This window comes from Paenibacillus thailandensis (assembly GCF_042685365.1).
GTDB classification, from domain to species: Bacteria; Bacillota; Bacilli; order Paenibacillales; family Paenibacillaceae; genus Paenibacillus_AP; species Paenibacillus_AP thailandensis.
Window position 1 is genome coordinate 688,145 of record NZ_JBHUMY010000001.1, and the last position, 50,870, is coordinate 739,014.

Here is a 50,870-nt window from a genome sequence, read left to right on the forward strand (position 1 = left end):
CATGTTCCGGCGCTGCCTAAAGCCATTGCGGAATGCAATGACGTAGAGCTGCATCATCCTTCCGCATCCGTCGTATCCGGCCTCGATTATATCAACGAGCTGGAGCGGCAGTTCGCGGGCATCCGGGAGCAAGCCTACCCGCTTATCGCGCTGTTGACCGAAATTCGCGCGCTCCAGGCGCAGCTGGAGCAATGGTACGAGGAAGAATACGACGAATAACGTTGGACCTGCACATTCGCCCGCTTCCGCCCATATCCTAATGTTACAACAGGTTAGGCTCGGAAGGAGGGATGCGTATGCCTCAATGGCTGTGCAACCAATTAATGCGCGCTTTTCAGAAAAAAGACCGCCGCCAAATTAAATTGTTGAACGACTGCTGGTATTTTTACCAAAGCAAACAAAGCCCGAGCCAGCAAGAGCACCGATCGGGGCTTTGAGCACGTATAAAAAAACAAAACTCCCGCAATTCGGCCTTATGCCGCCGATTGCGGGAGTTTCTGCTTCCGGGAACGTTGAGCAGCTAAGCCAAAGCACCCGGATGGAAACGCCGATTTATTCGAACCGGTTCCACGTGAGAATATCCTCGAGCGGAAGGCGGGTCGTATTGCGTCCAGGTTGTGCCGCTTTTCCGATCGGAAGCAGAATGAGCGGATGAAGATTCTCCGGAATGTTCAGCAGCTCCTTCAGTTTCTCTTTGTCGTATCCGGCCATCGGCACCGTGTCGTAGCCTTTGGACTTCGCGATCAGCATAAGCTGCATCGCCACAAGGCCGCCGTCGAAACTTACGACCTCCATTAACCGTTCCGGCGAAAGCGACGCATACAATTTCACCGCGTTAGGCACGTAGTTTTCTTTAATTTCTTGCGACATAAATCCGGCTTCAACGGCCGAAGTGAAGATATCGTCCAGCTTGTCGTAAAACTTCAGGTCGCTTAATACGACAACAACGGCCGATGCATCCTCCACTTGCTGTTGATTGTTCGACACGGGCTTGAGCTGTTTTTTCAGCTCTTTGTCGGTTACGACGATAAAACGCCAGCTTTGCGAATTGGAGGAAGAAGGCGCCTTGACGGCAAGCTCGAGCATTTCTTTGATTTCTTCTTCCGAAATAACGAAGTCGGGGTCATAATGACGGACGGAATGACGTTCTTTCAATAGCGTAAACAAATCGTTCGAAGCCAATACGGAATGACTCATTTGGATTCCCTCCTGATTTATCTGTGTTATAACTTGCTCAGTTCACGGCAAAAATATTTACCGTATAAGAATTCATAAGCTGCCGGGATACTCCGGGAACTCAAACTCTTATTGGCAAAAAAAGCATCCGATAAAGCCAAGGCCCTTTTCATCGAATAAGCTTCATCAGAAGCTTTTCTTACTGTGACATTATTAACACAGTAAGCTTCTGCCGAATGAACTGTTATTCAATTAATTACAGTATAGATGGAGAAAGCCGTTCTGTCAATTCCTGTTTTTCATATTTCTTTCATCCGCTTTGCTCGATATCGGCCTCTTCCTGCTGAAGCTTGCCGATCGCAAGCGTGACGTCCAGGCTGCCCTTTTCGACGCAAATTCGCTCGGCAAGCTGCGCGATCGTGTAACGCCCAAGCACGGTCACCGTCATTCTCTCCAGCTCGTCCGTTATATCGATAAACGCCGATTTCATCTCCTGGCCAAACGCATTGAATCCCGTCGTATCCAGCATGCCGCTGCAGAGCGGATCCCCGACGCGAAGCGCCGTATAAACGTCGGCAAGCGTAATCGAATCGGCCGGCCTGCCAAGACGATAGCCGCCGTCCCGCCCTTCCCTTGTCGACACGATCCCTTCCTTCGCGAGCTTGGACAATACGCGCCTGAGCAGCGTAGGCTCGGAACAAAGCTGCGGCGCCATCTCGGAGCTCGAGATCGAGCACGGCTTGCGCGATAACACGACCAAAGCCTGAAGCGACAATCCAAACCATTTATGGTTCGGGGAGCTGATGCATTTCTCCTCGCGCAATAGTCTCTCTCCTTTCGCCCGCAATTGTCGAATATGCGAATAAAGTCCTATTACAATTATAAAGGGGTTGCGCGATTACCGGCAACCCCTTTCATTTCGGATAATAAACGTTATGGCTTTCTCATTGTCAGGCCGACGCGCCCTTTTTTGACATCGACGTTGAGCACCCACACCGTTACGTTATCTCCGACGGAAACGACGTCCATCGGATGCTTGACGAATTTATCGCTCATTTGCGAAATATGCACAAGGCCGTCGTTTTTAATGCCGATATCGACGAATGCGCCGAAATCGATTACGTTGCGGACCGTACCTTGAAGCTCCATACCCGGCGTCAAATCTTCGATCTTCAGCACGTCGGTATGGAAAATCGGCGGCGGCAGCTCCTCGCGGGGGTCACGCCCCGGCCGCAGCAGGCTGTCGATAATATCGCGGAGAGTAGGCACGCCGACGTCAAGCCGCGGAGCCAGCTCGGCCGCGTCAATCTCCGACAGCTTTCGCTTCAACTCCTCGGAGCCAAGCTGTTTCAGGCTGACGCCAAGTTCCGCGAAAAGCTTGTCCACCACGCCGTACGACTCCGGATGGATCGGCGTATTGTCAAGCGGATTGCCGCCTCCCGCAATACGCAGGAAGCCTGCGGCCTGCTCGTACGATTTCGCTCCGAGACGCGGCACCTTCTGCAGCTGCTGCCGCTTCGCGAACTTGCCGTTCTCCTCCCGGTATTTCACGATGTTCTTGGCAATCGTCGCGTTAATGCCGGCAACGTAGGAGAGCAGCGAAGCCGAAGCCGTGTTTACGTCTACGCCGACATGGTTGACCGCCGATTCCACGACGCCGGCAAGGCTTTCGTCAAGCCGCTTCTGGCTCACGTCATGCTGATATTGCCCGACCCCGATCGCTTTGGGCTCGATTTTCACCAGCTCGGCGAGAGGGTCCTGCAGCCTGCGGGCGATCGATACCGCGCTCCGCTCCGCGACGTCAAGCGACGGGAATTCCTCTTGCGCGAGCTTGGAAGCCGAATATACGCTAGCTCCCGCTTCGTTCACGATAATGTATTTCAGCTTCGGCTCCTTGCTCCTTCCGGCAATCAAGCCGGCGACGAACTGCTCCGTCTCGCGCGATGCCGTACCGTTGCCGATCACGATCAGCTGAACCCCGTACTTGTCGATCAAGCAGTTAATGAGCTTCTCCGCTTCCGCTACTTTGTTATTGGGGGGCGTCGGGTAACATACGGCCACTTCTAGCAGCTTGCCCGTATCGTCGACGACCGCCAGCTTGCAGCCCGTCCGGTATGCCGGGTCGACGCCCAACACCACGTGGCCGCGAACAGGCGGCTGCAGCAGCAAGTTCCGAAGATTGGCCGAAAAGATCGAGATCGCGTGCTCCTCCGCTTTCTCCGTCAGCTCCGCCCGCACCTCGCGTTCGATGGAAGGCGCAATCAGCCGCTTATATGCGTCCTCGATCACCGCCGTCAGCAGCTCGCGAACGGCAGGCGCCGTTCCGTTCCGCAGCAGCTTGCGCTGCATATGCTCGTAAATCCGGTCCGGGTCAAGCTCGAACGAAACGCGCAGCACGTCCTCCCGTTCGCCGCGGTTAATCGCAAGCGTGCGGTGCGGCGGCAGCTTGCGCAGCGGCTCGCGGTAATCGTAATACATTTCGTATACCGATTCCGCTTCTTTATCCTTTGCGACCGTGCGAATCTGCGCTTGCTCGAACGTATGCCTGCGCACCCATGCGCGAAGCGACGCTTCGTCGGCGATATTTTCCGCCAGGATGTCCATGGCGCCCTGCAGCGCATCCTCCGATGTCTCCACGCCTTTCTCGGCGTTGACGTAACGCGCCGCTTCCGCTACGGGATCCGCCTGGCGCGGCTGCGACCACAGCCACAGCGCAAGCGGCTCGAGTCCCCGCTCTTTTGCGACGCTGGCCCTCGTTTTTCGTTTTTGCCGGTAAGGCCGATATAAATCTTCGACCTCCTGCAGCTTGCCGGCCGCTATAATCGCTTGCTGCAGGTCGTCCGTCAGCTTGCCCTGCTCGCCGATTAAACGAACGACCTCGCGTTTGCGCTCTTCCAGATTGCGTTTGTACTGCAGTTTCTCCTCAATGAGGCGCAGCTCGTTTTCGTCCAGCTCCCCCGTCATTTCCTTCCGGTAACGGGCGATGAACGGAATCGTGTTGCCTTCGTCCAGCAGCGCCACCGCCGCCTTCACCTTCGTTAACGGAAGGCTGAGCTCCGCGGCGACCGCCTTGACGATCCGCTCCTTCTCTTCGGCCAGCTGCTCCGGCGTCGGGCCGGCATTCTCCGGCTTGTCTTCCGCCAAGCTCTCCGCATCCTGTTTATTTTTTATTTCCGCCAATCTACATGCACCGTCCTTTATTCATCGGTATCCCCTAAAGCGAACACAATCTTCTCTATTGTCTCAAATTATGGCGGTTATTTCCACAGCCGTTGCGCTGCCCTCGGCTTCGCTCTCGGTTTCGGCGGCGCCGCCGAATCAAAAAAACAGCCGGCAGGCTTGAGAGCCTCCGGCTGTTTCTAAAGTTAACGCTTGCGAACATAAGGGTTGTTCGCCATTTCGTAGCCGATCGTCGTCCTCGGCCCGTGGCCCGGATAAACGTTGACGCTCTCCGGAAGCTCCTGGTAAAGCCTGTTGATCGAGTCGTATAAATCCCGCTCGCGGCCGCCCGGCAAATCCGTCCTTCCGACGGACAGCCTGAACAATACGTCCCCGGAGAACAGCTCGTTCCCGCACAATAAGCTGACGCTGCCAGGCGAGTGGCCCGGCGTATGCATGACGCGGAAAACTTCCCCGATCAGCTCCAGCTTCTGGCCTTCGTCCAGCGCGTACTCGGCCGGGTTTGCCGTAATCGGCTGCGTGACGTCGGGCCAGCGGGCCGAGCCGTTCAGCTTCGGATCGACAAGCCAGCCGGCTTCCAAATCATGCAGGTAAACGGGACATCCTGCCGCTTGCCGAACGGCTTCGACGCCCGCCATATGATCGAAATGGGCATGGGTCAGCACGATCGCCTCGAGCTTGACGGAAGCGATCCGTTCAAGAAGCTTGGCCGGGCCCATCCCCGGGTCGATAACGATTCCCCGCTCTTTCCCTTCAGAATCCGTATTGGTCAGCAAATAGGCGTTCGTCTGGAGCGGTCCGAGCGTAAACGTCTCAATGCGCATAGGTGATTCTCGCTCCTCTCAAATCGACTGCAGCAGCTTGCGCAGCTCGGCTATAACCAGCGGATGATAAGCCGTTCCTTCGCCGTATCGGCGCATAATTTCCTGTCGCGTCTCGGCCAGCTTTGCTTCGTAATCGGCCGCTTCGCGGTCCGGATTGCTTTGCTTGAACAACACCATCGGCTCCTGCACGTATTCCGGACGCGGTCCCCACTTGCCCAGCACTTCGCCGCCGGCGTCGACAAAAATGACAATCGGAATCGACCGCCCGCCAAAAGTCAAAAACTGGTCCATCGTATCGAGATGCTGCTCCATCACGAGCACCTCCGCCGGTATATCGCCGGCCTCCAGAGCCCGCAGTACGACCGGAATGTTGCGCACGGCGTCGCCGCACCAATCCGCCATCAGAATAAAGCAACGCAGCTCGCGGCCGCGGAGCGACTCGAAGAACGTTTTGTCGTCTTCGCTCGGCCATTCAAACCGGTTATACCAATCGATAAAATCGTCTTTATTTTTCGTCATGCCGTCGATAAATTGCCGCGGAGTAATCCCCTTGCCGAATTTATCCGATAAATTTATGCTCATCTATGTATCCCTCCGTAGCTCGAATACTTCTCGCTCCATTATACCGTTTTGCCGCGCGACTTCAAAAACTTGTACAGGACGTATACGATAAGCAGCGCAATCGCGATCAGAATGGCAGGCTGCACATATTGGCCAGCTTCCGCCTCAATATTGCTCCAGTTGCTGCCCAGCGTCTTGCCCAAATAAACGAAAAGGAGCGACCAAGGGATCGAAGCGAGAGCCGTAAGCAGCGTAAACAACCCGAAGTTCATTCTGGCCATGCCGGCCGGAATCGAGATGACCTGGCGCATAACCGGCACGAAACGGGCCGTAAAGACGATGCCCGCGCCGTATTTTTGAAACCAGCTTTCGGCGATGTCCACATGTTTCTCTTTGATTTTAATATACTTCCCGTATTTATTGACGAGCGGACGTCCTCCGTAACGGCCCAAAGCGTACAAAATCCAGTTCTGGCCGACGGCGCCGATAACGCCGAATACGACCGCGCCGGTATAGGAAATATTCCCTTCCGAAACCAGATATCCGCCGTACGCAAGCACGACCTCGCTCGGGATCACTTCGATCAGCAAGCCGATCAGTATTCCGAAATAGCCGAGACTTTCAATCCATAACAGCAGCCCGTGAATAATATTTGAAATTGATTCCATTACGTTTTCCCTCCGCTCTTCTCTTCTCCCTCTCTTATCTCAAGTATTCTATCATAGCCGTTTGCCCTCCTTCTACAGGCCGTTGGCACTTTTTCCGTTCCCGAACGAAACGGGCGCATACGGATTGCAATCCTTCTCCTCAGTGCCTGTGTCCCGATTCGAAACGGCGGCATATTGTAACTAAAGCTCCTATTCGGAGCCTTCTCACCGAAGTATGACCCTGCGCACGAACCGGAAGGAGGAATCCGTAGCCATGCATACCCCAAGCCCCAAGCATGAAGCGAATTACCCGACGGCCCGCAAAATCCGAAGGGCGTGCAGCAACGAGCTGTACCGGACCGCGAAACGGCTCAAAACCTATATTTCCCCCGAGCGGATGGGCAAAGCCGAAGAACTGTATTTCAAAAAGGTTGCGGCGAACTATCCTTACATTTACGAGAATAGAAGCAAAAGGAAGCTGCTTGCCGATTGGTGGGAGCAGAACGTCAGCGGCGAAATCGCCGCGCTGTGGGAAGTGGAGCAGGACCGTCTGAACCAGGCGTTCCGTGACGCCTTCGGCGGCTGACGGACGGCCGTTTGCCGCCGCTATGACGGCAAAGCTGCGAAGCATTGCGACAGCGCGAAGAAGCGAACAAGGGGCCAGCCGTCAAGCTGCGCCCCTTGCCGTTATCTTTATTTTTCCTCCACCAGTTGATTCACGGATACCGTCTTCGTATTCAGCGGATTGGAGCCAAGCTGGACGGTGGCCATTCCGTTGTCCATATCGACCTTTTCGATCCAGACGGGATCCCCGTCCAGCTTCACGCTGATGATTTGCTTGGAGTTGTAAATCTCGTTTGCGCGTTGAATATCCAAGTAGCCTGCACCTCTTCCTGTAATCTTGTCGCTATTCGTTCTCCGATTCCATCGTGTCCGTCGTCGTTTCCTCGATCAATCCGTTATGGACCGACACGGTACCGCCGCCGAGCCCTTCGTTGACCATCCGGTCGATATCCATATAGTACTGATCGCGTCCTTCATGATCCGATTCGGGCAAACGTTCGGAGTTGGACTTCTTGTCATCCGTCATGATCGATTCGTCGCCTCCTCTGCGGCTAATTTCAGGACTTGAAAAAAAGCTTCTACCGAAGCCTGTTCGATGAAGGGGCCCGGCTTTGTTAAAAATATGCCCGGTACGGTTCAATCCCATGCATCTGGGGAATCCTGATACTATTAGACGTTTGAGGGGGAATAATCTTGCATACGGTATGGAAAGGAGCTATCAGCTTCGGTCTCGTGCACGTTCCGGTCAAAATGTTTTCCGCGACGGAGGACAAGGACATTTCGCTTCGCATGCTGCACCGCCCTTGCGGCAGCCCGATCGCTTATGTGCGGCGCTGTCCGAACTGCGACGTAAACGCCGAGTGGGACGATATCGTCAAAGGGTACGAATACGACAAAGGGCGCTTCGTTTTGTTCGAGAAGGACGAGCTGGAGCAGCTGGCGGGCGAAAAATCGAAAACGATTCAAATTTTGGATTTTGTGGATTTAAAGGAGATCGACCCGATTTATTTTCAAAAAACGTATTACTTGTCTCCCGACCAAGCCGGCGGCAACGCGTACAATTTGCTGATGCAGGCTATGCTCGAATCGGGCCGGATCGGCATCGCCAAAATTTCCATCCGCTCCAAAAGCAGCCTTGCCGCCATCCGCGTTATCGGCAATTGCCTGGCGATGGAAACGATCTTCTACCCTGACGAAATCCGGTCGATCGCCCAAGTGCCTGGACTGCCGGAAGCCGTCAACGTGAACGACAAGGAGCTTACGATGGCGAAGCTGCTCATCGAGCAGCTGTCAACGCCGTTCGAGCCCGGCAAGTATACCGACGATTACCGCGAGAGCATGATGGACATGATCAACAGCAAAATCGCCGGCGAAGAAATCCGCGTATCGCCGCAGCAAGAGCAAACGAACGTCATCGATCTGATGTCTGCGCTGCAAGCGAGCCTGGAAGCGGCCAGAGCCGTGCCCGCCCCGGCAGGAGCCGCCATCGATACGGGCGCTGCGGAAAAAGCGAAAGCCGAAGGCAAAACGCCCAAGCCGCGCAAGCCGCGTACCACGAAGAAAAAGGAGACGGTTTCGTAATGCCGTCTCCGCTGTTTCCTTTGCCCGCCGAGCCGATGGCTCCAATCTCGAGTCCGTCGCTTCCGGAAGGAGGCGCATGGACGTACCAGCTGAAGTGGGACGGCGTCCGCATTCTCGCCGCAGCCCGGGAGGACGGGCAAATCCAGCTCTGGTCGCGGAAAATGCTGCTGAAAAACGCCGTTTACCCGGAAGTCGAACGGCTGCTGAGGACGAGGCTGGAGAAGCTCGGCTCGTGCGTGCTGGACGGCGAAGTCGTCTATTGGGACGGCTCGCGGCCCAATTTTCAAAAGGTGCTTCAGCGCGAACGTTCCGTACGTTCCGCCGCCCCCGCTGCAGGCAGCCGTTCCGCGCGGCCCGATGAAGACGCGGGAGCAGCAAGCCTCGGTCCCTCTCGCAGCAGCAGCGGGGAAAGCGGCTTGGCCTGTGAGGTTTCCGACGCCGCCCCCCGGCAAGCGGCAGCTCCCGCCGGCGCTTCCGCCGCCCGAGCCCCTTCTGCCGCTTTGCCGGCCGATATCCACGCCGCTCCGGGCCTGATGTACGTCTTGTTTGATTTAATCCGGGATAACGACCGCGATTTGCGCCCGATGCCTTTTGCCGAACGCCACGCCATGCTGATGGACAAAATCAATCCCGTCCGCTCGGAGCGGATATTCGTCACGGAATGTTACGCCGACGGCGAAGCCTTATGGAAGTGGGTGGAGCAGAGGCGGTGGGAAGGCGTCGTCAGCAAAAAGCTGGACAGCCCGTATCGGGAGGGCAAACGGCACAACGATTGGCTGAAAACCAAAACGAAGGTGATGATCGACGTCGATCTCGTCGGCATTAAGCTTCGCGACGGGAGGGCCGCAAGTCTGATCATGAGTCTCGAAGGCTGCTATCTCGGCTCCGTGTCCATCGGTCTCGACGGGGCGATGCTGCGAACGCTCGACGACGCGGTCCGGCAGATCGCCGCAAGCGGGCGCAGCTGGCCGATGCCTTTCGCTCAGCTTCCGGCAGACTTAAAGAAAGAGACGTTGTTCTGGCTCCCCGTGCCGCTCCGCGGGCGGGTGACGGGCCTTGAGATCACTTCGGCCGGCCAGCTGCGGCATCCGAAGCTGGTGTCGTTCGGCATGCCCGGAACGGAGGCGAAACGATGAGCGCGGCAAGAACAACCAAAGCGACGCTGGCCGTCGAAGGCTGCGAAATCACGCTCTCCAACCCCGATAAGCTGCTATGGCCGAAGGACGGCATTACGAAGCTGGTTTACGCGCAGAAGCTTGTCGCTTTGTCTCCGTTTCTGCTTCGGTATTGTCATGACCGCTATTTGACGACCATCCGTTACCCCGACGGCGTAAGCGGCAAGTCGTTTTATCAGAAAAACTGCCCTTCGCCCAAGCCCGATTTCGTCCAAACCGCCCCCGTCGATCAAATCGACTATGTGCATCTGAACTCGCTGCCGACGTTGCTCTGGCTTGGCAATATGGCTTGTCTGGAGTTCCACGCCTCGTTCGAGCGGATCGCGAATCCCGACTACCCGTCCGAATGGATTCTCGATCTCGATCCCTCCCGCCAGGAAGAACCCCGCATAATGGAAGCGGCGTCGCTCGTCGGCGAGCTGCTGGACAAGCTGCACATCCGCTCCGTTCCAAAAACGTCCGGAGCGACCGGCGTGCAAATTATCGTGCCTGTCGAGCGGAAATTCACCTTCGACCGGCTCCGGTCGCTGGGACAATTTATCGGCGAATATTTGGCGCGGGCTTATCCGAAGCTTTTTACCGTGGAACGGCTTGTCAAAAACCGGGGAGATCTCATCTACGTCGATTACTTGCAGCATTACCGGGGCAAAACGATTGCCGCTCCCTATACGCCCAGAGCCCGCGAAGGGGCGCCCGTGTCCACGCCTCTGACGTGGGAGGAAGTGCGGCGGGGCTGCCATCCGAAGGATTTCCACCTGCTCAACATCGAGGAGAGGCTGAAAGAGAAAGGCGATCTGCTGGCGACCTCCGTTCCGCCTCAGGATCTCGGCTCCGTCATCGCCTTTGTCGAGTCCAAAGGCTAATCCTCGCCCCGGCTATAATAACGGAGAAAGAAGGAGGCTGACCGCCTCCTTTATTTTTTCCTTTGGGGAAAGCACATCTGCATCCTCGGGCTTCATCTCCTCGCTATCCGCGATATCCTGGAGAAAATCCCGCTCCAGCCGGTCGATGGCTTCCCCGTCGAACAGAAAGGCATTTTGCTCGAAATTGCTGTAGAAGCTCCGCATGTCCATGTTGGCCGTGCCGATAACCGCCGCATGGCGGTCGACGAGCATCACTTTCGAGTGAATGAAGCCTTTCCGGTACCGGTATATTTTGACCCCGGATGCGAGAAGGGGCCTTGCATAGGCAAGCGTCGCCGACAGCACGAGCATATGGTCGGTTTTGCCGGGCACGATCATCCGGACGTCGGCACCGCCAATTGCGGCGCACCGAAGCGCCGTCAGCAGGCTCGGATCGGGAATAAAATAAGGCGTCGTCAGCCAAATCCGCTCTCTGGCGGAGGAGATGGCCGCAAAGACGGCGTGCAGAACCGGTTCTTTGCCGCTGTCCGGCCCGCCCGATACGATAAGCACCCGCTCCTTCCCGGGAATGCGATGCGGCGGGCAATAAGATGCAAACGGCAGAGTTTCGCCCGCCGCATAGGCCCAATGTCTCATGAACAGCTCCTGCAAATAATAAACTGCGTCTCCCTGCAAGCGAAGCTGCGTGTCCCGCCAAAAACCGAGCTTCGGATCAAGCCCCAAATATTCGTCGCCGATATTGATGCCGCCTAAGAAACCGATCTTTCCGTCGATAACGGCGATTTTGCTATGATTGCGGTAATTCAGCTGTCTTGCGGCAATCGCGTTCCGCGGCGGGAGGAAACAGCTCGTTCGAATGCCCGCTTCATGCAGCCTGCTTATGTAAGTCTTGCTCAGCTGCCAGCTGCCGAGACCGTCATATAAGACGCGCACTTCGACGCCGCTACGGGCCCGCTCGGTCAATACGTCAAGAAGCCGGCTGCCGATGCCGTCATCCCGAATCGTATAGAAATCCAGATGGATATGATGCTTCGCCCGGGCCAGATCCTCCAGCAGACACGGAAAAAACTCTTTCCCGTTGGTCAACACTCGTACCTCGTTGTGGACGGTGATCGCGCTTTGGGATACGCCGGTCAAAATATGATGAAGCTTCTCGACGTCCGGGTTCGGGAGCGGACGGGCCGGAGGCGGACCGCCTTGCGCTGCCGGTGCGAGCTTGGGTTGTCCGGGTTGCTCAGCTTCGTTCTTATCATGTTGAAACGCTTCAGCGCCGGACAGCTCGCAAGCCTGCTTCAAGCGGTTTAATTCCTGCCTGCGGAGCGCCTTCTTCCGCTTGAAATCCCGCTCCGCAATCAGGTAGGCGGCAAATCCGGCAAAAGGGCAAACAAGCGCGATAAAGCTCCAGGCGACGGCTCTGCCGGCATGCTTTCGTTCCGCCGCTATAATAACCGCTATCTGCACGGCATATAAAAAAAGCGCGATAAGCGCGAGAATAAGCCAAAAGTCCGTGTCTGCCATTTTTCCACCTCGTTCCTTGCAGCCCAGCCATTAGTGTCGGCATTGCAAGGAACGGCTATTCACAGTCCATTCACCTCCCCAACCCCCTCCTGAGAAGGGGCCCCAAGGGTATGCACCCTCTGGACTCCCCAAGGAGCGTCCCTGCCGCGCGGCCGTCTTCGACAACCCTTTTGTGCTAAGACCGCGTTATCCTGACGGATAAAGCTTTCATTCCTTCTTCTTAATCTACGTTGTGCCTCAGGGTGCTGACCGACGCTAAGCCGTCTTCGACCGTACTTCGAGTAACGCCCGTATTGTCCTTACGGACAAAACTCCATTTTCCGCTTTCACCCCCGGATAATGAAACAAGCTTTTCCCCAAGTCGGAGAAAAGCTTGTTCTATAGATATGCCAGATAAGAGACCCCGCGGAAACGACTGTTTCACGGAATCCTGTAGAAATGAACGCTGCGTAGCCGCAGGTTGTCCGACAAGAGCTTTTATCCGGGCAAGCCGGCGCCTGTACCGCGCTGCTCCCGTTCCAGCTTGTCCCAGATCAGCTTATGCATGCTAAGCTTTCTGCACAGCGCTGCCGGAAGCTTCCGGTAATGGTAGCCCAGCTTAAAGCCGATCAGCTTCGCCGCCGACTCCGCGATGAGCTTCGGAATCCACCGCCACTGCTTCTCCCGGGCCAGCGCGGCAAGCTGAAGCTTGACCAGACTGCTGCCGGCCCCGCCGATGGCGCTGTACGGCTGCACCCGTTCGTTGCGGCGCATCGATACGCCGTTGTCGAAGAACCGGCGAAGCTGCTGAACCGCCGAATAATTATGCGAATGATAGACCGCCGCATCTGCAGCGTACGCTACCTCGTAACCGGCCAGGATGCAATCGGCCGCCATAAACAAGTCCTCGTTGAATATAACCGGCGACTCGAACCTCCCCATCCGCTCGAACACATCGCGTTTGACGGCGGCGCATACGTTGGAGCAGAAGAACGTCCGGATGCCGAGGCGCGGCAAATCCGCTTTCGATTTCACCGACGGCTCCGCCGGATAATTGTGCGCCCGGGCCATCCGTTCGATCGGGTTCGCATCCGGATATGGAAGCTGCCGGGCATACGAGGAGGAAATCCGCTCGCTTCCAAGCAGCGGCTCCACAAGCCGCTCCAGGAGCGTATCGTCCGCCGGCAAGGCGTCCTGCGTCATAAAAACAAGCACGTCTCCCGTCGCCCGCTCCGCCGCCCGGTTGCGAGTTCCGCCGTGATCGAATTCGGTACGCTCCACGTGCAGCACAGTGGCGCCTTGCTCGGCGGCCAGCTGCGGCGTCCCGTCCTCCGAGGAAGAATCGATGACGATGATTTCATGCGGCGCGAGCGTCTGACGCTGAAGACGGACTAGCAGCTCCAGTAACGTTTTCCCCGCGTTTAAAGTCGGAATGATGACGGATACGGCAGGTTTATGCAGCTGATGCATCTCGGTGTTAGTAGGCATTTTTGTTAACAAACCCTTTTACGATCGTTTTCAAAATGATTTTAATATCGAACAAAAAAGTCCAGTTTTCAATATAAAACAAATCGTGCACGATTCTCTCCTCGATCGACGTGTCGCCGCGCAGCCCGTTCATTTGCGCCCAGCCGGTTATGCCCGGCCTGATCTGATGCTTTACCATGTATTTCGGTATCTCTTCCTTGAACTGGTTGACGAAATGCGGACGCTCCGGCCTTGGGCCTACCACGCTCATATGGCCAAGCAGCACGTTGAAAAACTGCGGCAGCTCATCCAGGCTCGTGCTTCGCAGGAAGCTGCCGAAACGGGTGCGGCGCGGATCGTTCGCGACCGTCCACTCCGTATCCGACACTTCCGGTGCGGAAACGTGCATCGTGCGGAATTTGTACATTTGGAACGGCTTGCGGTCAAGCCCCATTCTCTCCTGTTTGAAAATAATCGGGCCCGGCGACGTCAGCTTGATGCCGATTGCAGCGATCAGCATGGCCGGGGATACGACGATAATGGCAACGAGGGAGAACACGATATCGAAAGTCCGCTTCAGCAGCTGGTTGCTCAGCTCGTCAAGCGGAACGTCGCGCACGTTAATAAGCGGCATGCCCGCGAAATTGTCGAAGAACGGACGCGCCGGCAGCAGATCGAAATAATCGGGGATAATAAGCGTCTTAACCCCCGCTTTCTCGCAGCATTCGATGATGTAGGCGTATTTGTTGTGCGCTTCAAGCGGCAGCGCGATAATAACCTCGTCGATCGGCTTGTCGGCCAGCACCTCCGGCAGTTGGTCGATTTTGCCCAAGATCGGCTTCAAGTTCGCGTGCTCCGAATCGTGCCGTTCCAAATAATCGTCGAGAAATCCGGCGACCTCATAGCCCAGTCCCGGATATTGCGCCAGTTTGTAGCAGAATCTTCGGCCGACCGTCCCCGCTCCAAGCACCAGAATATAACGCTTGTTATATCCCCGCTTGCGCAGGGTCAAGAGCGCCATCTTCACCACGAACCGGTACCCGGTCACGGACAGCACGTTCAGCCCGATAAACATCGCGAGAAACTCGCGGGAAATATGGACTTCCTTCACGATGTACAGCAGGCTGATGAGGCCAAGGCTGCTAATGGCGTGGATTTGCAAAATTTTCATGACGTCGTGCGAAAACCGCTTGCGCCGTTTCGGCGAATAAAATCCGAGATAAAACCCGATGACGACAGAGGCGAACGAATAAACCGTGCTCCACAGCAAATACGTATCGAACGGAACCGTCATGTAATACGGAAGCCAGCCGCTATAAAATTTGAGCCAATAGGCAAGCAAAAACATGAGCAGCATGCTGACAAGATCCATGAGCACATATAGCTGCGTTAGAAACCTCTGATTTTGGCGTAGCACCGCTAACTCCCCTTACCCTTAGAGCATACTTCGTTCTTGATTTGGCAATCCCTTACATTCATTTTACCAGACTCTCGCCCGCGCGGACAGCGTTTCTTCCTTTTGCCGCGATTCTCCCGGCCGCTTGGTCGCGGATGAGCTTGCGCTTGCGCCGCATGTCCGGAAATAATTTAAAGATCGTCGGCCAACAAGCGAGCAAGCCGGGTTCTCGCAGGACGATATAGCCAAGCTTGGCTCCTTCGATGAGAAGCAGCGCCGGAATGAGGCGAAGCCAGTGCCATCCCGGCCGTTCGTTTTTGATCAGCGTAAAAAAACGGTTCTGATACGAATGGCGCCGCACGAACAGCGGCATGGCGCGGCGGCCGCCCTTCTTCCAGCCCCGATGGTGAAGCGCCAGCGCCTGAGGCACGTAACGGGCCGTCCATCCCAGCGTTTGCGCCCGCCAAGCGACGTCGACGTCTTCCTTGTAGGCGAAAAACTGCTCGTCGAAAAACTGGCCGTCCAAAGATATATCCCGAATCATCGCCATCCGGTAGACAGCCGCAGCCCCCGAAACGCCGAACACGTTCCTTTCCTCGTTCCACAGCTCCGCTTGCTCTCCCGCTCCCAGATCGTACCCTTGCCGGTCGCGCTCGCGCATCCCGATGCCGGCGCTGTCCATAACGGACGGATCAAGCGCATGCACAAGCTTCCCGGTGGCGCTGCCGACTTCCGGATCGTTTTCCATCACGGCGACGATGTACTCGATATAGCGAGGGTCCAGCGTGACGTCGGGATTAAGCACAAGCACGTAATCCGATTCCGCAGCGGCCGCTATCGCCTGGTTTTGCCCGCCGGCGAAGCCGTTGTTTATATCGTTCGCGATCAGCTGCACCTCGCCGTAACGCTTTACGAGCTCCACCGTCCGGTCTGCCGAGGCGTTGTCCACGACGACGATCCGCTCGGGCGCATGGCTTTGCCGGAGCACGGCGCTCAGGCAATTGCCGATGTGCGCTTCGCTGTTATAGGTTACGATGCAGATGCTCACCTTGACGTTCACGATTATCCCCCTTTTCTTGATGTCGGCACAAAAAGAATTCCGAATTTACAGGATATCCCTTTAGACGTTAACTTTTAAAAAATAGTTTCATAAGCGGGCCGCTTGAAGCCGGCTATATTCGGCTCCCTCTACGTATCGCTTCCGGCAGCCCTACCGGCAATGAATTACTGCTTTTTCCGTCAGTTTCAGCCGCGGTACATTCGGTTCGTTCACTTCGTTCTCCGCTTATGCCGATTAACTAGATTGTTTCGAGAAAGTCCTTTAACGCTTCTCTCCACGGGCGAAGCGCAGCAAACCCGTTCGTCCGCAGCGCGCAATGGTCCATAACCGAGTACGCCGGACGCGGCGCCGGACGCGGAAACTCCGCCGTCGTGCAAGGCACGGCCTCTGCCTGCAAGCCTTTCTCCTCGAAAATCGCTTTGGCGAATTCAAACCAGGTGCAAACTCCCGTATTCGATGCGTGATATATACCGTAGCAATCGGATTGAACGAGCTCGAGCAGCATTTGGGCCAGATCCGCCGTATAGGTCGGAGAACCCGTCTGGTCGTGGACGACTTGCAAGCGGTCTTTCTCCGCCCCAAGCTTCAGCATCGTCTTCACGAAGTTGGCGCCATGCTTGCCGTACACCCAAGAGGTGCGCACGATAAAATAACGGTCGTGCAGCGATTTCACCAGTTCTTCGCCGGCCAGCTTGGACTTCCCGTACACGGTCGTCGGATTCGTCCGGTCGTACTCGTTGTAGGGCTTGTGACTTTGCCCGTCAAACACGTAATCCGTACTGATATAAGCCAGCTTGGCGCCGGCTTCCCTGGCCGCAAGCGCGACGTTGCGCGTCCCTGCCGCATTCACGCGAAAAGCCTCGTCCGGCTCGGACTCGGCTTTATCGACGGCGGTATAGGCCGCGCAATGGATCACGGCATCGGGCCGGTAACGCTCCATCGCATCGCGGCATTGCTTCAAATCGGTAATATCAAGCTCGGCCCGGGACAAGCCGATAAGCCGAACGGCAGGTTCAGCCTGCCATTCCGTCAGCTCTTTGCCCAATTGGCCCCCGGCTCCCGTTACCAGAATCGTGAAAGAACGGCTCATCGCGAAGCAGCCCCCAGACGTTCCTTGTATTGCGTATCGTAATACTGCTGATAAGCGCCCGATACGACCTGCTCCATCCAATCTTGATTTTCCAAATACCAAGCGATCGTCGCCCGAATGCCGCTTTCGTATTGGTATTTCGGCTCCCAGCCAAGCTGCTGGCGGATCTTAGTCGCGTCGATCGCATAGCGGCGGTCGTGGCCCAGACGGTCCTGCACGAACGTAATAAGCGACTCCGGCTTGCCCAGCGCCTCAAGAATGGTGCGCACGACTTGAAGGTTATTGCGCTCGTTGTTGCCGCCGACGTTGTACACTTCGCCGCTAACCCCTTTATGCAGAACGAGATCGATCGCCGAGCAATGATCTTCGACAAACAGCCAGTCCCGCACGTTAAGCCCGTCGCCGTAAACCGGCAGCGGCTTATCCTGCTGAGCGTTCCGGATCATAAGCGGAATCAGCTTCTCCGGGAACTGGAAAGGTCCGTAGTTGTTCGAGCAGCGCGTAATGTTCACGTTCATGCCGAACGTTTCATGGTAAGCGCGCACGAGCAGATCCGCTCCCGCCTTGCTGGCCGAATACGGGCTGTTCGGCGCCAGCGGCGTTTCCTCCGTGAACAGGCCGGTTTCGCCCAGCGTGCCGTACACCTCGTCCGTCGATACTTGCACGAACTTGCTCACATGGTACCGCTTCGCCAGATCGAGCAGCGTCTGCGTGCCCAACACGTTCGTGCGCACGAACAGATCCGGCTGCAGAATGCTGCGGTCCACATGGGATTCCGCCGCAAAGTTCAGAACCGCGCCGATATCGCCTGCCGCAAACAAAGGCTCCAGCGCCGCGCGGTCGGCGATGTCCGCTTTGACGAACGTATAATTCGGGTTGCCTTCCATCGCCAGCAAATTTTCCAGATTACCCGCATAAGTAAGCGCATCGACATTAACGATATGATAATCCGGATACTTCTCCGCCATATACAAAACAAAATTGCTGCCAATAAATCCGGCGCCGCCGGTCACCATGATCTTCATCGTTTATTCACCCTTCATATATAAAGTTGATGTCCGCTTCGGCGAGAACCGGATGCTTCGTATCTTTGTCCGACAATACCGGCGACGACGTCGGCCAATCGATGGCCAGCGCCGGATCGTTCCAGGCGATGCCCCGATCATGCTCCGGCGAATACAACGCATCAACTTTATATTGAACCTCGCAATTCGGCACCAGCGTGCAGAACCCGTGGGCGAATCCTTGAGGCACGAGCAGCTGCCGCTTGTTGGCGGCGCTAAGAATAAATCCTTGCCACTCACCGAACGTAGGCGATCCTTTGCGAATGTCGACCACCACGTCATAGATCGCCCCGGCCGTCACTCGAACAAGCTTCGTCTGCGCCTTCGGGTTCAACTGGTAATGCAGCCCCCGAAGCACCCCGGCCTCGGCGGAGAAGGAATGATTGTCTTGCACGAATGTATGAGTTATTCCGTTGGCGCGGAACGACTGCTCATTGTAGCTTTCCATAAAAAAACCGCGATGGTCGCCAAAAACGGCCGGTTCGATCAGTTTGACTTCCGCAAAGCGGGTTTCTAGGATTTTCATCGCTATTCTGCCTCCTACTACATCTTGAACTTTCCAAACTCCGGCCCGTACTCAATCGTCTGGGAAAGCTCGTTGGCCTTGCTGTAGGAAGAATGAGTCCCTGCATCCGTCCACCAATCTTGCAAAATATCGTACGTTAACTCATTGGAAGCAATATAAGCATTATTGACATCCGTTATTTCCAGTTCGCCTCGGGCGGAAGGCTTTAACGTTTTGATAATATCAAACACACGGCTGTCATACATATAAATTCCGGTAACCGCATAGCTGCTTTTGGGAAGCTTCGGTTTCTCTTCAATCGATATAATCTTACCTTCATGGAGCTCGGGAACGCCGTACCGCTGGGGATCTTCCACCTTTTGCAGCAAAATTTTCGCCCCGCGCTCCTGCCGCTTGAAGTTGCCCACATAATCCGTAATCGAGTCTGCGAAAACGTTGTCCCCAAGAATGACGACCATTCGGTCTTCGTTCACGAATTGCTCTGCCATTCCCAAGGCCTGGGCGATCCCGCCGGCCTCGTCCTGCACTTTGTACGTGAACGACAACTCGAATTCGCTTCCGCTGCCGAGCAAGTTCACAACATCGCCCATATGCTCTTTGCCCGTGACGATTAATATGTCTCTAATCCCCGCTTCTTTTAGCTTCGCAATGGAATGAAAGATCATCGGATACTTTCCGACGGGCAATAAATGTTTATTGGTTACCTTGGTAAGCGGGTATAACCGTGAACCCGTGCCTCCTGCGAGGATGATCCCTTTCATCATCTCACCCCTTCTCCCGCAGCAAAGCCCCGTTAAGCTTCCTGGTATAATTTATAGTAATATTCACAAGTTTCTCTTAATCCGTCCTGAAGCGAGTATTTTGGAAGCCAATTCAACTCTTTAATAGCCGTCGTGTTATCCAAGCAGCTGTTCACGATATCCCCTTCTCTTGCCGGCTTATATTCCGGGGCGTAAGGTTGATTCAGTATTCGGCACATGCTTAGCAGAAGTTCGTTTACGGTCGTTTGTTGATTGCAACTAATATTATAAATGCTGCGTGATCCTCTTGAAAGTGCCGCGACGTTAGCTTCTACAATATCTTGAACATAAATGAAGTCCCTGGTTTGTTCGCCGTCACCGTAAATTATAGGCTGTTCTCCGTTCAGCAACTTATCGATAAAGATCGATACGACTCCTCCTTCGCCTTGAGGATCCTGCCTCGTGCCATAAACATTGGCATAGCGAAGAATCGTATAATCAAGCCCATAGAGCGTTGAATACACTTGGATGTAATGTTCTGGTGTATGTTTAGAGATACCATAAAAGGACAACGGTTGAACCGGATGGTTCTCGTTAACCGGCAAATAGAGCGGGGTTCCGTATACCGCAGCAGACGAAGCGTAAATCATTTTACGTACGCCCGCGGTTTTAATTGCCTCCAACAATTGAATCGTTCCGTTAATATTAACGGTCGCGTCGAATGAAGGATTCCGCAAAGACGTTTGCACATCGATTTGCGCTGCGTGATGGATTACAATCTCGGGAGACTCGTTTTGTATTATGTCATGTAAAGATTCATCCAATAAATCGACCTGATAAAATTTTGCACGCAGAGATAAATGAGACTTTTTCCCGTTTGATAAGTTGTCTACAACTATAACCGAATGATTTAACTCAATGAGTTTATCGACAATATGAGAAGCTATAAACCCCACACCGCCGGTTATTAATATTTTCATTCGGTCACCTCCACCGCTTTTTCATTTCGTTTATTTGTAACTATAAACTTTACCAATATAAACATAATTGGTATCGGGGTAATCGTTGCTAATCCATAAGCAATATATTGCTGCAAATGACCAGGGAAATCAAAGTAATTATCAAATATAAAATAAGTAATTTGTTGAATTAATATATTAGGTAATAACGTTATTGGATATGCTATTAGTTTTTTAAAGCTCCATTTCTCTTTAAATACAAAAAAAGTTTGAGTAGTGTAAGCAATTGGAATTCCAATTATAGTGCTTAAGAACAAAGGGATATCGATAGCCACAAAATTCAAGATTGAACTTATATTATAATACCTAAAAAGGAAATAAAGCAGCAAAGTAATAACGTAGCCAAAAGCAACATTAGAACCGCCAACAACTAAAAACCTGAAAAACTGTTTGGACCAAAACCACGAAATTAAATCTTTCATAATTCATTGAAATAGTAACTCTCTATAGTTTTGGTTCGATGATCCCTACCGTTTAAGAATTTATTCCGTTTAACCAAATATAATAACAAGGATTTTGTCATATATTTTGTTTGACTAAATAATTTTACGTTAGATACTTGATCTTCTTCTCGCCAACTAATCGGATAAAACTTCAATTTATGACTAAGGGAAGTATGACCCATAAGCATATATACATTAAAGACAAGATTATCGGGATAACGTAAATAAAACGGTTCACTTAATGCATTAACTCTGTACATATTTAATCCCGAACCTAGGTCATAGATTTTCCTTCTGGTAATTATGGAAACGATTTTGTTAAACACTAAATTACCAAATATTCTAAATTTAGAATAACCGGGTGTCGAGGACCCTTTCATGAATCGTGAACCAAGAACAGCATCCCATTTTCTATATTCTCTTTCCGATATTACTTTGCTAAAGTCAGAGATATCGCCTTGATCGTCTCCATGCAACACGATCACATAATCAAAGTTATTTTGCACAGCATACTTAAATGCTGATTTATGAGTACCGCCAAGCCCTACATTTTCGTGATTTTTCACTACTCTGGCTTTTCTGCAATCATTTTTTTCAATCGCTCGTCTTGCATTTTCGATAGAATTGTCTTTACTGTGATTATCAATAATAATTATTTCATTTAGAAATACATAAACCTCAGATTTTTTTATTTTTTCAATTACTCTACTTATTTGGTTTTCGCAATTATACATTGGAATAAAAAGCAATATTCTATCCATCTACATTCTCCTATCGATCCGTTGCTTCGATAAACTCCAACATTTTATAGTAATCTTCCCCGTATGTTATCTCTTCCCATACTATATCGAGTTGTTTAATATTCTTTTTTTCGCATCTATTAAAAATATCGGTGATTTCAACTTCCCCACGATCAGATAATAATACAGGCTGTTCCAATACATCGTCTTTATTTAAAATCATATAACCGGCAAAAAATGCACCTGAAGTAAATTTATGAGGCTTTTCAATGATTTTATTGTCAACAATGGCGGCAAATCTTTTGTTTTGTTCGTTCTCTTCTTTAACAACATAAGTTGCAATGTTATCCATCGAATTATCATTTAAAATGCCTCTATAATAGTTATCTCCAAACAATACAATGAACCTGCCACCTGCACATCGCGCGCCGGTTAATAAAGACATTCCGGTACCTTCAGGAGATTGAGGACGTTTAATAAGAATAATAATATCATTTTCAACCTCCCGGATATATCTTCCTTTAAGGTAAGTGAAGACTTGTTCATCGTAATATACAACGATGATTTTACCTATATTATTTCTAATGCAAAAGTCAATATTGTAATCTAGCAACGTTTTATCTCTAAATTTCTCTAATATCTTATTTTTTCCGTAGCGCTTGCTTAGTCCTCCGGCTAAAATGATTGCTGAATCGGCCATTTAACTAATTCCTCTCCAATGTTAAGGGTTATTTTTTTTGCTTTGAGAAACTCCACTTCACTCTGTTGTTTCTTGTATTTAAGTAATCTTAACCAATGACTGAGCTCTAAAATTTCTACCACTCTTGATTTTGCACCTGAATATTTGAGTATGTCGGTTCTTAATTTAGATAGTTCGTTCAGGTTAATTTTGTTGGTAATTCCAAAAGTATATTCGTACCCTCGAGCAGATTGTAAAATTTTTGCAAGATCTAATAACCAACTACTATACAGGTCAACCTGATAGTTCGGATCAATTACAACTAATTCATTTTCATCTACTAAAATATTTGATAATGTTAAATCTCCGTGACTAAACGACCTTTCTTCTTCTAATAACAACCTGTTCTTTTCTAATTGGAATATACATAACTCAAAAATCTCCATCAATCCAATGTCATCAGTAAAAAAATGCTGATGCTCTTTGATTCGGTTGATATATGTGTCTAAGCTTGCATTATTCTTAATATTAATTTTTTTAATATCCTCTATTAATTGAATAAGCTTTTTAAAGTGGATTCTCCCATCATACACATCACACAATCTACTGCCTTCTGTAAAGCTCATAATAATTTTTTCATAGTTAGAAAAATAAATCTCGGGGGTTCTGATTCCAGAATCTTTTAAAATACCGATAGATTGATTACTTTTAGTTATTTTATCAATTACTTTCCCTTGTCTTCTAATTTTTTCTCCGCTTCCCCCTTTGTACTCTTCTAGATATAAATCTACATGTACAATTGACAATTTATTAGAAATATTATGCAATTCTGCTGCTTTCTTTGCTGAAATCTTCCCAGTATCACTGTCTTCATATACAGTATAATTATTCGCAGGATATAGCGAAATTGCAGTATAATAAGGATCAGGATCCGGTTTAACATTCTTTACTCTATCTCTTCCGATAACATCAATCACATCACTAACACCATAATATGTTAATATATATCTTATGTCATCAGAATGAGCGTTTGAAACTATTACTTTATTTGGTAACGAAAGAATGTCGTAATTCGGAATAGTGTATTTCGTATAATTTTTATAATTATTTTTTTTATACTTTTTGATCTGCTCTTTTATTTCTTCACTAATCTCATACTTCTCCAAAAGTGAATTGATACTTTTGCCCTCAAATTCAATAAAATCGGAAAGGATAAAATCCACACCATTCGCGTTAAAAGCTTCCCTGTATGCCTCTTGTAAAGCTTCTCTGGTATTAAATAAAACCTGATCAAAGTCAACTAAATTAATATGATCCCACACAATATTCTCACTCATTTCATCACATATTTTTACTAGTATATTTCTTTCTTTTCTCTAATAAATATACGATTATTACAAAAAAACCGGCTAGATACATAGGGTAGTAATACATGAAATAGCTTCCTGGTTGTAACAAGAATAATAGCGGAATTCTAGCCAAGCAAATAAGACTCATCCAAATTAAAGGGTCTCTTATTGAATTAATTCGAATTAAAATTAAGGACAAAAATAATAATATAGGAGTAAAGTTCCAAAATACCATCATTAGACTTGTATGTCCGAGTTTTGATCTACTAAAATCCAAGTACTTGACAACAATTGAACGTATATCAGAAATCATCGGTTTATTAAATGGATTACTTAATAAAGACTCGACTGCATCATTTTGTTCATTATTTCGTAAGTAGAAACTAATGTAATCTGACGTGTATTTACCATTCTCTGAATAACCAGAAGCCCCTAGTAATGTCCTTGTTCTTGCCGATATGAATATATCGGGATTTTGAAGTACTAGTTTAACATATTCCTTTTTAAATTGATCTAATTGCTGGTTCGTAAATCCCTCTTTAACTGCTCCATTCCAGAAACTCGGGGTTTCGTAATAATCCGGCATAGTCTTCATCAATTCAACATCTACAACACTATTAATTATATCCAAATTAATATTATTCAGATTTGCATTTCTATCAGATAAAATGTTTGAAATTGGGTTAATATATGCGGTTAATTCATATCTCATTTTTGTGGAGTTGTCTTTATTGAAAATATAATAAATATTATTAATAAACAAAACTCCGCACAAAGCAACAATGGTGAATAATACAATCTTCTTCGTATACTTTTTACCAAGGGAGATTAAAAGAAATATTGGAACAACAGCTAAATGATATATTCCTTCCGTTCTCCAGGTTGATAAGACCACGGTTAAAAACAGAATGACAACCAGAGCTCTACTCGTCCCCAATTTGCTTTCTCGAGAGTAAAAATAAAGCAATCCTATTAACAACAACTCCAACATCGCTATCATTGTGCTTCTAAAAGTCATCAATGTACTAAAAATAAAAGCTGGCCATAAGATCAAACATACTATTATTAGATACTTCAATCTCTTTATTGCGAAATGAATTTCTAATTTTGTTATAACCCAAGATGTAATAGCAGACATAAAGAAGACTTGTATAAAGACGATCGTTCCTGCAGATGGAAATAAATATTGCGCAAGGATAAAGAAATAAGATGTCAAATAAGATTGCCAATACTCTAATAGAAAATAGGTTGACGATTGATAAACCCAAAATTCATCCCAAACAAATATTCCAGGCCAACTAGCGGCTAACCACAATAAATATGGTACGAAAATTAAAAGAAAATTTCGTAACCAATACTTTATGAATTGATCATTTCGCCGCTCTATTATATGAAAAATAAAAAATGAAATTATAAAAACACAAATAAAATAGAGGGCCTTTGAACTAATATAACCCGCTTGGCTTTTTATTCCATTACTAAATAATGTTTCAGTATAGAATGATATCAAAAGTAAAAGCACTGCAGAACAGAAAGCATATAAACTTATTTTGATGTTCCGGCTTGTATGAAATATCTGTACCACAAATTACACCTCTATTTAATTACTCTGGATACCTTTTTTGATTTATGTCACTCTTAACCTTTAAAAACTAGGGTTATCAAAAGAGTAAGCCGGACCATTCGAATTCAAAATATTAAATATTTCAAATGAAAACATAGAATAAAACTCTCGATGCTTATCGGTAATTAAGCGGTATAAATAAGTTTGATTATCTACATTAAACTGTCTTGACATAGAATCAGGCCTAATTCTATAGATAAATAATGGTTCTGTTATTACGACTCCCCTACAATTTGCTTCAACCATACTTATGGCACTTTCATAATCTTCCATGCCGTAGACCATTTTTGGATCATTTTGTCCATGTAGAATAAAGTCTCTTTTTTTATAAACCAATGCACTACTGTTAACCGAATTATGAACTAAAAAATAAGGCGGTTCTGGGTTCCACGTAATCCACATACCGTTGGAACCATCAAAATACTGCGTCCAACAACCTACGAAGCTGACATTGTCATAGGCCTTTAAAATATTTATGGCTTTAGTATAATATTCAGTTGCGACTTTATCGTCTGCGTCTAGAAAAGCCAAATATTTTCCTCTAGCGTGTTTAACGCCTTCATTTCTTGCATTTGCAAGACCACCATTTTTTTTATGAATCAGTTTTACTGGATATAATTTTTCAATTTCATTCAATACCTCAATACTATATTCGTCATTGCTTCCATCATTAACTATGATTATTTCAAGATCGTTATAAGAAACTTCCATAAGAGAGTCTAATGTTTCTTGAATCCAAGGCCCCATATTGTAATAAGGAATTACTACACTTAACAAATCATCAATCTCATCTCTAATCAAATTTTCGTCACTTGTATTTTTTTTGAGATCGAATTCATGTATAAACGGATATTTACGATTATTTTGTTTTGGATTCGAACGAATTACATTCTCCCACAGATTAATTTTCTTCTCATACACTAATTCATAAGAACAAAACTTACTGATCTTGTCTCTAGCCTCTAATCCCATGGAAATAATCTCTGAATCTGTAAGTTCTAAGATTTTGCTAAAGTTTTTTTCAAATGAATTAAAATCATGGATGTCAAATAGGAACCCGTTCACCTGATTGTCTATGATTTCACGTTGGCCACCACTATCTGAAGCCATAACTAACTTTCCTCTAGCCATCGCTTCCACTACTGCATAAGAAAAACTCTCAAAAAGAGAAGGAACAAATACAACCTTCGCCTCTGAAATAATTTCAAATGCTTCTTTCTGTGGAACTAACCCTTCGAACTTAATGAATCCGTTATCAACGTATTTTTTGTATTTCTTTTTCAAGTAGTCGGTAAATGAAGAGTTTTTAACAGAAAAGAATCCATCACTACCAATAACCCGAAGTTTTGATTTCAATCCCGTATCCCAAAATTCTTTTAAAAAACTAATCAATTGATCTAGTCCTTTAGGATAATGAGCCCTTCCAAAGAATACCATATCATCGGATACATAGTTATCGAATATTTCAACAGAATCAACTGAATATGGATTCGGAATGACATGTACATTCGATAGGTTAACTTTCATTCTGTCTGAAATCTGCTCAACCAAATATTGACTCGGCGAAATCACTACATCAGCCGAGAGTATAGAAAACTTCTCCAATTCGCCAATCCAAAAATCAGGAAACTTAAATTGTGGACCTTGACCAATCTCATCAATAATAAATTTAGGTGTATGTAAATTTAAAGATATAGGAATATCAATCAATAAAGAATTAAGTTGTTTTTTTCTGTGAAGCAGAAAATAAGCAATACCACCATATTCCTGAGTTTCTATAATATCCGGTCTACCTACTTTTGTTATTAGGTTCTCAATATGATCTGCAAAATCATAACTTAACGCAGCCATGTACCCCATATTATTATAAATTTTATTCAAACCAGGCTTAAATCGATAAACAATTACTCCTTCTCTGACCGACTCGTCAATGGCGACATCAAGATTACTGTCTGGAACAATTACTCTGACCTGATGCCCGTGTGCATTTAGTAATTTCGCTGTGTTGTGACAGTAGGTACCTATTCCTCCACCGTAAAAAGGAGGATACTCTGTAGTCATTAACCATATGTTCAAGCTTAAACCCTCCCTTTGTTACCGATCAAAATAAAAACTCCATTTTTAATTTTTTTAAGGATCCTACCCATTAATGTCTTGTCCATGAATGCTCTATAGATACCAACAAGTTTCCAACTTTTCATAGCAAATATTTCGTTAAGTTGGTTTTCATAAATAGCTTTTTCTTGTCTTACTGTATTAAGTAAGTGCCATAACTGCTCTTTTTCTTTTATCTGAGAATTAATAACATCTTTATAAGTACTAGTATGTTCTGAGATGTATGATATCCTTTTCTTTAATCTCTCTTTATCCTCCATCAAGAATTCTATCTGACTTTGGAACCTTTTAACATCCTCTTTTTTCTTTTCTACTTCATTGACTAGTCCGTCATATTCGGCTCTTAGTTTGGAAAGTTCTTGCTCATATTCATTAAGTTTATCTAAGTATAAAATTTTATCTCTTTCTAAAACTTTGATTTTTTCTTGGTATTCGGCTACATCTTCTGAATATCTATTCCATAGATTCTCTAAGGGTGTTCTGTTTACTTCATGACATATACTAGCGATGTTCTCTGTAATTTCGTTATTAGAGCATACAGCCAACATATACAAATGATTTTTGATCTCTTCACTCGGGGCACTATCTATGTGTTCCCCTGATATTTTTATTTTTTTATTCATTAATAATTTATCAATACTATTATTACTCTCCCATAAAAAGCTGCTCATATTAACTTCTTGAAGATAGATCCTAACATTAGTGAAAAGAGTTTGAAGAATAGCTTCAAATTCTTCTTTATACCATTCTCTTAGATGAAATGGATTTTTGGCCTCAAAAAGATCGGTTCTTGTCTTATCTGGAGTAGAGATAAGTAATATTCCATCCGGTTTAAGAATTCTCTTTATTTCATTAAGAAACTCAATTTGGTCATTTTCATTCATATGCTCAATTGTTTCAAAGGACACTATGATATCAATCGAGTTATTTGGAATTTCAATCTTTTTAGCATCACCACAAAGAAATCTTAAATTTTGATTTACATAGCTATTCTTTGCAATTTCAATTGTTTTTGGATCAATATCCATCCCAATAACTTCTTTAGCCTGTTTTGAAAGTTGGTAAGCCCCGTATCCTTCGCCACATGCAATATCTAACACAACTTTTCCCGTTACAAACTCTTGAGCAATTAAATAGCGATGCCAATGAAACAATAACTCTACATAATCTTTTGATTTTGTTTCAATTCTTTCCACTTCCATTTTTATCCCCCAATTATTTCATCGTAGTAATTTATTCATTTTGAGTTTAAAAAACAACTTTATTATTCTAGACCCCCACTTGGAATTTGCTAATCGCATCAATTCTTGCTTTTGAGACCCAATTGAACTTTGCTCATTATATGCGAGTGAAACCGGGGGATAATCCAGAGTAGGATTGTCCCATAAATAACCTGGACCATTAGCATCAATCAAATTAAATAATTCTAAACCATATTTTTGATATAAGCTTGAATTGAATTCAGATAATCTCTGTCTCAAATATATAATAACATCTCTATTAAATTGTCTTGACATCGAATTGGATCTAACCCTGTAGTGTACCAAGGGTTCCGGAATACTAACACCAATACAGCCATTCGATGCCATAGCTACCCACCCTTCATAGTCCTCCATCCCGTATTCCATTGCAATCTTATTCTGGCCATAATTTATAAAATCAGATTTTCTTACCACTACAAATGCAGCTAACATATTCGAAGCAAGAAAATATGGGAACTCAGTATTAAAGGTTGGCCATACATCGTGACTATTTCCAAAATATTTTAACCAGCTATACACGTAAGAAACATTTTTATATTGGTTTAAAATATTAATAGCCTTCGGATAAAATTCAGGCTCAATTAAATCGTCTGCGTCTAAAAATGCTATATATTCACCCTTTGAATTGATCGCTCCTACGTTTCTAGCATTAGCTAATCCTCTATTTTGAATATCTATAATTCTAATTTTCGAATGGTTTCGGTATTGATCTAATACTTTTATACTATTATCATCGTTCGTCCCGTCGTTGACGATTACTATTTCAATCGGGGTATAATTTGTAGCTAATGCACTCTGAATCGTCTCTGCCAGATACTCACCAAGGTTATAGTAAGGAATAACGATTGAAAGGAGACCTTTTTCATACTCTTGTCCTATGTCTTCACCAACAGCTATTTTATATTCTTGAATTAGTGTAGGGAAAGATTGATTGGAACCGTCATTTTTTAATTTATCTATTACTTTCTCAAAAAAATCCACTCTTTGCTTTAAATTATCTGTTATATTGCACATCTCTCTGATTCTATTATGAGAAACTTTACTCATTTTCTCGAGCTGCGTGCTATCCAGGTTAACAATTCGAGCTAGTTGTTTTTCAAAGTCACCCGAAATGTTCCAGTCAAATAATAAACCAGCAAGTTCATCATCCTGAACCATCTCAGCTTGCCCTCCCGATCTTGAAACCAGCATCGGTGATCCCAACCACATCGCTGATAAACAAGTATACGGGTAGTTCTCATAAAGTGATGGAACGATAACGGCCCTAGCAGCTAATATTTCAGGATTTAATTTTTCAGGAGGAACTGCATTACAAAATACAAGTTTATTTTGTTTGATCCTATGTGCATATTTCTCTTTTAATATTTCACCTAAATTACGTGCTTTCGGATGAAAATAGGTATCCCCACCTATGATTTTCAAAGTAAACTCTTCTCCATTTGCCCAGAGCTGTTCTGCTCCTTGAAGCATTTGACTTACGCCTTTTCGATACTCTGTTCTTCCGAAATACAACAATGTCTTACTGTTATAATCTCTTTTATAACCTTCAGAATAATCATCTATATAATACGGAAGATTTATTACTTGAATTTCTTTTTCTGGTACATATCGCTGTAACTGATCTTTTAAATATTGACTTGGACTAATGAGGGCGTCTGCTGCTTTTAGGCAAAACTTCTCCATTTGACCAATCCAATAATTTGGAAACTTATACATTGGAGCTTGGTTAACCCGATCTAGCTCAAAGGTCGGAGTATGTAAATGTACTACGATCGGGATATTAGCTAATATAGGTTCCAATTGCCACTTTTTCATAAGTAAATAATATCCAATGGCATTATAATCTTGGACCTCGATAACATCAGGTTTAACACCATCAATTTTTATCTGATTAATTACCTCATTTGCAAATTGATAGGCTAGCGCGGCCCAATACCCCATAAAGTTATAATGTTCGCCTTGCATATGTTTAAATCTTATAATGCGCAAGTTAGGCAATGGGCTTTCTACTTGCGATTTTTTGTGATCTCTGACTATCACCGTTACTTGATGATTAGCTTTTGCGAACATTTGAGCAGCTTGATTTACATACATCCCAATTCCTCCACCATATTCTGGAGGAAATTCACTTGTTAACAACCATATATTCACTTACTCTCACCCAATTCTAATTCATATATTTATTCATAACAGTCTCTGTGTCCCCTACTTCGATTACCTTTCCTTTTTCAAGATAAGCCACACGATGACATAGTTCTTTAATTTGAGCAGCACTATGTGACACAAATAATACAGTAACCTTATTTTCAATCATTGTTCTTATTTTTTCTAAACACTTTTCTTGAAATTTATAGTCTCCGACTGACAGAATTTCATCCACTATCAATAACTCTGGCTCAACCACCGTGGATATTGAGAATGCAATTCTGGCCAACATACCTGAGGAATAATTTTTAAGTGGGACATCTAGAAAGTCCCTCGTCTCTGCAAAGTCAACGATTTCGTTAAACTTCTCTTCGATAAAACTTTTCTTATAACCAAGAATTGCTCCGTTTAAGAATATATTCTCCCTCGCTGTTAAATCCATATCAAATCCAGCTCCAAGTTCGATAAGAGGGACAATATTGCCGCAAACTTTTACTTCTCCTTTAGTTGGCTTTAGCACCCCAGCAATTACTTTGAGTAAAGTACTTTTACCTGCTCCGTTCAATCCAACTAATCCAAAAACTTCTCCTTTCTTAACATCAAAGGTTACCCTATCTAGAGCTAGGAATTCCTTGTAGTTGATTTGCCCTTTAAAAAATTTAATAAAGTATTCTTTTAAATTTTCTATTTTCTCAGTCTGTAAATTAAAATTCACAGATACATCTTTTACTGATATTGCTATATTATCATTCATCACAACCAACTCTTTCTGGTTAAATGTACAAGATGAATTTATCTTGCTTTTTATAAAAAACAAACACTCCTACAAGCAGTGAAATAATTGCATAGAGCGCCATATTAAGTTGTTCATAAACCCCCGGAATATGATGATATAGAATGATTTCCCTAAACATTTGAATTGTTTGTGTAATCGGGCTTAGTTCAACAAGTACTCTAACTGTATCAGGTAGTATTTCAACTGGATAAAACAAAGGTGTAAGAAAACTAATAGCTGTCAAAACAATACCATACAAATGTGCTAAATCACGAAAAAAAACAGCGGCGCATGAAAGGATCAGACACACTCCTACTGTAAATATAAAGTAATAAATCAGGGGTATAAAAAATAACAACATTGTCCAATGGAATTCAGTACGAGTACCTATAATAACTAGCACAATAGCAATTAATGAGATGAGTAAATTAACGAAACTAAAAATAGATTTGGATAAAGGAAACATGTATTTGGGAATATAGACTTTTTTAATTAGAGATGCATTAATATATATTGAACCTAGTGCGATATTTGTTGCTTCTGAAAAAAAGTTAAACAGAATAGACCCACATAAAAAATAAACAGGAAAGTTTGGAATGTTTGATTTAAACAATGTCGAAAAAACCAAAGTAAGTATAATCATCGTGAATAAGGGATTCAAAAGAGACCATACGACTCCGAGAATAGATCTCTTATATTTCACCTTGAATTCTCGTTTCACCAACTGAATCAATAAATACCTATACTTAAAAAAATTTTCAAAATACTTGTTCTTAAAATAATTTGTCATTTGGCATTTTCCCTCTCAGAGCAATTAACTTATATAAAAAATTGTAGTTATTTTAATATAGAATATAAAAACAAATGATTCATACAACAATAAATTTTCACGCCTATCTTTCAAATTTTTATCTATAGTCATCTACTATAGTCATCTTCGCCCCCATTTGCTAAAATACAATAGAGCACAATTTACCAAAACAAGGAGCACAAGATTAATGAGTACGTATTCTAGCAAGGGCAGAAAGAATGCCTACGGGAACATTCCGCTGCTGCAGTGGATCATGACGATTGGTGTCGGATTGTTCATCTTTATTTTCCCCTATAACCAGGCATTATTCAATGGCTATGCTTTTAATTTCGAAAGCAAAATTTATCCTGCCGTCATCTTTGCTTATATTCTATTAATTGTAACGGCTGTCTACCTGTTCCGGCAAAACTGGTCGCTGGCGAGCCACCGGGGCATTTTGTCGATTGGCGTCATGTTGTTTGCCGTCGTTTATTGGATTTCTTCCTTCCAGGCTGCGGCTCCTTATTACGCCAAGTTCATGACGCTGATCGTGTTTGCGCTTGCCGCCTTGTTCGTGACGGCGCTGTTTGCGGCCGAGAAATGGCAAATGCGCAAAATCATTGAGTACTCCCTTATGGGCACGTCTTATATTATCGTTCTGTTCGGCTTGCTGAACTTGTTTGGCCAAGTCTATTACCGTGACGCCATGTGGCTTTCCAGCACGGGTTACCGGTTGACTTCGTTTTTCCAATATTCGAATACATACGCGGGCTTCTTGCTTGCGTTGTTTTTCGCGACGCTCTATTATACTACAAATTGCAAACGCTGGTATATGAATCTGATTCATGCTTTGATGCTGGCGCCGATCTGGATTTCGTTTATGCTAACGTACTCCCGCGGGGCATTCGTCGTTATACCGGTTATTCTGCTCGCGTTGATTCCGTTCCTGAGCTTCATGAGACAGCTGCTGTACATCGTTTATATGGTCATATCGGTGGTCGTCTCCATGGCGTTCCTGGGCGTTATAACGAAGAACTCGGAGAAAATATCCGCGATCGTGCAGCCTACGGCTGAGCGCGGCCCCGATACGATCTCGCTGTTCAGCTCGCTGCCGTTGCAAAGCTGGCTGATGCTCCTTGCGGCCAGCGTAATTATTGCGGCGGTCATCATGCACATTCAGGTCCGCTGGTCCGCCAAACTGGAAGCCAAAGTGCAGAAGCTGGCCGACCGTCGCGGCTCGTTCCTGTTCGTTCCGGCGCTTATCGTCGTGCTTGGCGCGATCGCCGCGGCGCTGCTGCTTACGAACAATCCGATTCGCAGCCTGCTGCCCGATCCGATCGAAGAAAGGCTTTCTACGATTAACTTCCAGCAGCACAGCGTCTTGGAACGTTGGACGTTCTACGAGGACGGGCTTCGCCTGTCGCAGGACTATCCGTTGTTTGGCGCCGGAGGCGGAGCGTGGCAAGCATTGTTCCAACAATACCAAAATAACCCGTATTGGAGCAAGCAAGCGCATAGCTATTTTATCCAAACGCTGGTAGAAGTGGGCTGGATCGGCCTCCTGCTGCAGCTGGCCTTGCTCGCCTACTGTTACATCCTTTATATTCGTTTTTACGCGAAACACCCGGAACGCCGGGGAAGCCATTTGGTCTTTTTTATTTTCTCGTTGGCTTTGCTCGTCCACAGCGCCATTGACTTCGATATGAGTTACGTTTATTTAAGCGCGATTCTGTTTGTCTGTCTGGGCGCCATGCTGGCGCCGTACGGCAGCCTAATGGGACTGAAGAAGACTGCTGCTGCAGTTGAAACCGGCGGAGTGCCGGCTAAAGGCGGCAACACAAGCGCTAAATCTTCGAATGGCGAGACACGTTCATACGGCAAAACGATTTACGCATCTGCGATTGTCATCGCCTCTCTCGTGCTGCTCTTCGGCGCGATCCGGGAAACGAATGCAAATGGATCCTATTCGAAAGCGATCGGAATGGCTTCAAGCGGTTCGGCCGACATTAACGACCTGCTTGGCCCGATAAACAAAGCGATTGAGCTCTCTCCGAACCATACGCAGTTTTCGCTTGTAAAACTAGACTGGCTAAACCAAGTTTATCAAAATACGAGTGAAGAAAGATTTCTGAAAGAGGCACTGTCGACCGTTGACGCCGCCAAAAAGAACGACCCTTACAACCGTGATATTGTATTGTCGCGTCTCCAATGGCTCGGAAGAGCAGGAGACATGGAAGGGATGCTAACCGAAATCGAAGACGGTCTGGACAAATTCCGCTGGGATATTACGTTCTACGAAATCGCGATAGTAGAATACGTATCGGTTGGCGAAACCGACAGCTCCAAGAAGGAACAGTATTGGAACCGGGCCGCAGAGATTGGCGAGGAAGTGCAGCGCCGGATCGACAAGCTGAAAGACTTGCCGCCGGAACAGCTGCAAGGCCGCTCGTTTGATTATACGGACAAGATGAAAGAAGCTTTGGCCAAAATCCAATAGTTGGACAAGCCGAAGAACCGGCGCCCCCGCTCAGGGTTGGCGCCGGTTTTTTTTACGGCAATTTGCGTTGAGCTATCGTGAGATGGCTCGTGTTGCTGCAAAATAGCCGCGAGTTGAGCTTAGTGTTACGGTTTACCGTTAATCGCGGTGAATCGAGATGAATCATGATGAGTTGCATAGACAGTCGCGGTAACTAGGTCAAACTTGAGAAGTTGCATTTTGCAGTCAAGCGTGATGAACGGCGATGACTGGCGCCAAGTTACGGTCGAGGGCGGCTAGTCGTTCCAAGCTGCGAATGGCGATGAGCGATGGCGAAACATGGACAACCATTCGACTCGTTTTTTAATAGCGGAGAGGCTTGTTCCCCGCTTTTCTCATCGAATAAGACTGCCCAATCCTCCTGTTTGTCCGCGTTTTAAGTGGCATGTTTTATAGCGTGCCGGAATAAATAGCATTAGAACGTTCTAAATCTCCCCCGGCCGGAAGGAGAGATGCTTTGAAACGGGCGCGGAGCATGAAATGGTCGTTTGTTGTCATTAGAGGCGCCGATCAATCCGTCAAGCAATTCCGTGTTTCGAAAAAATCCGTCGTGGCCGCCCCCGCTGCGGCTGTTCTCGCGGTTACGGGCTGTCTTGCGGGACTGCAAATCAAGGCGGCTTACCAAGCCCGGGAGCTGAAGGACGTGATCGCCAAACAATCCGATCAGCTTGCGGAAACGGTCGCCGTCAAGGACCAAAGGATCGCCGCCTTGCAGCGGCAATTGGCCGGCATGTCGGCTGAAGCCGAGGAAGTGAAGGAGAAGGTCGAAGAGCTGCAGGGGCTGGAGAACAAGCTCGAGCAGTTTATCGATAAATACGGGGATCGCGTCAATCTTTCCAGCGGGACAGGGGAGGACGTTGCGGCTAACGGCGGTTCTCCGCACTCGGCCCGCTCCATAACCGAACCTTACGCTTCCGCTTACGCAGGCTCTTCCTCTATAAGCGAAATGGAGTCTGTTGCAACTAGTCCCACCGAGACCGAGGCCGACTTGGAGTCGGTGGGCGCAATTGCCGAAGGCATGAAGCGGTCGATGGAGGAAACGCTGCAGCGGGCCATTCTTGTGCGAGCCGCAGTCGACGCTTATCCGTCCGAATGGCCCACACGCTCGCGGCGGCTCACGTCCAGCTTCGGCTATCGCGAAGATCCGTTTAACGGCACCGTGAAATTCCATGCGGGTATCGACATCGCCGGAAAGTCGGGCGATCCCGTGTTCAGCGCGGCTGACGGCATTGTGGTCGAGACCGGCAGCGGCGGTTCGGAAGGCAACTATATTACCGTCGATCATGGCGGCGGTCTGAAAAGTATCTATATGCATTTGCTGAAAATCGAGGCGAAAGAAGGCGATGCCGTCGTCCGCGGCGAAAAAATCGGCCTGATGGGTTCCAGCGGCAGAAGCACGGGTACGCATCTTCATTTTCAAATTATGGAGAACGGCGAAGCCGTCAATCCGCTTCCCTACCTGAACAGTCCGTCAAGCTGACAATCCGAAGGAGGAATGCGCCGGATGCTCAAATCATCGAAGCGTCTCGCAGGCACGGATACGTTAATCGGCCACGGGACGCAAGCCGAGGGAAAAATGGTATGCGGAACCAACTTGCGCGTGGAAGGCGAATACCGGGGAGACATAGAATGCACGGGCAGCGTCATTATCGGAGAATCCGGTATCGTACGCTCGAATATTAACGCCAAGGACGTTGTTATTGCCGGCAAAGTCTACGGCGACGTGACGGCTAAAGAGCGCCTCACCATTACGGCGGGCGGCCAATTGCACGGCGATGTGGCGACCAGCTCGTTCATCCTCCAGGACGGAGGCATACTTAACGGCAATTGCCGCATGGAACATCGTCACGAGACGCGCATGCGGCCTTTGTCCGAAACGGAGCCTCCTGCGGCTCCCGCACCGACCATCAAAGATGCGGTTCAGGCAGCCCAAGCTGCCCAAGCCGCCCAGGCGGCTCAAGCTGCGCAAGCCGCCAAAGATCAAGCGCGCGAGAAGGCGCGTCAAGCCGGTTGACCGGGAAGGGAACCCCGACCGGCTGTCCGGCAAAAGCGCACCAAGTCCGCGGATGGAGCAAAGCATTCATGCCCGCCAGCGGGGCTGCGCACACAACAGACGGGAGGGGTGCAAACTCCCCTCAAACCGACTGAGCGAAAGGCGAGCCCCACGCGGTTTACAATGCTTGCAGGCGGTCGCGGATAACGATCGACAATCGTTTCAAAGGCTCAACCCAAACAGCAAGGCGCGGAAAATCTCTTTCCGCGCCTGTTTCCTTTATGGGGTGCCGCCTCGTTGCCGGGGTTGCTCTACGGCCCGGCCGCTTACGCTTAAGCCGCCACGTCCCGCTTATTGAAAATATACCATGTCAAGGCGATGAAGATGGCATAATAAACCGCCAGCACAAGCAGCGAGAAGCCGTAGCCCATTCCTTCCCGAAGCGGATTTCCGTTCAAATACTGCGTCAAATCCAGATGGATGAACAGCACGTAATCGACCCACTTCTTATCCATCATCGCAAGCAGCGGCGTAAAGCTGTTGACGACCACGATCAGAAAAATCGAGATCCCGATCGCAAGGGCGCTGCTGCGGAAGATGGTCGAGATCATAAACGCCATCGTTAGCGTAACGATTAACGTTATGATGTTGAGTCCATAATACTGCAGCTGATAAGACAGCGCCGAGCCGCTGTACGGAACGCCGAAAGCTTCGTTCGCCGTCTCGTTGCCGTAGCCGAAAAGCAGCATATTGATAAGAAGCGCAAAAACGAACAAAATGACGGTCAGCAAAATGCCGAACATCAAATTGGCGATATATTTGGACAGCAAAATTTTCGAACGGCTCCACGGCCGAATGAGAAGCAGCTTGATGGTGCCGGTCGCAAATTCGTCCGCCACGCTGCCGGCCGATATAATAACGGCGAATATCGTAACGAGCATGAACAGCAGCTGCGTCTCCAGTCCGAACATATACCACATCGTCGGTGGATCGTTCGTAACGCTGTACGCCACCAGCGAGATGCAAGCCTCAAGCAGCACAAGTATGCCTGCCATAATCCAAGCCCTTGGCCTGCGGTAAATTTTCATATTCTCATTCATGACGAGTTCAAAGAAGTTAAACAATGCGCTCGCCTCCCGTCACTTCAAGGAATTGATCTTCCAGCGACTTGCTTTGCATCCGAATGCCGTATACGCGGATTCCGGCTCCTACAAGCTTTGCGTTAATATCCGCCGCCCCTTCCCGGTCCGTTTCCACGGCGATGTCGCCTTCCAGCAGAACGGCCTGGATGCCGGCGGCCGAAAGCACGTTCAAGGCTTCCTCCGGCTTGTCTACCTCCAGACGGACCGTTCCCGCGCCGCTTTCCTTGCCGCCGTTCTTCAAATCGCGGATGTCGATCAGCTTGCCGTTCTGGATGATCGCGACTTTGTCGCACATCAGCTCCATCTCCGCCAGCAAATGGCTGGACACGAAGACGGCGATCCCTTCCTCCTTGGCCAAACGGCGCAAGTAGTCGCGAAGCTCCCGAATACCCGCGGGATCAAGCCCGTTCGTAGGCTCGTCCAAAATAAGCAGCTTCGGCCGGTGCAGCAGCGCCTGCGCGACGCCAAGCCGCTGCCGCATGCCCAGCGAATAACCTTTGACCTTGTCGTGGATGCGCGCTTCGAGCCCGACCAGCTCGACGACTTCGTCGATCCTCTCGTCGCTGACGCCTGGAACCATCCTCGCATAATGGATCAAATTCTGATATCCGGTCAAATATTTGTACATCTCCGGATTCTCGACGATCGCCCCAACTTGCCGAATCGCCTTCTCGAATTGCTTCGATATGCTGTAGCCGCCGATCCGGATTTCCCCGGATGTCAGCGACATTAGGCCTACCATCATCCGAATGGTCGTCGTCTTGCCGGCGCCGTTGGGCCCAAGAAAGCCAAACACTTCCCCTTCGGGCAAATCGAGCGACAACCGATCAATAATCGTTCTTTTGCCGATACGTTTCGTTACGTTGATCATCCGAACTATCGGTTCGTTCATCCAATCCCTCCTAGCCATAACTTAAACTATTATATACGAATGAGGGAGATAAAGGAAACGCCGCAGTTCGGAGGTCCGCATCCGATGCGGGTTATACCGCGCACTCGTACAAATGCCGTTCGACATCAACCCGTGCCATGTCCCCTGCGGAAGGGGCCGGCATCGCCAAGCATTCTTTGCCCTTCTCCTCCAAACCGGCGTTTCTTTCGGCTTCGGAATCATGTCCTTTAGAGCATGCCTCACAGCAGCCAAGGCTGTATGTATTGCGGAAAAACCCCGTTTTAAAAACGATGCTCGCCTTGCTTATCCCGACCATCTTGCCGCAGCCTACACAATAAAATTCGTTCGTCATTCGAATTGGCACCGCCCTATTATACTATATGTAGCTTTCTTTGCTTTATTATGATACGATTCGTATCTAAACTTTATGCCAATTATCGAATGCTGTCAATATAAATCTCGTTATTTGTCGTCTATCGTCGCAAAATTTTATTGTTAGCGCTTACATCCAAACGTAAAATAAAACGGCTGCCATGTTGCAGCTAAAGCCGAAGCACAAGCCGATTCGCCGCAAAACTATAACCGCTGCCTGTTTCCGCCGCTTTCTCTCTCCATAACCGATGCTCCTTTTTGTTCATCCGGCTATTTACGATGATTACTGCAGCTGCTCCTTCAATAAATCGTGAATTCGATTCCGCTCTTCGTCGGGCACGATGTAGTACCAGACTCCCCCGATCGTCTGTCCCCGGCCGCCGATTTCCACCGTCTCGATCCGCTTCAGCCCGGAGCGGTATTCCGCCATAAACCTCTTCATCTCGTCGAACGTGATATTCGTTCTTACGCTGCTTCCCAGCTGATCCAGCAGCTTCTGCACTTGAAGAATGCTCGTAAACGACAGCGTTCGCTTCATAACTTGAACGAGAACGTCCCGCTGTCTGCCGTTGCGCCCAAGATCGCCGCGGGGGTCTTCATACCGCATCCGGGAATAAAGCAGCGCTTCTTCGCCGTTTAATTTCAGCGGTCCTTCGTTAAACGTTATTCCGCTGTAGTCGAAGGCAAACGGGTTGTTCACTTCGACTCCGCCGAGCAAATCGATCAGCTTTGCAAAACCTTCCATATTGATCGTCACATAATAGTCGATCGGGTAGTCGAGAAAGGTTTCGATCGTGCTTTTCGACATTTCCGCTCCGCCGAAGGCGTAAGCATGGTTGATTTTGTCCGTCGTTCCGTGTCCGACGATCTCCGTCCGCGTATCGCGCGGGATGTTGAACATAAGAATGGAGTTTTTGTCCGGATTGACCGCAAGCACGATGATCGTGTCGGAGCGCCCCCGGTCGCCTTCCCTTTCGTCCACGCCCATGACGACAACGGAAAACGGGTGCTTGCCGCCGATCGCGGCAGGTTCGACTCCGCCTCCGTTCGAAACTTCCGGGTCCCGGCTGACGTATTCCCGGGGAGCGATCGGCTCGTACACCTCCGCTGCGGTATCCCGAACCGAGCTATAGATGTGCCAGCCGTATACAACGGCTGCGGCAGCGAGCAGCGCCAAGCCTGCCGCAGAGCCTACCAACGCATATTTGAGCCGCATGCTCATCTTGCGTTCCCTCTTTCCTCAAGATCGGATCTCTTCCCAGACGGTTGAAATGACGATTTGATCTTCCGGTTGGCTTATGCCGGGACCAAGCTGCAGCTCGACCCATTCCAGATCGGTCAACGCCCGCATGCTATGCCGCGCTCGAGCAGGAATGTCGACGGTGTCCCCCGTCTTTACGCGGCTGCAGCATTCGTCCAGCATCAATTCCGCTTCGCCGTTCAATATGGTCCATTTCTCATCCCTTCTCAGATGAAGCTCGTAGTCCAAATGCTCGCCCGCCCGCATCCGCATCAGCTTGACAGCCGCTTCATGGCCGTCCCCATAATGGATCCGACTCAGCACTTCCGCCTTTCCCCAACGCCTATCCTCCGACATGGGCATTTCGGTCGTATCCTTCACGGGAATCAAATCCGCAAGGCGCTTTCTCTCCAGCGATGCCAGATTGGCCACCAATATGCCCTCCCGGCTTGCCGCCACGACCGTATCGGACAAGCCGCATACGGAAAGCGGCACGTCAAGCTCGTTCAGCAGTACCGTTTGCTTGCCGCACCCCATCAGCTTGCCGTTCCGGCCGTTCGGGACATATTCGGCAACGGCCTCCCATGTGCCGAGCTCTTTCCACTCTCCGCTATACTCGATGACCGAAGCTTCCGCGCCGCTTCCGATATAATCCCGGCAGCTTCTCGGCTCGAGACGGGCATAGATCTTGAACAGCTCCTCGTATCGGACCGGCAATCCTTCCTCCATCAGCTTGTCGATCATAGATCCCAGCCGAAAAGCAAACGCGCCGCTATGCAGAAGCGCTCCTGCGCGTTGCAGCCGGATCGCTTCTTTGTCCTGAGGCTTCCCGTTATAGGCGATCACTTTGGAACAAAAATCCGCTTCCTCGCCGCCGGACTCGGTTATAATAACGCCTTTGGAGCCCGGCCGCTCTTGTTCGCCGGCTTTAACCCCGATCAGAATCAGCTGGGAGCTGCTGCTTCTCAGCAGCTTCGGCAAACTGCGGACGCAATCGAAAAAAGATTGTCCTACATATATATTGGCAGGGATGAATACGATAACTTCGTTCATCGACAAGCCGACTATCGAATGCAAATAAGCGGCCGACAGCAGAGCCGCCGAATATGTACCTCTTTCTGCGGGTTCTTTAATGACAGGCGCGCCGGTTCCAAGCTGCTTGTGAACGAGCTCGGTCTGACCGATTCCGGCGGCAATATAGGCATTCTCCTGCAAGTCGGCACGTTCGAGCTGGCGCCATATCCGCTGCGTCGACGATTCACGCCCGCCGGACGGATGCTCGAGCAGCGGAACGAATTGATCCGCGCGGCCCCGGTTGGCAAGCGGCCATAGATTTTGATTGGAGCTCCCTGCTAGCAGTACGATTTTCAATGCGGCAATCCCCTTTGTCCGAATAACTATTTGCCGTAATAAACGGCATACGCTTTTTTGCGTTCGCGTTTTTGCTTATTGTTGAGAACGACACCCAATACTTTCGCATTGACGTGCTCCAGGCTTGCATACAGCTTCTCGGCATGCTGGCGTTTCGTCACGCCGCCGCTTACCACGATCAGAACGCCATCGCATTTTGCCGCGATGATCAGGCTGTCGCTCATAAGCAAAGCCGGAGGCCCGTCGAATATGACCAAGTCGTATTGAGCTTTGAACTCCTCGATCAGCTGGTTCATTTTGTTGGAATTAAGCATTTCCGTCGGGTTGGGGGGCGTCGGTCCGGACGCCAATACGGATAATCCCTCGACGTCGGTCGGCTTCACGGCGTTCTGCCATGGCGATTCGTTCATAAGAACGGAGGTTAAACCGCTCAGATTGGAGACATTAAACCAGTGGTGAAGAGCAGGCTTGCGAAGATCGGCGTCCACGACAAGAACCCGTTTCCCCTCCTGCGCATACGTGACAGCGAGGTTGGCGGCAGTCGTCGTTTTGCCGTCACCGGGATTCGCGGAGGTGACAATAAGCGTCCGAATCGGTTCGTCCACGGACGAGTATTGGATATTGGTACGCAGCGTCCGATAGGTTTCGGATATCGGAGATTCGGGATTATAATAGGCAATCAGTTTTTTTTCCTGAGCCGGTCGCGGCATAATCCTCACCTGCCTGTTAATAGTGGCTATTCATTATTAAATGAATCGATATAGAACTAAACTTTAAACGCTTTATCGCTTAGTTTCCGGTACAGGCAATGAAGCTTATAATCTCTTGGATTTTGCCGAAGCAGCTCCTGATTTAAAATTCTAACCAGCAAGGGGCGAAGCTTATGCGGAGGATAAAAATCGACCCCGTATTCATAATGGTTTTCAATCTTGCTGCGCCAAGCGACATGACCGCGGACATTAAGGAGAACCCCTCCGACGTTAAATCTGAAATCGACGAGGTATTCCCGGTTTACCGGCAGCCTTAATCCGCTCATAAACGTCAGACTATCCGGATTCATGTTCAACACGACGATGTTGGCGTAAGCTTCGGACAACCTCTCGCCCTCATGGTTCATAAGCCGCAGTTCGCCTTTTAAACCGCTGTTAAACTTCAGCCGGGCGTAAGCCCGGTGACGCGCATATTCTCCCACTTTTTTCATTCACTCCCGATCGGCTTAACCGCGTTTGGTTAAAATCTATTCCTCGTGGCTGGCAGATATGTATGAGAAAAGGACAAACGGTTAACCCTAATGGATAGTTAGTTACAAATTGTATCAGTCTCACCCTTAAATTTAAGATACAATACGTATCATGTCAAGCAAAAAGGATGTATTCCAATAATTTTTGCGACGTTTCGTTGCAACCCAATACAAAAGGTATCTTTCCGAGTTAATATAAGGTTAGCGATATCGGGAATTTATAGGAGGAGAAAAATGGACATCGGAAGCCGAATTGCCAAGCTTAGAGAAGATCGGGGCTGGACTCAGGAACAGACCGCCAGCAAGTTGGGGATTTCCCGGGCAGCTCTTTCTCATTATGAAAAAAATCGCAGAGAACCCGATACAGACACGCTTGCCAAATTTGCTGATTTATACCAAGTAACGATCGACTATCTCGTGGGCCGGACCTTGAATCCTGATGTCACATTAAGCGAGGATGTTCGAAGCTTTGTGGATCATCTGGAGTTGTCTGATGAAGAAATATTGGAGAAATACAGCCTTAGTATAGATGGACGAAAGCTGACCGCTGAAGAAACCAAGCGCTTTATCGCCTTCGTCAGGGCGGAAAGAATGATGCAATGACAGCCTAACGTCTTGCCGCTTAATACCGGGCAGGCCATTTAGTGCGGGGAATTCCGATTTGCGTAAGTATATCCTCTACGTTTAATTCGACCGTCTTGACTGGAAGGCGGTCTTTCTCTTTCATTGGCGTTCCGATTTCTTCCATTGCGGCCATGCGTTCCCTTAACAAGGATTGTTGCTCTCCCGTTACGGTTTTGTTCTCCCCAATCGACCTGTTCTCTCCCATTATGATTACTCCTTCTTTCTCTATGTAATAGCTCATCCCAATAAACAACAATGTTATTATACCTGATTCTAAGGTTGGAGATTGTCAAATCGTGTAAGCGGCTTATTTCTTTTTTTGTCGAATAATGCCATCGCACCGGCTGGAGAAATGTCGAGGCAAGTTGTCGAACAAACGAAAAAGTTCACCCTCCTTGCCGCAAAATGAACCTTTCTAGCGAGCGGAACGCATTCGGTTCCCGGCGTTTCGCCCTTCGGAATTAAGGCATAACAAAAGGAGCTGCTCCGCAGCAGATTGCTCTGCCGCAAAACAGCTCCTTGTCTATGCCTTGCATTAGGAACCCGTACGAGCCAGTTCCTTCATGCTGGATTCAAAGGCTTCAAGCAATGCCGCATCTCCTTGAAGGCCTTTTTCTTCGGCCTTGTGGATATGCTCCAGCATTTTCTTGTAGTCTTTCGGAATAACCTTGACGAACTTCCCGGCGACTCCTTCCCACTCGTTCAGAACGCGGGATGCAACGGAGCTTTCGGTGTAAAGCGCGTGACGCTCGATCATGCTGCGCAGCTCGGCCAGATCTTTCTCCTCCGTAACGCGCTCAAGCAGCACCATCTCCAGGTTGCAGCGGTTCACGAAGTCGCCCGCCTCATCGAGCACATAGGCGATGCCGCCCGACATGCCGGCGCCGAAGTTGCGTCCCGTACCGCCCAGGATGACGACGCGTCCGCCGGTCATATATTCGCAGCCATGGTCGCCTACGCCTTCCACAACGACGTTGGCGCCGCTGTTCCGCACCGCAAACCGTTCGCCGGCGATGCCGCGGATATAAGCTTCGCCGCTCGTCGCGCCGTAGAACGCCGTGTTGCCGATAATGACATTCTCTTCGGCCGCAAAGGTCGCTTTCGGCGATGGAGCAATGATCAGCTTGCCGCCGGACAACCCTTTGCCGACATAGTCGTTCGAGTCGCCTTCAAGCGAAAGCGTAATGCCTTTCGGAACGAAGGCTCCGAAGCTTTGACCGGCCGTGCCGACAAAGTGGAACGAAATCGTATCCTCCGGCAGCCCTTGCGCCCCGTAGCGGCGCGTTACTTCGCTGCCGAGCACCGTACCGACGACGCGGTTCGTGTTGCGGATCGGCCATGTGCCGCGAACCTTCTCGCCGCTCTCGAGCGCAGGTTTCGCCGCCGGAACGAGCTCTTGAACGTCAAGCGACTCTTCCAGTCCGTGGTTTTGCTCCTGGACTTTGTAGCGCGCTTTGTTGCGGTTCATTTCCGGCTCGTAGAGCAGACCTGTCAAATCAAGGCCTTTCGCCTTGTAGTGGCTGATCAGATGCTTCGTTTCCAAAATATCCACGCGGCCGACCATCTCGTTGATCGTGCGGAAGCCAAGCTCAGCCATAATTTCGCGAAGCTCTTCCGCGATAAACTTCAAGTAGTTGACCACGTGAGACGGATCGCCCATAAACTTCTTGCGAAGCTCCGGATTTTGCGTCGCGACGCCGACCGGACAAGTGTCCAGCTGGCAGACGCGCATCATAACGCAGCCGAGCACGATAAGCGGCGCCGTAGAGAAGCCGTATTCTTCGGCTCCGAGCAGCGCGGCAATCGCGACGTCCCGTCCGGTCATCATTTTGCCGTCCGTTTCGATCATGACGCGGTCGCGCAAGTTGTTCAGCATCAAGGTCTGATGCGTCTCGGCAAGACCAAGCTCCCATGGCAGGCCGGCGTGGCGGATCGATCCCATCGGGGACGCGCCCGTGCCGCCGTCGTAGCCGCTGATCATAATGACGTCCGCGCGCGCTTTCGCCACGCCCGCCGCAATCGTGCCGACGCCGACGCCGGCAACAAGCTTCACGTTGATGCGGGCGCGCGGGTTGGCGTTCTTCAGATCATGGATAAGCTCCGCCAGATCCTCGATCGAATAAATATCGTGGTGCGGCGGCGGCGAGATAAGGCCTACGCCAGGCGTGGAGCCGCGAACCTCGGCGACCCAAGGATACACCTTGCGGCCCGGCAGCTGTCCGCCTTCGCCCGGCTTGGCGCCTTGCGCCAGCTTGATCTGAATTTCGTCGGCGTTAACGAGATAGTTGCTCGTGACGCCGAACCGTCCGGATGCGACCTGCTTGATCGCGCTGCGGCGGGAATCGCCGTTTGCGTCCGGGATGAAGCGGGCAGGATCCTCGCCGCCTTCGCCGGTGTTCGATTTGCCGCCGAGGCGGTTCATCGCGATCGCAAGGCTTTCATGCGCTTCCTTGCTGATCGAGCCGAACGACATGGCGCCCGTCTTGAACCGCTTCACGATCTCTTCGACCGATTCCACCTCTTCGATCGGAACAGGCTGGCGGTCCGTCTTGAATTGAAGCAGCGAACGAAGCGTCAAATATTTTTTGTCTTCGCCTTGCACAAGCGACGAGAACTTCTTGTACAGCCCGTAGTCGTTTTTGCGCGACGCCATTTGCAGCGTATGGATCGTCTGCGGGCTGAACAGGTGGTCTTCGCCTTCCTTGCGCCATTGGTAATCGCCGCCGGAATCGAGCTCCTTCACCTTGCCTTCCTGCTCGGCGAAAGCGCGGTTATGATGGCGGAGCGTCTCTTCCGCGATCGCCTCGAGGCCGATGCCGCCGATGCGCGTTGGCGTCCACGTAAAGTATTTGTCGACCAGCTCGCTGTTCAAGCCGACCGCTTCGAATATTTGCGCGCCGCGGTACGATTGGATCGTCGAGATGCCCATTTTGGACAAAATTTTGACGACGCCTTTGGTAGCGGCTTTGATATAGTTTTTGACGGCTTTCTCGTGGGTAACCCCGCGAAGCAAGCCTTGCTTGATCATGTCGTCCAGCGTCTCGAACGCCAGGTACGGATTCACCGCGCTCACGCCGTAGCCAAGCAGCAGCGCGTAGTGATGCACTTCGCGCGGCTCGCCGGATTCGAGCAGAAGGCTGACCTTCGTGCGCGTCCCCTGGCGAATCAGATGGTGATGCAGCGAAGATACCGCAAGCAGCGCCGGAATCGCCGCGTTCTCCTTGTCGATGCCGCGATCGGACAAGATCAGAATATTATGCCCCTTGGCGATAACGCGGTCGGCCGCTTCGAACATTTGCTCCAGCGCGGCTTTAAGGCCCGCTTCGCCTTCCGATGCGTTAAAGAAGATCGGCAGCGTAATCGACTTGAAGCCCGGACGATGAATATGGCGCAGCTTCGCAAACTGCTCGTTGGACAAAATCGGCGTTTCGAGGCGCACATGCCGGCAGCTTTCCGGTTCCGGATTCAGCAGGTTGCGCTCCGGACCGACCGTCGTATAAGTCGACGTAATGATCTCTTCGCGGATCGCGTCGATCGGCGGGTTCGTGACCTGCGCGAACTGCTGTTTAAAGTAGTTGTACAGCCGCTGCGGACGGTCGGACAACACGGCAAGCGGAGCGTCGTAGCCCATCGATCCGACAGGCTCCTGGCCGGTTAAAGCCATCGGCTCCAGCACCTTGCGCAAGTCTTCGAACGTATAGCCGAACGCCTGCTGGCGCGTCTGCACGGAATCGTGATCCGGCTCCGGCAGCTCGTTTGCTTCCGGCAGATCGTCAAGATCGACCAGATGCTCGTCGAGCCATTCGCGGTAAGGATGCTCGGCGGCGATCTGCGCCTTCACTTCCTCGTCGGAAATGATGCGGCCGAGAGCCGTGTCGACAAGAAGCATACGTCCCGGACGGAGACGGTCCTTGTACAGAATGTCCTCAGGCGGAATGTCTACCGTTCCCGCTTCCGAGCCGAGGATGATATGATCGTCCTTCGTCACGTAGTAACGGGCCGGACGCAAGCCGTTGCGGTCGAGAATCGCGCCGATCTGCACGCCGTCCGTAAAGCCCATCGCCGCCGGACCGTCCCACGGCTCCATCAAAGTGCTGTGGTATTCGTAGAACGCTTTGCGCTCCTCGCTCATGCGGTCGTCGTTGTTCCAAGGCTCCGGAACCATCATCATCGCGACATGAGGGAGCGAGCGTCCCGACAGATGCAGAAACTCAAGCACGTTGTCGGCCATCGCCGTATCCGAGCCGTCCGGATTGATAATCGGCTTGATCTTCTCCAGGTCGTCGCCGAACAGCTCCGTCGCGAACAGCGTCTGGCGCGCGTGCATCCAGTTAATGTTGCCGCGGAGCGTATTGATTTCGCCGTTATGAATCAAATAATGGAAAGGATGTGCGCGTTCCCAGCTCGGGAACGTATTGGTGCTGAAACGGGAGTGGACAAGCGCCATCGCCGTCACTACCGACTCGTCGTTCAGCTCCGTATAAAACGAGCGGACCTGCTCGGTCGTAAGCATGCCTTTATATACGATTTTGCGGCTCGACAGGCTGGAGAAATAGAACTTGTCCCCGCCCGGACGTCCGGAATAGCGGATCGCCAGCTCGGCGCGCTTGCGAATGACGTACAGCTTCCGTTCAAAAGCGAGATAATCCGCAAGAGCGGCGTTTCTGCCGATGAATACTTGACGGACATAAGGCTTGACGGCAAGCGCCGATTCGCCCAGCTTCTCGTCGTTCGTCGGAACCGTGCGCCAGCCGATAACCGTCTGCCCTTCTTCCGCGACGATCTTCTCAAGCTCCCGCTCCATCGGAGCGCGCAGCTCTTCTTCCAAAGGCAAGAACAGCATGCCGACCGCGTACGCGCCTTCTTCCGGAAGCGAGATGCCTTCCTTCTTCAGCTCCCGAGCGAAAAAGGCATGAGGAATTTGCAGCAGGATACCTGCGCCGTCCCCGGTGTTCGGTTCGCTGCCTTGGCCGCCGCGATGCTCCATGTTTTCAAGAAGCGTAAGCGCCTGGCGAATGATATTGTGCGATTTTTTCCCCTTGATGTTAGCCACGAACCCCATGCCGCAAGCGTCTTTTTCGTATTGCGGATCATAAAGGCCCTGCTTTGGCGGCAACCCCATAATGTTCTCGTTCATTGCGTGCAACCTTTCTCTCAAAAGATTTTTAGGCAAACCTGCTTGATGATGCTTGGCACAAGCGGCCCGCGGCAGCCTCCGCGAGGGAAGACAAAGCGCTCCAGGATAAGCGCATTTGCCGTTGTCGAATAAAATTCATGGCAGCGGAACTGCGGGCTTTACGCTTGTTGTATCATAAACCCGAATTGGCGCGAACCGTTGTTCACGCCGCAACAGGCTAAACGCAATTTCGTTCAGACACGGCGAAACACGACTGTTTCCGAACATTGAACATGAACCTATTCGTAAGTCTGAAAAGTAGTTATTATATTATTTTAACAAAAGGCGAAAACGGACGCAATTTAATATTTTTATGAAGGTGAAAGGAAATTCTTTTTCACATTTGGGTTGCGTCTCGTTAACGCAATAAAGCAAGCCTGCTGCAACGTACCCCTTCCCCGTTTTCGACTCGCTTCCGGTTCTTTTGTATAACTACTATACCAAAGGATTTGGAGATATTGTATAGAAAAATCAGGAACATTCCGACTTTTTTCGCGATCGCCGAAACGCTCGACGCTGCATCTGCATTCACGAACAATTTTATTTATAGAAGCAAAAAATATACGGGTTTGTCGCATGCGAACTCGTACGTAAACGCTTCCGTCCGCCTTGCCGCGAGGCGGCGATTCAATTGCGGGCGTCCGTTTCAAGCCGTTGGACGCGGAACGGTCCGCATCTTGCGGCTATGCGGAGGATATAACGAGCGGCAGTATTCCAATATTTGGAACCGTCGATCCGACTCCAGGAGAGCGATTCAAAAGGAAGCTTTGGCCCAAAAGTTTGTCTCGTAAGCAGGGTCGGCCCGGCCCAATAAAAAACGTCCGAAGCGGGTTATGCAAACTTCCGTATTGAAGTTCGACACCCCCGGCTTCGGACGGTTTATCCCATATATGAATTAGGCTTCAGCGGGACGAACCGCCGGCGCATCGCCGCCGGACCCGTTCCCGCTCGCGCGGCCCTTGCGCTGCTCCTGCAAAAAGTAAAGCAGCATGAGCGCCATAAACGGCAAAGCGAACAGCAGCGTAACGACGATTTGCCTGCGGGCATGAGACAGGTCGCCGCCCGAAATGATGTCGCGGAAGCCGGCGATCGTGTAAGTCATCGGCAGCCAGTCCCCCACCTTCTGCAGCCAATCCGGAATAAGCTCCTTCGGATACGTGCCCGCGCTTCCCGTCAGCTGCAAAATAAGGACGATAATACCGATGAACCGGCCCGGATTGTCCATCGTCGTGACCAGAAGCTGGATGATCATCATGAAGCTGAAGCTTGCGGCCAAGCTCATCGCGACGAACAGGCCGGTATCCTTCGCCTCGAGGCCGATTCCGTACAACAGAATGGCGTCGGCGATAAGCGCCTGAAGCACCGCCACGACCGTCACCATGCCGGTCTTGCCGACATAGCGGCTCCAGCCGGAACGCGGCGGAACGGTTTGCGACCGAAGCGGCAGCACGACCGTCGACAGCAGCGCTCCGACGAAGAGGCCAAGCGACAAGAAATATGGGGCAAAACCGGTACCGTAGTTCGGCACGCCAGCCAAATCCCGCTCCGTCACGTCGACCGGCTTCGCGAACATATCATACAGCGAATCGCTGCCGCTCGTTTCGCCGGATTCCTTCGCCGCGTCGCCCAGCTTGCCGGACAGCTCGGCGGATCCGTCGGCAAGCCTGCCGGTGCCGTCGGCCAGCTCGGACGAGCCGCTCTCCAGCTGCTCCGAGCCCGCGGCGATCGTCGCCGCGCCTTGCTTGGCCCGGGATGCGCCCGCGTTAAGCTCGGCCGCCCCGGCCGCGAGCTCCTCCGCTCCGGCGGCCAGCTGCTTGCCGCTTGCGGCCGCATCGGACAGCTTCGCCGCAAGCTGCTCCGCCCCTTGCTGCAGCGCGGCCTGGCCCTGCTGCAGCTCGCTGCCGCCGGCGGCCAGCTTGTCCGCGCCCGCCG

The 50,870-nt window shown here is 49.6% G+C and carries 46 protein-coding genes (1 of these 46 cut by a window edge); 10 read left to right on the forward strand and 36 right to left on the reverse strand.

Annotated elements, in window-relative coordinates; translation table 11 throughout:
• Together ACFSW5_RS03155 and cmpA are read left to right on the forward strand one after the other, a co-directional pair.
• Positions 1-219: the 3' portion of a hydrolase/acyltransferase gene (locus tag ACFSW5_RS03155; RefSeq protein WP_379269669.1), read on the forward strand. 135 nt of this gene lie to the left of the window's left edge; the window shows 219 of its 354 coding nt (coding positions 136-354); its start codon lies beyond the left edge, outside the window; the stop codon is at positions 217-219.
• 77 nt (positions 220-296) lie between these two features.
• On the forward strand, positions 297-437 hold the full coding sequence (gene cmpA / locus ACFSW5_RS03160; RefSeq protein WP_379269672.1) for a cortex morphogenetic protein CmpA: 141 nt from the start codon (positions 297-299) through the stop codon (positions 435-437).
• A 115-nt stretch (positions 438-552) separates the two neighbouring features.
• Here cmpA and ACFSW5_RS03165 read toward each other — a convergent pair whose 3' ends face one another.
• The 6 genes from ACFSW5_RS03165 to ACFSW5_RS03190 form a co-directional block, all read right to left on the reverse strand.
• Positions 553-1,197 (reverse strand): nitroreductase family protein, encoded by a 645-nt coding sequence (locus ACFSW5_RS03165; RefSeq protein ID WP_379269674.1) that lies wholly within the window; start codon positions 1,195-1,197, stop codon positions 553-555.
• A gap of 289 nt (positions 1,198-1,486) precedes the next feature.
• Complete coding sequence (locus ACFSW5_RS03170) at positions 1,487-1,999, reverse strand: RrF2 family transcriptional regulator (RefSeq protein WP_379269676.1); 513 nt, start codon at positions 1,997-1,999, stop codon at positions 1,487-1,489.
• A 110-nt stretch (positions 2,000-2,109) separates the two neighbouring features.
• Positions 2,110-4,320, reverse strand: a complete 2,211-nt coding sequence (locus tag ACFSW5_RS03175; RefSeq protein WP_379269681.1) for a Tex family protein — start codon at positions 4,318-4,320, stop codon at positions 2,110-2,112.
• A gap of 221 nt (positions 4,321-4,541) precedes the next feature.
• A complete protein-coding gene (locus ACFSW5_RS03180) occupies positions 4,542-5,180 on the reverse strand; it encodes an MBL fold metallo-hydrolase (protein WP_379269684.1) in 639 nt (212 codons plus the stop codon).
• 18 nt (positions 5,181-5,198) lie between these two features.
• Complete coding sequence (locus tag ACFSW5_RS03185; protein WP_379269687.1) at positions 5,199-5,762, reverse strand: thioredoxin family protein; 564 nt, start codon at positions 5,760-5,762, stop codon at positions 5,199-5,201.
• A 38-nt stretch (positions 5,763-5,800) separates the two neighbouring features.
• The gene (locus tag ACFSW5_RS03190) at positions 5,801-6,409 is read right to left on the reverse strand and encodes a DedA family protein (RefSeq protein WP_379269689.1); all 609 of its coding nucleotides are present in this window, start codon (positions 6,407-6,409) and stop codon (positions 5,801-5,803) included.
• 253 nt (positions 6,410-6,662) lie between these two features.
• Here ACFSW5_RS03190 and ACFSW5_RS03195 point away from each other — a divergent pair, with 253 nt between their 5' ends.
• The gene (locus ACFSW5_RS03195) at positions 6,663-6,974 is read left to right on the forward strand and encodes a dehydrogenase (RefSeq protein ID WP_379269691.1); all 312 of its coding nucleotides are present in this window, start codon (positions 6,663-6,665) and stop codon (positions 6,972-6,974) included.
• A 107-nt stretch (positions 6,975-7,081) separates the two neighbouring features.
• Here the strand turns inward: ACFSW5_RS03195 and ACFSW5_RS03200 are convergent, their stop codons facing one another.
• Positions 7,082-7,264: an H-type small acid-soluble spore protein gene (locus tag ACFSW5_RS03200; RefSeq protein WP_379269693.1), complete on the reverse strand. Its 183-nt coding sequence runs from the start codon at positions 7,262-7,264 to the stop codon at positions 7,082-7,084.
• Positions 7,265-7,295: 31 nt separating this feature from the next.
• Positions 7,296-7,478, reverse strand: a complete 183-nt coding sequence (locus ACFSW5_RS03205) for a hypothetical protein (protein WP_379269695.1) — start codon at positions 7,476-7,478, stop codon at positions 7,296-7,298.
• A 167-nt stretch (positions 7,479-7,645) separates the two neighbouring features.
• Here ACFSW5_RS03205 and ku point away from each other — a divergent pair, with 167 nt between their 5' ends.
• Genes ku through ligD form a run of 3 tightly spaced genes read left to right on the forward strand, consistent with a single transcriptional unit; the run spans position 7,646 to position 10,571 of the window.
• Positions 7,646-8,533 (forward strand): non-homologous end joining protein Ku, encoded by an 888-nt coding sequence (gene ku / locus ACFSW5_RS03210; protein ID WP_379269703.1) that lies wholly within the window; start codon positions 7,646-7,648, stop codon positions 8,531-8,533.
• Positions 8,533-9,669 (forward strand): ATP-dependent DNA ligase, encoded by a 1,137-nt coding sequence (locus ACFSW5_RS03215; RefSeq protein ID WP_379269705.1) that lies wholly within the window; start codon positions 8,533-8,535, stop codon positions 9,667-9,669. The genes ku and ACFSW5_RS03215 overlap by 1 nt, the downstream gene beginning before the upstream one ends.
• Complete coding sequence (gene ligD, locus ACFSW5_RS03220; RefSeq protein WP_379269708.1) at positions 9,666-10,571, forward strand: non-homologous end-joining DNA ligase; 906 nt, start codon at positions 9,666-9,668, stop codon at positions 10,569-10,571. The genes ACFSW5_RS03215 and ligD overlap by 4 nt, the downstream gene beginning before the upstream one ends.
• Before the next feature lie 12 nt (positions 10,572-10,583).
• On the opposite strand, the gene cls is transcribed toward ligD, so the two are convergent.
• The 19 genes from cls to ACFSW5_RS03315 all read right to left on the reverse strand — a co-directional run bounded on the left by cls (position 10,584) and on the right by ACFSW5_RS03315 (position 32,352).
• Positions 10,584-12,089, reverse strand: coding sequence for a cardiolipin synthase (cls, locus tag ACFSW5_RS03225; protein ID WP_379269710.1), 1,506 nt, complete (start codon positions 12,087-12,089; stop codon positions 10,584-10,586).
• A gap of 477 nt (positions 12,090-12,566) precedes the next feature.
• Positions 12,567-13,556 carry a glycosyltransferase family 2 protein gene (locus tag ACFSW5_RS03230; protein WP_379269712.1) on the reverse strand — a complete coding sequence of 330 codons (990 nt, stop codon included), beginning with the start codon at positions 13,554-13,556 and terminating at the stop codon, positions 12,567-12,569.
• Positions 13,546-14,952, reverse strand: coding sequence for an undecaprenyl-phosphate glucose phosphotransferase (locus ACFSW5_RS03235; protein ID WP_379269714.1), 1,407 nt, complete (start codon positions 14,950-14,952; stop codon positions 13,546-13,548). Before ACFSW5_RS03235 ends, ACFSW5_RS03230 begins: the two co-directional genes overlap by 11 nt.
• A 58-nt stretch (positions 14,953-15,010) precedes the next feature.
• Positions 15,011-15,991: a glycosyltransferase family 2 protein gene (locus tag ACFSW5_RS03240; RefSeq protein WP_379269716.1), complete on the reverse strand. Its 981-nt coding sequence runs from the start codon at positions 15,989-15,991 to the stop codon at positions 15,011-15,013.
• A gap of 238 nt (positions 15,992-16,229) precedes the next feature.
• Positions 16,230-17,081: a dTDP-4-dehydrorhamnose reductase gene (gene rfbD, locus ACFSW5_RS03245; RefSeq protein ID WP_379269718.1), complete on the reverse strand. Its 852-nt coding sequence runs from the start codon at positions 17,079-17,081 to the stop codon at positions 16,230-16,232.
• Positions 17,078-18,106, reverse strand: a complete 1,029-nt coding sequence (rfbB, locus tag ACFSW5_RS03250; protein WP_379269722.1) for a dTDP-glucose 4,6-dehydratase — start codon at positions 18,104-18,106, stop codon at positions 17,078-17,080. Before rfbB ends, rfbD begins: the two co-directional genes overlap by 4 nt.
• A 7-nt stretch (positions 18,107-18,113) precedes the next feature.
• Positions 18,114-18,671, reverse strand: coding sequence for a dTDP-4-dehydrorhamnose 3,5-epimerase (gene rfbC, locus ACFSW5_RS03255; protein ID WP_379269724.1), 558 nt, complete (start codon positions 18,669-18,671; stop codon positions 18,114-18,116).
• A 17-nt stretch (positions 18,672-18,688) separates the two neighbouring features.
• Positions 18,689-19,432, reverse strand: coding sequence for a sugar phosphate nucleotidyltransferase (locus ACFSW5_RS03260; protein WP_379269840.1), 744 nt, complete (start codon positions 19,430-19,432; stop codon positions 18,689-18,691).
• Positions 19,433-19,464: 32 nt separating this feature from the next.
• On the reverse strand, positions 19,465-20,391 hold the full coding sequence (locus ACFSW5_RS03265; RefSeq protein WP_379269727.1) for an NAD-dependent epimerase/dehydratase family protein: 927 nt from the start codon (positions 20,389-20,391) through the stop codon (positions 19,465-19,467).
• Positions 20,388-20,852, reverse strand: a complete 465-nt coding sequence (locus ACFSW5_RS03270; RefSeq protein WP_379269729.1) for a GtrA family protein — start codon at positions 20,850-20,852, stop codon at positions 20,388-20,390. Before ACFSW5_RS03270 ends, ACFSW5_RS03265 begins: the two co-directional genes overlap by 4 nt.
• On the reverse strand, positions 20,849-21,634 hold the full coding sequence (locus ACFSW5_RS03275) for a glycosyltransferase family 2 protein (protein ID WP_379269731.1): 786 nt from the start codon (positions 21,632-21,634) through the stop codon (positions 20,849-20,851). The genes ACFSW5_RS03270 and ACFSW5_RS03275 overlap by 4 nt, the downstream gene beginning before the upstream one ends.
• A 10-nt stretch (positions 21,635-21,644) precedes the next feature.
• Positions 21,645-22,313: an NTP transferase domain-containing protein gene (locus ACFSW5_RS03280; RefSeq protein WP_379269733.1), complete on the reverse strand. Its 669-nt coding sequence runs from the start codon at positions 22,311-22,313 to the stop codon at positions 21,645-21,647.
• On the reverse strand, positions 22,289-23,614 hold the full coding sequence (locus ACFSW5_RS03285; RefSeq protein WP_379269735.1) for an HAD hydrolase-like protein: 1,326 nt from the start codon (positions 23,612-23,614) through the stop codon (positions 22,289-22,291). Before ACFSW5_RS03285 ends, ACFSW5_RS03280 begins: the two co-directional genes overlap by 25 nt.
• A 19-nt stretch (positions 23,615-23,633) precedes the next feature.
• On the reverse strand, positions 23,634-25,226 hold the full coding sequence (locus tag ACFSW5_RS03290) for a hypothetical protein (protein WP_379269737.1): 1,593 nt from the start codon (positions 25,224-25,226) through the stop codon (positions 23,634-23,636).
• Positions 25,227-25,286: 60 nt separating this feature from the next.
• Positions 25,287-27,341 (reverse strand): glycosyltransferase, encoded by a 2,055-nt coding sequence (locus tag ACFSW5_RS03295; RefSeq protein ID WP_379269739.1) that lies wholly within the window; start codon positions 27,339-27,341, stop codon positions 25,287-25,289.
• Between the two features lie 2 nt (positions 27,342-27,343).
• Positions 27,344-28,582: a methyltransferase domain-containing protein gene (locus ACFSW5_RS03300; RefSeq protein WP_379269741.1), complete on the reverse strand. Its 1,239-nt coding sequence runs from the start codon at positions 28,580-28,582 to the stop codon at positions 27,344-27,346.
• A gap of 18 nt (positions 28,583-28,600) precedes the next feature.
• A complete protein-coding gene (locus tag ACFSW5_RS03305) occupies positions 28,601-30,793 on the reverse strand; it encodes a glycosyltransferase (protein ID WP_379269743.1) in 2,193 nt (730 codons plus the stop codon).
• 16 nt (positions 30,794-30,809) lie between these two features.
• Positions 30,810-31,541, reverse strand: a complete 732-nt coding sequence (locus ACFSW5_RS03310; protein ID WP_379269745.1) for an ABC transporter ATP-binding protein — start codon at positions 31,539-31,541, stop codon at positions 30,810-30,812.
• 19 nt (positions 31,542-31,560) lie between these two features.
• Positions 31,561-32,352, reverse strand: coding sequence for an ABC transporter permease (locus ACFSW5_RS03315; protein WP_379269747.1), 792 nt, complete (start codon positions 32,350-32,352; stop codon positions 31,561-31,563).
• A 208-nt stretch (positions 32,353-32,560) separates the two neighbouring features.
• On the opposite strand from ACFSW5_RS03315, the gene ACFSW5_RS03320 reads away from it, so the two are divergent.
• The 3 genes from ACFSW5_RS03320 (at position 32,561) to ACFSW5_RS03330 (ending at position 36,902) form a co-directional block, all read left to right on the forward strand.
• Complete coding sequence (locus ACFSW5_RS03320) at positions 32,561-34,849, forward strand: O-antigen ligase family protein (RefSeq protein ID WP_379269749.1); 2,289 nt, start codon at positions 32,561-32,563, stop codon at positions 34,847-34,849.
• Between the two features lie 496 nt (positions 34,850-35,345).
• Positions 35,346-36,368 (forward strand): peptidoglycan DD-metalloendopeptidase family protein, encoded by a 1,023-nt coding sequence (locus ACFSW5_RS03325; RefSeq protein WP_379269751.1) that lies wholly within the window; start codon positions 35,346-35,348, stop codon positions 36,366-36,368.
• A gap of 24 nt (positions 36,369-36,392) precedes the next feature.
• Complete coding sequence (locus tag ACFSW5_RS03330; RefSeq protein WP_379269753.1) at positions 36,393-36,902, forward strand: bactofilin family protein; 510 nt, start codon at positions 36,393-36,395, stop codon at positions 36,900-36,902.
• Positions 36,903-37,213: 311 nt separating this feature from the next.
• Here the strand turns inward: ACFSW5_RS03330 and ACFSW5_RS03335 are convergent, their stop codons facing one another.
• From ACFSW5_RS03335 to ACFSW5_RS03365, 7 genes are all read right to left on the reverse strand, one after another.
• Positions 37,214-38,005, reverse strand: a complete 792-nt coding sequence (locus ACFSW5_RS03335) for an ABC transporter permease (RefSeq protein ID WP_379269755.1) — start codon at positions 38,003-38,005, stop codon at positions 37,214-37,216.
• Complete coding sequence (locus ACFSW5_RS03340; RefSeq protein WP_379269757.1) at positions 37,998-38,915, reverse strand: ATP-binding cassette domain-containing protein; 918 nt, start codon at positions 38,913-38,915, stop codon at positions 37,998-38,000. Before ACFSW5_RS03340 ends, ACFSW5_RS03335 begins: the two co-directional genes overlap by 8 nt.
• Positions 38,916-39,006: 91 nt before the next feature.
• On the reverse strand, positions 39,007-39,267 hold the full coding sequence (locus ACFSW5_RS03345; protein ID WP_379269759.1) for a hypothetical protein: 261 nt from the start codon (positions 39,265-39,267) through the stop codon (positions 39,007-39,009).
• Positions 39,268-39,570: 303 nt separating this feature from the next.
• On the reverse strand, positions 39,571-40,509 hold the full coding sequence (locus ACFSW5_RS03350; protein ID WP_379269762.1) for an LCP family glycopolymer transferase: 939 nt from the start codon (positions 40,507-40,509) through the stop codon (positions 39,571-39,573).
• Between the two features lie 18 nt (positions 40,510-40,527).
• On the reverse strand, positions 40,528-41,898 hold the full coding sequence (locus ACFSW5_RS03355; protein WP_379269764.1) for a mannose-1-phosphate guanylyltransferase: 1,371 nt from the start codon (positions 41,896-41,898) through the stop codon (positions 40,528-40,530).
• A 26-nt stretch (positions 41,899-41,924) separates the two neighbouring features.
• The gene (locus ACFSW5_RS03360; protein WP_379269767.1) at positions 41,925-42,608 is read right to left on the reverse strand and encodes a CpsD/CapB family tyrosine-protein kinase; all 684 of its coding nucleotides are present in this window, start codon (positions 42,606-42,608) and stop codon (positions 41,925-41,927) included.
• 56 nt (positions 42,609-42,664) lie between these two features.
• Entirely contained in the window at positions 42,665-43,099 is a 435-nt protein-coding gene (locus tag ACFSW5_RS03365; RefSeq protein WP_379269769.1) for a hypothetical protein, read from the reverse strand.
• A 273-nt stretch (positions 43,100-43,372) separates the two neighbouring features.
• Here ACFSW5_RS03365 and ACFSW5_RS03370 point away from each other — a divergent pair, with 273 nt between their 5' ends.
• Positions 43,373-43,741 carry a helix-turn-helix domain-containing protein gene (locus ACFSW5_RS03370; RefSeq protein ID WP_379269771.1) on the forward strand — a complete coding sequence of 123 codons (369 nt, stop codon included), beginning with the start codon at positions 43,373-43,375 and terminating at the stop codon, positions 43,739-43,741.
• Positions 43,742-44,297: 556 nt separating this feature from the next.
• On the opposite strand, the gene gltB is transcribed toward ACFSW5_RS03370, so the two are convergent.
• Together gltB and ACFSW5_RS03380 are read right to left on the reverse strand one after the other, a co-directional pair.
• Positions 44,298-48,899, reverse strand: a complete 4,602-nt coding sequence (gltB, locus tag ACFSW5_RS03375) for a glutamate synthase large subunit (protein ID WP_379269773.1) — start codon at positions 48,897-48,899, stop codon at positions 44,298-44,300.
• Positions 48,900-49,833: 934 nt separating this feature from the next.
• Positions 49,834-50,870 (reverse strand): YhgE/Pip family protein (locus tag ACFSW5_RS03380; protein WP_379269775.1); only part of this gene is annotated, 1,037 nt, incomplete at its 5' end.

Bases quoted from the DNA above. Each gene is read 5' to 3' on its own strand.
- cmpA (WP_379269672.1), top strand. From the start codon at position 297: ATGCCTCAATGGCTGTGCAACCAATTAATGCGCGCTTTTCAGAAAAAA.
- ACFSW5_RS03165 (WP_379269674.1), bottom strand. From the start codon at position 1,197: ATGAGTCATTCCGTATTGGCTTCGAACGATTTGTTTACGCTATTGAAA.
- ACFSW5_RS03180 (WP_379269684.1), bottom strand. From the start codon at position 5,180: ATGCGCATTGAGACGTTTACGCTCGGACCGCTCCAGACGAACGCCTAT.
- ACFSW5_RS03185 (WP_379269687.1), bottom strand. From the start codon at position 5,762: ATGAGCATAAATTTATCGGATAAATTCGGCAAGGGGATTACTCCGCGG.
- ACFSW5_RS03190 (WP_379269689.1), bottom strand. From the start codon at position 6,409: ATGGAATCAATTTCAAATATTATTCACGGGCTGCTGTTATGGATTGAA.
- ACFSW5_RS03195 (WP_379269691.1), top strand. From the start codon at position 6,663: ATGCATACCCCAAGCCCCAAGCATGAAGCGAATTACCCGACGGCCCGC.
- ACFSW5_RS03205 (WP_379269695.1), bottom strand. From the start codon at position 7,478: ATGACGGATGACAAGAAGTCCAACTCCGAACGTTTGCCCGAATCGGAT.
- ACFSW5_RS03215 (WP_379269705.1), top strand. From the start codon at position 8,533: ATGCCGTCTCCGCTGTTTCCTTTGCCCGCCGAGCCGATGGCTCCAATC.
- ligD (WP_379269708.1), top strand. From the start codon at position 9,666: ATGAGCGCGGCAAGAACAACCAAAGCGACGCTGGCCGTCGAAGGCTGC.
- cls (WP_379269710.1), bottom strand. From the start codon at position 12,089: ATGGCAGACACGGACTTTTGGCTTATTCTCGCGCTTATCGCGCTTTTT.
- ACFSW5_RS03230 (WP_379269712.1), bottom strand. From the start codon at position 13,556: ATGCCTACTAACACCGAGATGCATCAGCTGCATAAACCTGCCGTATCC.
- rfbD (WP_379269718.1), bottom strand. From the start codon at position 17,081: ATGAGCCGTTCTTTCACGATTCTGGTAACGGGAGCCGGGGGCCAATTG.
- rfbB (WP_379269722.1), bottom strand. From the start codon at position 18,106: ATGAAGATCATGGTGACCGGCGGCGCCGGATTTATTGGCAGCAATTTT.
- rfbC (WP_379269724.1), bottom strand. From the start codon at position 18,671: ATGAAAATCCTAGAAACCCGCTTTGCGGAAGTCAAACTGATCGAACCG.
- ACFSW5_RS03260 (WP_379269840.1), bottom strand. From the start codon at position 19,432: ATGAAAGGGATCATCCTCGCAGGAGGCACGGGTTCACGGTTATACCCG.
- ACFSW5_RS03265 (WP_379269727.1), bottom strand. From the start codon at position 20,391: ATGAAAATATTAATAACCGGCGGTGTGGGGTTTATAGCTTCTCATATT.
- ACFSW5_RS03270 (WP_379269729.1), bottom strand. From the start codon at position 20,852: ATGAAAGATTTAATTTCGTGGTTTTGGTCCAAACAGTTTTTCAGGTTT.
- ACFSW5_RS03275 (WP_379269731.1), bottom strand. From the start codon at position 21,634: ATGGATAGAATATTGCTTTTTATTCCAATGTATAATTGCGAAAACCAA.
- ACFSW5_RS03280 (WP_379269733.1), bottom strand. From the start codon at position 22,313: ATGGCCGATTCAGCAATCATTTTAGCCGGAGGACTAAGCAAGCGCTAC.
- ACFSW5_RS03300 (WP_379269741.1), bottom strand. From the start codon at position 28,582: ATGGAAGTGGAAAGAATTGAAACAAAATCAAAAGATTATGTAGAGTTA.
- ACFSW5_RS03310 (WP_379269745.1), bottom strand. From the start codon at position 31,541: ATGAATGATAATATAGCAATATCAGTAAAAGATGTATCTGTGAATTTT.
- ACFSW5_RS03315 (WP_379269747.1), bottom strand. From the start codon at position 32,352: ATGACAAATTATTTTAAGAACAAGTATTTTGAAAATTTTTTTAAGTAT.
- ACFSW5_RS03320 (WP_379269749.1), top strand. From the start codon at position 32,561: ATGAGTACGTATTCTAGCAAGGGCAGAAAGAATGCCTACGGGAACATT.
- ACFSW5_RS03330 (WP_379269753.1), top strand. From the start codon at position 36,393: ATGCTCAAATCATCGAAGCGTCTCGCAGGCACGGATACGTTAATCGGC.
- ACFSW5_RS03340 (WP_379269757.1), bottom strand. From the start codon at position 38,915: ATGAACGAACCGATAGTTCGGATGATCAACGTAACGAAACGTATCGGC.
- ACFSW5_RS03345 (WP_379269759.1), bottom strand. From the start codon at position 39,267: ATGACGAACGAATTTTATTGTGTAGGCTGCGGCAAGATGGTCGGGATA.
- ACFSW5_RS03350 (WP_379269762.1), bottom strand. From the start codon at position 40,509: ATGAGCATGCGGCTCAAATATGCGTTGGTAGGCTCTGCGGCAGGCTTG.
- ACFSW5_RS03360 (WP_379269767.1), bottom strand. From the start codon at position 42,608: ATGCCGCGACCGGCTCAGGAAAAAAAACTGATTGCCTATTATAATCCC.
- ACFSW5_RS03365 (WP_379269769.1), bottom strand. From the start codon at position 43,099: ATGAAAAAAGTGGGAGAATATGCGCGTCACCGGGCTTACGCCCGGCTG.
- ACFSW5_RS03370 (WP_379269771.1), top strand. From the start codon at position 43,373: ATGGACATCGGAAGCCGAATTGCCAAGCTTAGAGAAGATCGGGGCTGG.
- gltB (WP_379269773.1), bottom strand. From the start codon at position 48,899: ATGAACGAGAACATTATGGGGTTGCCGCCAAAGCAGGGCCTTTATGAT.